General features: G+C 67.1%; 68 protein-coding genes and 1 tRNA gene (2 of these 69 cut by a window edge). 53 read left to right on the top strand and 16 right to left on the bottom strand.

The window, feature by feature from the left end:
• From ABE454_RS10895 to ABE454_RS10770, 26 genes are all read left to right on the top strand, one after another.
• Nucleotides 1-116, top strand: partial view of a 50S ribosomal protein L23 gene (locus ABE454_RS10895; protein ID WP_003170030.1) — the end only. Its footprint begins 190 nt before the window's first position; only the last 116 of its 306 coding nucleotides appear in the window; the start codon falls outside the window, past its left edge; the stop codon is at nucleotides 114-116.
• A 4-nt stretch (nucleotides 117-120) separates the two neighbouring features.
• Entirely contained in the window at nucleotides 121-957 is an 837-nt protein-coding gene (gene rplB, locus ABE454_RS10890) for a 50S ribosomal protein L2 (protein WP_346531595.1), read from the top strand.
• Nucleotides 958-959: 2 nt separating this feature from the next.
• Entirely contained in the window at nucleotides 960-1,238 is a 279-nt protein-coding gene (gene rpsS, locus ABE454_RS10885) for a 30S ribosomal protein S19 (protein WP_003164372.1), read from the top strand.
• Nucleotides 1,239-1,241: 3 nt separating this feature from the next.
• Entirely contained in the window at nucleotides 1,242-1,622 is a 381-nt protein-coding gene (gene rplV, locus ABE454_RS10880) for a 50S ribosomal protein L22 (RefSeq protein WP_346531593.1), read from the top strand.
• On the top strand, nucleotides 1,622-2,368 hold the full coding sequence (gene rpsC, locus ABE454_RS10875; protein ID WP_003164374.1) for a 30S ribosomal protein S3: 747 nt from the start codon (nucleotides 1,622-1,624) through the stop codon (nucleotides 2,366-2,368). The genes rplV and rpsC overlap by 1 nt, the downstream gene beginning before the upstream one ends.
• Before the next feature lie 6 nt (nucleotides 2,369-2,374).
• A complete protein-coding gene (gene rplP / locus ABE454_RS10870; RefSeq protein WP_003164375.1) occupies nucleotides 2,375-2,812 on the top strand; it encodes a 50S ribosomal protein L16 in 438 nt (145 codons plus the stop codon).
• The gene (rpmC, locus tag ABE454_RS10865) at nucleotides 2,812-3,009 is read left to right on the top strand and encodes a 50S ribosomal protein L29 (RefSeq protein ID WP_003164376.1); all 198 of its coding nucleotides are present in this window, start codon (nucleotides 2,812-2,814) and stop codon (nucleotides 3,007-3,009) included. The genes rplP and rpmC overlap by 1 nt, the downstream gene beginning before the upstream one ends.
• 10 nt (nucleotides 3,010-3,019) lie before the next feature.
• Entirely contained in the window at nucleotides 3,020-3,262 is a 243-nt protein-coding gene (rpsQ, locus tag ABE454_RS10860; RefSeq protein WP_087139529.1) for a 30S ribosomal protein S17, read from the top strand.
• Nucleotides 3,263-3,280: 18 nt separating this feature from the next.
• Nucleotides 3,281-3,649, top strand: a complete 369-nt coding sequence (rplN, locus tag ABE454_RS10855; protein ID WP_003164378.1) for a 50S ribosomal protein L14 — start codon at nucleotides 3,281-3,283, stop codon at nucleotides 3,647-3,649.
• 2 nt (nucleotides 3,650-3,651) lie between these two features.
• Nucleotides 3,652-3,960 (top strand): 50S ribosomal protein L24, encoded by a 309-nt coding sequence (gene rplX, locus ABE454_RS10850; RefSeq protein WP_087139528.1) that lies wholly within the window; start codon nucleotides 3,652-3,654, stop codon nucleotides 3,958-3,960.
• Nucleotides 3,960-4,517, top strand: coding sequence for a 50S ribosomal protein L5 (rplE, locus tag ABE454_RS10845; RefSeq protein WP_346531591.1), 558 nt, complete (start codon nucleotides 3,960-3,962; stop codon nucleotides 4,515-4,517). Before rplX ends, rplE begins: the two co-directional genes overlap by 1 nt.
• Before the next feature lie 19 nt (nucleotides 4,518-4,536).
• On the top strand, nucleotides 4,537-4,842 hold the full coding sequence (gene rpsN / locus ABE454_RS10840) for a 30S ribosomal protein S14 (protein WP_003170022.1): 306 nt from the start codon (nucleotides 4,537-4,539) through the stop codon (nucleotides 4,840-4,842).
• 15 nt (nucleotides 4,843-4,857) lie between these two features.
• Nucleotides 4,858-5,256 carry a 30S ribosomal protein S8 gene (rpsH, locus tag ABE454_RS10835; RefSeq protein WP_003170021.1) on the top strand — a complete coding sequence of 133 codons (399 nt, stop codon included), beginning with the start codon at nucleotides 4,858-4,860 and terminating at the stop codon, nucleotides 5,254-5,256.
• 1 nt (nucleotide 5,257) lies between these two features.
• Nucleotides 5,258-5,791 carry a 50S ribosomal protein L6 gene (rplF, locus tag ABE454_RS10830; protein ID WP_346531589.1) on the top strand — a complete coding sequence of 178 codons (534 nt, stop codon included), beginning with the start codon at nucleotides 5,258-5,260 and terminating at the stop codon, nucleotides 5,789-5,791.
• Between the two features lie 3 nt (nucleotides 5,792-5,794).
• Entirely contained in the window at nucleotides 5,795-6,151 is a 357-nt protein-coding gene (rplR, locus tag ABE454_RS10825) for a 50S ribosomal protein L18 (protein WP_121482630.1), read from the top strand.
• A gap of 13 nt (nucleotides 6,152-6,164) precedes the next feature.
• The gene (gene rpsE, locus ABE454_RS10820) at nucleotides 6,165-6,764 is read left to right on the top strand and encodes a 30S ribosomal protein S5 (protein WP_346531587.1); all 600 of its coding nucleotides are present in this window, start codon (nucleotides 6,165-6,167) and stop codon (nucleotides 6,762-6,764) included.
• A gap of 3 nt (nucleotides 6,765-6,767) precedes the next feature.
• On the top strand, nucleotides 6,768-6,962 hold the full coding sequence (gene rpmD, locus ABE454_RS10815; RefSeq protein WP_346531586.1) for a 50S ribosomal protein L30: 195 nt from the start codon (nucleotides 6,768-6,770) through the stop codon (nucleotides 6,960-6,962).
• 163 nt (nucleotides 6,963-7,125) lie between these two features.
• Complete coding sequence (gene rplO / locus ABE454_RS10810; RefSeq protein ID WP_346531584.1) at nucleotides 7,126-7,719, top strand: 50S ribosomal protein L15; 594 nt, start codon at nucleotides 7,126-7,128, stop codon at nucleotides 7,717-7,719.
• Between the two features lie 160 nt (nucleotides 7,720-7,879).
• Nucleotides 7,880-9,256: a preprotein translocase subunit SecY gene (gene secY, locus ABE454_RS10805; protein ID WP_346531582.1), complete on the top strand. Its 1,377-nt coding sequence runs from the start codon at nucleotides 7,880-7,882 to the stop codon at nucleotides 9,254-9,256.
• Between the two features lie 24 nt (nucleotides 9,257-9,280).
• Complete coding sequence (locus ABE454_RS10800; protein ID WP_346531581.1) at nucleotides 9,281-9,844, top strand: adenylate kinase; 564 nt, start codon at nucleotides 9,281-9,283, stop codon at nucleotides 9,842-9,844.
• Nucleotides 9,845-9,929: 85 nt separating this feature from the next.
• A complete protein-coding gene (locus tag ABE454_RS10795; RefSeq protein ID WP_346531579.1) occupies nucleotides 9,930-10,631 on the top strand; it encodes an energy transducer TonB in 702 nt (233 codons plus the stop codon).
• 142 nt (nucleotides 10,632-10,773) lie between these two features.
• Entirely contained in the window at nucleotides 10,774-11,142 is a 369-nt protein-coding gene (gene rpsM, locus ABE454_RS10790) for a 30S ribosomal protein S13 (protein ID WP_025978145.1), read from the top strand.
• 16 nt (nucleotides 11,143-11,158) lie between these two features.
• Nucleotides 11,159-11,548: a 30S ribosomal protein S11 gene (rpsK, locus tag ABE454_RS10785; RefSeq protein WP_003164390.1), complete on the top strand. Its 390-nt coding sequence runs from the start codon at nucleotides 11,159-11,161 to the stop codon at nucleotides 11,546-11,548.
• Nucleotides 11,549-11,636: 88 nt separating this feature from the next.
• Entirely contained in the window at nucleotides 11,637-12,656 is a 1,020-nt protein-coding gene (locus ABE454_RS10780) for a DNA-directed RNA polymerase subunit alpha (RefSeq protein WP_291781324.1), read from the top strand.
• A gap of 114 nt (nucleotides 12,657-12,770) precedes the next feature.
• Nucleotides 12,771-13,190 carry a 50S ribosomal protein L17 gene (gene rplQ, locus ABE454_RS10775; RefSeq protein WP_346531578.1) on the top strand — a complete coding sequence of 140 codons (420 nt, stop codon included), beginning with the start codon at nucleotides 12,771-12,773 and terminating at the stop codon, nucleotides 13,188-13,190.
• A gap of 99 nt (nucleotides 13,191-13,289) precedes the next feature.
• Nucleotides 13,290-13,763, top strand: a complete 474-nt coding sequence (locus ABE454_RS10770) for a GNAT family N-acetyltransferase (protein ID WP_346531576.1) — start codon at nucleotides 13,290-13,292, stop codon at nucleotides 13,761-13,763.
• An 8-nt stretch (nucleotides 13,764-13,771) separates the two neighbouring features.
• Here ABE454_RS10770 and ABE454_RS10765 read toward each other — a convergent pair whose 3' ends face one another.
• Entirely contained in the window at nucleotides 13,772-14,635 is an 864-nt protein-coding gene (locus ABE454_RS10765; protein ID WP_346531574.1) for a hypothetical protein, read from the bottom strand.
• Nucleotides 14,632-15,531, bottom strand: coding sequence for an ABC transporter ATP-binding protein (locus tag ABE454_RS10760; RefSeq protein WP_346531573.1), 900 nt, complete (start codon nucleotides 15,529-15,531; stop codon nucleotides 14,632-14,634). The genes ABE454_RS10765 and ABE454_RS10760 overlap by 4 nt, the downstream gene beginning before the upstream one ends.
• Before the next feature lie 103 nt (nucleotides 15,532-15,634).
• Here ABE454_RS10760 and ABE454_RS10755 point away from each other — a divergent pair, with 103 nt between their 5' ends.
• Complete coding sequence (locus ABE454_RS10755; RefSeq protein ID WP_346531571.1) at nucleotides 15,635-16,876, top strand: ectonucleotide pyrophosphatase/phosphodiesterase; 1,242 nt, start codon at nucleotides 15,635-15,637, stop codon at nucleotides 16,874-16,876.
• 174 nt (nucleotides 16,877-17,050) lie between these two features.
• Nucleotides 17,051-18,439, top strand: coding sequence for a Do family serine endopeptidase (locus ABE454_RS10750; RefSeq protein WP_346531570.1), 1,389 nt, complete (start codon nucleotides 17,051-17,053; stop codon nucleotides 18,437-18,439).
• A 202-nt stretch (nucleotides 18,440-18,641) separates the two neighbouring features.
• Here the strand turns inward: ABE454_RS10750 and ABE454_RS10745 are convergent, their stop codons facing one another.
• Nucleotides 18,642-19,061 carry a VOC family protein gene (locus ABE454_RS10745; protein WP_346531568.1) on the bottom strand — a complete coding sequence of 140 codons (420 nt, stop codon included), beginning with the start codon at nucleotides 19,059-19,061 and terminating at the stop codon, nucleotides 18,642-18,644.
• 67 nt (nucleotides 19,062-19,128) lie between these two features.
• On the opposite strand from ABE454_RS10745, the gene ABE454_RS10740 reads away from it, so the two are divergent.
• The 4 genes from ABE454_RS10740 to ABE454_RS10725 all read left to right on the top strand — a co-directional run bounded on the left by ABE454_RS10740 (nucleotide 19,129) and on the right by ABE454_RS10725 (nucleotide 22,307).
• Nucleotides 19,129-20,439, top strand: a complete 1,311-nt coding sequence (locus ABE454_RS10740) for a replication-associated recombination protein A (protein WP_346531566.1) — start codon at nucleotides 19,129-19,131, stop codon at nucleotides 20,437-20,439.
• A 70-nt stretch (nucleotides 20,440-20,509) separates the two neighbouring features.
• Nucleotides 20,510-20,950: a hypothetical protein gene (locus ABE454_RS10735; RefSeq protein ID WP_346531565.1), complete on the top strand. Its 441-nt coding sequence runs from the start codon at nucleotides 20,510-20,512 to the stop codon at nucleotides 20,948-20,950.
• 58 nt (nucleotides 20,951-21,008) lie between these two features.
• On the top strand, nucleotides 21,009-21,734 hold the full coding sequence (locus ABE454_RS10730; RefSeq protein WP_346531563.1) for an RluA family pseudouridine synthase: 726 nt from the start codon (nucleotides 21,009-21,011) through the stop codon (nucleotides 21,732-21,734).
• Nucleotides 21,735-21,812: 78 nt separating this feature from the next.
• On the top strand, nucleotides 21,813-22,307 hold the full coding sequence (locus ABE454_RS10725) for a CC0125/CC1285 family lipoprotein (RefSeq protein WP_346531561.1): 495 nt from the start codon (nucleotides 21,813-21,815) through the stop codon (nucleotides 22,305-22,307).
• 21 nt (nucleotides 22,308-22,328) lie between these two features.
• Here ABE454_RS10725 and ABE454_RS10720 read toward each other — a convergent pair whose 3' ends face one another.
• The gene (locus tag ABE454_RS10720) at nucleotides 22,329-22,766 is read right to left on the bottom strand and encodes a DUF2214 family protein (RefSeq protein WP_346531559.1); all 438 of its coding nucleotides are present in this window, start codon (nucleotides 22,764-22,766) and stop codon (nucleotides 22,329-22,331) included.
• A gap of 43 nt (nucleotides 22,767-22,809) precedes the next feature.
• On the opposite strand from ABE454_RS10720, the gene crcB reads away from it, so the two are divergent.
• Genes crcB through ABE454_RS10695 form a run of 5 tightly spaced genes read left to right on the top strand, consistent with a single transcriptional unit; the run spans nucleotide 22,810 to nucleotide 27,161 of the window.
• Entirely contained in the window at nucleotides 22,810-23,208 is a 399-nt protein-coding gene (gene crcB / locus ABE454_RS10715; protein ID WP_346531557.1) for a fluoride efflux transporter CrcB, read from the top strand.
• Entirely contained in the window at nucleotides 23,205-24,200 is a 996-nt protein-coding gene (locus tag ABE454_RS10710; RefSeq protein WP_346531556.1) for an RluA family pseudouridine synthase, read from the top strand. Before crcB ends, ABE454_RS10710 begins: the two co-directional genes overlap by 4 nt.
• A complete protein-coding gene (locus tag ABE454_RS10705) occupies nucleotides 24,197-25,702 on the top strand; it encodes a putative 2OG-Fe(II) oxygenase (protein WP_346531554.1) in 1,506 nt (501 codons plus the stop codon). Before ABE454_RS10710 ends, ABE454_RS10705 begins: the two co-directional genes overlap by 4 nt.
• A gap of 1 nt (nucleotide 25,703) precedes the next feature.
• Entirely contained in the window at nucleotides 25,704-26,390 is a 687-nt protein-coding gene (locus ABE454_RS10700) for an HAD-IA family hydrolase (protein ID WP_346531552.1), read from the top strand.
• A gap of 9 nt (nucleotides 26,391-26,399) precedes the next feature.
• Nucleotides 26,400-27,161, top strand: a complete 762-nt coding sequence (locus tag ABE454_RS10695) for an ATP12 family chaperone protein (RefSeq protein WP_346531550.1) — start codon at nucleotides 26,400-26,402, stop codon at nucleotides 27,159-27,161.
• 151 nt (nucleotides 27,162-27,312) lie between these two features.
• On the opposite strand, the gene ABE454_RS10690 is transcribed toward ABE454_RS10695, so the two are convergent.
• The gene (locus ABE454_RS10690) at nucleotides 27,313-28,071 is read right to left on the bottom strand and encodes a pseudouridine synthase (RefSeq protein WP_346531549.1); all 759 of its coding nucleotides are present in this window, start codon (nucleotides 28,069-28,071) and stop codon (nucleotides 27,313-27,315) included.
• 310 nt (nucleotides 28,072-28,381) lie between these two features.
• On the opposite strand from ABE454_RS10690, the gene ABE454_RS10685 reads away from it, so the two are divergent.
• A complete protein-coding gene (locus tag ABE454_RS10685) occupies nucleotides 28,382-28,873 on the top strand; it encodes a hypothetical protein (RefSeq protein ID WP_346531547.1) in 492 nt (163 codons plus the stop codon).
• Here ABE454_RS10685 and ABE454_RS10680 read toward each other — a convergent pair.
• A complete protein-coding gene (locus tag ABE454_RS10680) occupies nucleotides 28,870-29,508 on the bottom strand; it encodes a DUF938 domain-containing protein (protein WP_346531545.1) in 639 nt (212 codons plus the stop codon). The two genes, ABE454_RS10685 and ABE454_RS10680, sit on opposite strands and share 4 nt — an antisense overlap.
• Nucleotides 29,509-29,719: 211 nt before the next feature.
• Between ABE454_RS10680 and ABE454_RS10675 the strand changes: the two genes are divergently transcribed.
• Both ABE454_RS10675 and ABE454_RS10670 read left to right on the top strand, forming a co-directional pair.
• Nucleotides 29,720-31,567: a phosphoenolpyruvate carboxykinase (GTP) gene (locus ABE454_RS10675; RefSeq protein WP_346531544.1), complete on the top strand. Its 1,848-nt coding sequence runs from the start codon at nucleotides 29,720-29,722 to the stop codon at nucleotides 31,565-31,567.
• Nucleotides 31,568-31,619: 52 nt separating this feature from the next.
• On the top strand, nucleotides 31,620-32,642 hold the full coding sequence (locus ABE454_RS10670) for an NAD(P)/FAD-dependent oxidoreductase (RefSeq protein ID WP_346531542.1): 1,023 nt from the start codon (nucleotides 31,620-31,622) through the stop codon (nucleotides 32,640-32,642).
• Here ABE454_RS10670 and ABE454_RS10665 read toward each other — a convergent pair.
• The gene (locus ABE454_RS10665) at nucleotides 32,639-33,379 is read right to left on the bottom strand and encodes an energy transducer TonB family protein (protein WP_346531540.1); all 741 of its coding nucleotides are present in this window, start codon (nucleotides 33,377-33,379) and stop codon (nucleotides 32,639-32,641) included. The genes ABE454_RS10670 and ABE454_RS10665 overlap by 4 nt on opposite strands.
• A 149-nt stretch (nucleotides 33,380-33,528) precedes the next feature.
• Between ABE454_RS10665 and ABE454_RS10660 the strand changes: the two genes are divergently transcribed.
• Complete coding sequence (locus ABE454_RS10660; RefSeq protein WP_346531538.1) at nucleotides 33,529-34,326, top strand: transglycosylase SLT domain-containing protein; 798 nt, start codon at nucleotides 33,529-33,531, stop codon at nucleotides 34,324-34,326.
• An 89-nt stretch (nucleotides 34,327-34,415) separates the two neighbouring features.
• Nucleotides 34,416-35,567 (top strand): DUF2336 domain-containing protein, encoded by a 1,152-nt coding sequence (locus ABE454_RS10655; protein ID WP_346531536.1) that lies wholly within the window; start codon nucleotides 34,416-34,418, stop codon nucleotides 35,565-35,567.
• A 22-nt stretch (nucleotides 35,568-35,589) separates the two neighbouring features.
• On the opposite strand, the gene ABE454_RS10650 is transcribed toward ABE454_RS10655, so the two are convergent.
• From ABE454_RS10650 to ABE454_RS10640, 3 genes are all read right to left on the bottom strand, one after another.
• Entirely contained in the window at nucleotides 35,590-36,066 is a 477-nt protein-coding gene (locus tag ABE454_RS10650; protein WP_346531534.1) for an Hpt domain-containing protein, read from the bottom strand.
• A gap of 79 nt (nucleotides 36,067-36,145) precedes the next feature.
• The gene (locus ABE454_RS10645; protein WP_346531532.1) at nucleotides 36,146-36,925 is read right to left on the bottom strand and encodes an NAD kinase; all 780 of its coding nucleotides are present in this window, start codon (nucleotides 36,923-36,925) and stop codon (nucleotides 36,146-36,148) included.
• Nucleotides 36,926-36,956: 31 nt separating this feature from the next.
• Complete coding sequence (locus ABE454_RS10640) at nucleotides 36,957-38,069, bottom strand: DUF2336 domain-containing protein (protein ID WP_346531530.1); 1,113 nt, start codon at nucleotides 38,067-38,069, stop codon at nucleotides 36,957-36,959.
• Nucleotides 38,070-38,247: 178 nt separating this feature from the next.
• On the opposite strand from ABE454_RS10640, the gene ABE454_RS10635 reads away from it, so the two are divergent.
• The 4 genes from ABE454_RS10635 to ABE454_RS10620 all read left to right on the top strand — a co-directional run bounded on the left by ABE454_RS10635 (nucleotide 38,248) and on the right by ABE454_RS10620 (nucleotide 44,362).
• Entirely contained in the window at nucleotides 38,248-39,009 is a 762-nt protein-coding gene (locus tag ABE454_RS10635) for a class II aldolase/adducin family protein (RefSeq protein ID WP_346531528.1), read from the top strand.
• A 75-nt stretch (nucleotides 39,010-39,084) separates the two neighbouring features.
• The gene (locus tag ABE454_RS10630; RefSeq protein ID WP_346531526.1) at nucleotides 39,085-39,867 is read left to right on the top strand and encodes a hypothetical protein; all 783 of its coding nucleotides are present in this window, start codon (nucleotides 39,085-39,087) and stop codon (nucleotides 39,865-39,867) included.
• 110 nt (nucleotides 39,868-39,977) lie between these two features.
• Entirely contained in the window at nucleotides 39,978-41,126 is a 1,149-nt protein-coding gene (locus ABE454_RS10625; protein ID WP_346531524.1) for an efflux RND transporter periplasmic adaptor subunit, read from the top strand.
• A complete protein-coding gene (locus ABE454_RS10620) occupies nucleotides 41,126-44,362 on the top strand; it encodes an efflux RND transporter permease subunit (protein ID WP_346531613.1) in 3,237 nt (1,078 codons plus the stop codon). The genes ABE454_RS10625 and ABE454_RS10620 overlap by 1 nt, the downstream gene beginning before the upstream one ends.
• 166 nt (nucleotides 44,363-44,528) lie before the next feature.
• Here the strand turns inward: ABE454_RS10620 and ABE454_RS10615 are convergent, their stop codons facing one another.
• The 3 genes from ABE454_RS10615 to ABE454_RS10605 form a co-directional block, all read right to left on the bottom strand.
• Complete coding sequence (locus ABE454_RS10615; protein WP_346531523.1) at nucleotides 44,529-45,059, bottom strand: c-type cytochrome; 531 nt, start codon at nucleotides 45,057-45,059, stop codon at nucleotides 44,529-44,531.
• An 83-nt stretch (nucleotides 45,060-45,142) separates the two neighbouring features.
• Nucleotides 45,143-45,769, bottom strand: coding sequence for a TetR/AcrR family transcriptional regulator (locus ABE454_RS10610; RefSeq protein ID WP_346531521.1), 627 nt, complete (start codon nucleotides 45,767-45,769; stop codon nucleotides 45,143-45,145).
• A 98-nt stretch (nucleotides 45,770-45,867) separates the two neighbouring features.
• The gene (locus ABE454_RS10605; RefSeq protein WP_346531519.1) at nucleotides 45,868-46,080 is read right to left on the bottom strand and encodes a hypothetical protein; all 213 of its coding nucleotides are present in this window, start codon (nucleotides 46,078-46,080) and stop codon (nucleotides 45,868-45,870) included.
• A gap of 240 nt (nucleotides 46,081-46,320) precedes the next feature.
• Between ABE454_RS10605 and ABE454_RS10600 the strand changes: the two genes are divergently transcribed.
• Nucleotides 46,321-46,995 carry a TorF family putative porin gene (locus ABE454_RS10600; RefSeq protein ID WP_346531518.1) on the top strand — a complete coding sequence of 225 codons (675 nt, stop codon included), beginning with the start codon at nucleotides 46,321-46,323 and terminating at the stop codon, nucleotides 46,993-46,995.
• A gap of 10 nt (nucleotides 46,996-47,005) precedes the next feature.
• On the opposite strand, the gene ABE454_RS10595 is transcribed toward ABE454_RS10600, so the two are convergent.
• Nucleotides 47,006-47,081, bottom strand: a tRNA-Thr gene (locus tag ABE454_RS10595).
• Between the two features lie 51 nt (nucleotides 47,082-47,132).
• Between ABE454_RS10595 and ABE454_RS10590 the strand changes: the two genes are divergently transcribed.
• Complete coding sequence (locus ABE454_RS10590) at nucleotides 47,133-47,483, top strand: DMT family protein (protein ID WP_346531517.1); 351 nt, start codon at nucleotides 47,133-47,135, stop codon at nucleotides 47,481-47,483.
• Between the two features lie 7 nt (nucleotides 47,484-47,490).
• Here ABE454_RS10590 and ABE454_RS10585 read toward each other — a convergent pair whose 3' ends face one another.
• Nucleotides 47,491-47,928: an HIT family protein gene (locus ABE454_RS10585; protein WP_346531515.1), complete on the bottom strand. Its 438-nt coding sequence runs from the start codon at nucleotides 47,926-47,928 to the stop codon at nucleotides 47,491-47,493.
• A 112-nt stretch (nucleotides 47,929-48,040) separates the two neighbouring features.
• On the opposite strand from ABE454_RS10585, the gene ABE454_RS10580 reads away from it, so the two are divergent.
• Both ABE454_RS10580 and ABE454_RS10575 read left to right on the top strand, forming a co-directional pair.
• Nucleotides 48,041-48,397 (top strand): phage holin family protein, encoded by a 357-nt coding sequence (locus ABE454_RS10580; protein WP_346531514.1) that lies wholly within the window; start codon nucleotides 48,041-48,043, stop codon nucleotides 48,395-48,397.
• A gap of 72 nt (nucleotides 48,398-48,469) precedes the next feature.
• Nucleotides 48,470-49,054, top strand: coding sequence for a DUF2239 family protein (locus ABE454_RS10575; RefSeq protein WP_346531512.1), 585 nt, complete (start codon nucleotides 48,470-48,472; stop codon nucleotides 49,052-49,054).
• Nucleotides 49,055-49,077: 23 nt separating this feature from the next.
• Here the strand turns inward: ABE454_RS10575 and ABE454_RS10570 are convergent, their stop codons facing one another.
• Nucleotides 49,078-50,481 carry a D-alanyl-D-alanine carboxypeptidase gene (locus tag ABE454_RS10570; RefSeq protein ID WP_346531510.1) on the bottom strand — a complete coding sequence of 468 codons (1,404 nt, stop codon included), beginning with the start codon at nucleotides 50,479-50,481 and terminating at the stop codon, nucleotides 49,078-49,080.
• A gap of 287 nt (nucleotides 50,482-50,768) precedes the next feature.
• Between ABE454_RS10570 and ABE454_RS10565 the strand changes: the two genes are divergently transcribed.
• The 3 genes from ABE454_RS10565 to clpA form a co-directional block, all read left to right on the top strand.
• Complete coding sequence (locus ABE454_RS10565; RefSeq protein WP_291781458.1) at nucleotides 50,769-51,239, top strand: phasin family protein; 471 nt, start codon at nucleotides 50,769-50,771, stop codon at nucleotides 51,237-51,239.
• A gap of 170 nt (nucleotides 51,240-51,409) precedes the next feature.
• Entirely contained in the window at nucleotides 51,410-51,739 is a 330-nt protein-coding gene (gene clpS / locus ABE454_RS10560; RefSeq protein WP_003164443.1) for an ATP-dependent Clp protease adapter ClpS, read from the top strand.
• A 12-nt stretch (nucleotides 51,740-51,751) separates the two neighbouring features.
• On the top strand, nucleotides 51,752-52,286 hold the 5' end (the start) of the coding sequence (gene clpA / locus ABE454_RS10555) for an ATP-dependent Clp protease ATP-binding subunit ClpA (RefSeq protein WP_346531508.1). The gene runs 1,769 nt beyond the window's last position; only the first 535 of its 2,304 coding nucleotides appear in the window; the start codon lies at nucleotides 51,752-51,754; its stop codon lies beyond the right edge, outside the window.

Genomic DNA, 52,286 nt, shown 5'->3' with positions numbered 1-52,286 from the left:
TTCAAAAGGGCAAGACCAAGCGCTTCCGGGGCATCCTGGGCCGTCGCGTGGACATCAAGAAAGCGATCGTGACGCTGGCCGATGGTCAGTCGATCGACGTCACGACGGGGCTCTAAGAAGATGGCTCTGAAGCATTACAATCCGACGTCGCCGGGCCGCCGCGCCCTGGTGCTGGTCGACCGTTCCGAGCTGCACAAGGGCCGCCCGGAGAAGTCGCTGACCGAGGGCCTGACCAAGTCGGGCGGCCGTGGTCAGGGCGGTCGCATCGCTGTCCGCTTCCGCGGCGGCGGCGCCAAGAAGCTGTACCGCAAGATCGACTTCAAGCGTCGCAAGTTCGACGTGGTCGGCACGGTCGAGCGTCTGGAATACGACCCCAACCGCACGGCCTTCATCGCCCTGGTGAACTACGCCGACGGCGAGAAGACCTACATCATCGCGCCTCAGCGCCTGCACGCCGGCGACACCATCGTCGCGGGTGAAAAGGTCGACGTGAAGCCGGGCAACGCCATGCCGCTGCGCTCCATGCCGGTCGGCACCATCATCCACAACGTGGAGATGAAGCCGGGCAAGGGCGCCCAGCTGGCCCGTTCGGCCGGCGCCTACGCTCAACTGGTCGGTCGCGACCAGGGCTACGCTCAGATCCGTCTGGGCTCGGGCGAACTTCGCATGGTTCTGGACGGCTGCATGGCCGTTGTCGGCGCCGTGTCGAACCCCGAGCATATGAATCAGAACCTGGGCAAGGCGGGCCGCAAGCGTCACATGGGCTGGCGTCCGCACGTCCGCGGCGTCGCCATGAACCCGATCGACCACCCGCATGGTGGTGGTGAAGGCCGGACCTCTGGTGGTCGTACCCCGGTTACGCCGTGGGGCAAGGACACCAAGGGCACCCGTACCCGCAAGAACAAGGCCACGGATAAGTTCATCATCCGTAGCCGTCACGTGAAGAAGGCTCGCTAAGAATGGCCCGCTCCTCCTGGAAAGGCCCGTTTGTCGACGGGTATCTGCTCAAGAAGGCCGACGCCGCTCAATCGTCGGGCCGCAAGGACGTGATCAAGACGTGGTCGCGCCGCTCCACCATCCTGCCGCAGTTCGTCGGTCTGACGTTCGGCGTCCACAACGGCCAGAAGCATGTGCCGGTGTCGGTCTCCGAAGAAATGGTCGGCATGAAGTTCGGCGAGTTCGCCCCGACCCGGAACTTCCCGGGCCACGCGGCGGACAAGAAGGCCAAGAGGAAGTAATCCATGGCCCAGACCAAGAACCCCCGCCGCGTTGAAGCGACCGAGGCCCGCGCCAAGCTGGTCAACGTCCGCATCAGCCCGCAGAAGCTGAACCTGGTGGCCGCGTCGATCCGCGGTCTGCCGGTCCAGAAGGCGCTGAACGAGCTGGAATTCAGCCGCAAGCGCATCGCTGGCGATGTCCGCAAGGTCCTGTACTCGGCGATCTCGAACGCCGAGAACAACCACAACCTCGACATCGACAACCTGGTCGTCGCCGAGGCCTTCGTGGGCAAGAACCTGGTGATGAAGCGTTTCGCGAGCCGTGCTCGCGGTCGTTCGTCGCGCATCCTGAAACCGTTCAGCGAAATCACCATCGTGGTTCGCGAAGCAGGTGAGGCCGCCTGATGGGTCAGAAAATCAATCCGATCGGTCTGCGCCTCGGCGTGAACCGCACGTGGGACAGCCGCTGGTTCGCCGGCGGCGCTGACTACGCCAAACTGCTCCACCAGGACCTGAAGCTGCGCACGTGGCTGAAGGAACGCCTGTCGGCCGCCGGCGTGTCGCGCATCATCATCGAGCGCCCCCACAAGAAGTGCCGCGTGACGATCTACGCCGCCCGTCCGGGTGTCGTGATCGGCAAGAAGGGCGCTGACATCGAGAAGCTCCGCAAGGACATCTCGGCCCGCACCGAAGGCGAAGTTCACCTGAACATCGTCGAGGTCCGCAAGCCGGAAACCGACGCTCAGCTGATCGCCGAGAACATCGCTCAGCAGCTGGAACGCCGTATCGCGTTCCGCCGCGCCATGAAGCGTTCGATGCAGTCGGCCATGCGCCTGGGCGCCAAGGGCGTCCGCATCAACGTCTCGGGCCGTCTGGGCGGCGCCGAAATCGCTCGTATGGAATGGTACCGCGAAGGTCGCGTGCCGCTTCACACGCTGCGCGCCGACATCGACTACGGCTTCTATGAAGCCAAGACGACCTACGGCATCATTGGCGTGAAGGTCTGGGTGTTTAAGGGTGAAGTGCTCGAGCACGACCCGATGGCTCAGGACAAGCGCTGGGCCCAGGAAGCCTCGGGTCCGTCGTCCAACGAAGGCCGTGAGCGCGGCCCCCGCGGTGATCGCGGTCCGCGCCGTGGTCGTGAGGGCTGATAGGCCATGTTGCAACCGAAAAAGACCAAGTACCGCAAGGCCTTCAAGGGCCGCATCCACGGCTCGTCCAAGGGTGGTTTCTCGCTGAACTTCGGCTCCTACGGTCTGAAGGCCGTCGAGCCGGAGCGCATCACGGCGCGTCAGATCGAAGCGGCTCGCCGCGCGATCACCCGTCAGATGAAGCGTCAGGGCCGCGTCTGGATTCGCATCTTCCCGGACGTGCCGGTCTCCGGCAAGCCGGCTGAAGTGCGGATGGGTAAGGGCAAGGGCGCGGTGGACCACTGGGCCGCTCGCGTGGCCCCGGGCCGCATCATGTTCGAAATCGACGGCGTGCCGGACGACGTGGCCCGTGAAGCGCTGCGCCTCGGCGCCGCCAAGCTGCCGATCCGCACCAAGGTGGTCACCCGCCTGGACGCCGGCATCGTTACGGAGCAAGCCGCCTAATGACCAAGATCGCCGATCTCCGGTCGCAAACCGTCGACCAGCTGTCCGACGAGCTGCTGAAGCTCAAGAAGGAACAGTTCAACCTGCGCTTCCAGGCCGCCACCGGCCAGATGGAAAAGACCCACCGGGTCTCGGAAGTGCGCAAGGACATCGCCCGCATCTCGACGCTTCTGCGCGAGAAGCGTGCGGCCTCGTAAGGAAACACCGATGCCCAAACGCATTCTTGAAGGCGTGGTCGTCTCCGACAAGGGCGACAAGACCGTCGTCGTGAAGGTCGAGCGCACCCTGCTGCACCCGCTGCTCCGCAAGACGGTCCGCAAGTCCAAGAACTACCACGCCCACGATGAAGCTAACGCTCTCAAAGTCGGCGATATCGCGCGCATCATCGAATGCGCCCCCAAGTCCAAGCTGAAGCGCTGGGAAATCATTTCCCCGGCCTCGGCTTCGTAAGAAGAAGGATCGGATCCCATGATCCAGATGCAAACTAACCTGGAGGTCGCCGATAACTCGGGCGCTCGCCGGGTCATGTGCATCAAGGTGTTGGGCGGCTCCAAGCGCCGCTACGCCTCGATTGGCGACACCATCGTCGCCTCGGTGAAGGAAGCGATTCCGCGCGGCCGCGTGAAGAAGGGCGATGTCGTTCGCGCCATCGTCGTGCGCACCGCCAAGGACATCCAGCGCAAGGACGGCTCTGTCATCCGTTTCGACAAGTCGGCCGCCGTCATCGTCAACAAGCAGAACGAGCCCGTTGGCACCCGTATCTTCGGCCCGGTTCCGCGCGAGCTGCGCGCCAAGAACCACATGAAGATCATCTCGCTGGCTCCGGAGGTTCTGTAACCATGGCCGCCAAGATCAAGAAGGGCGACAACGTCGTCGTCCTGACCGGCAAGGACAAGGGCCGCACCGGCAAGGTGATCCAGGTCCTGCCGACCGAGAACCGCGTCGTCGTGCAAGGCGTCAACATGGTCCAGCGCCACACGCGCCCGACCCAGGCTGACCCGCAAGGCGGCATCAAGCACAAGGAAGCCTCGCTTCACCTGTCGAACGTCGCGATCGCCGACGCCAACGGCAAAGCGACCCGCGTGGGCTTCAAGGTTGAGGGGGACAAGAAGGTCCGCTTCGCCAAGTCGACGGGAGACGTCATCTGATGGCTGACACCAAGTACACGCCGCGTCTCAAGACCGAATATCAGGACCGCATCCGCGGCGTCCTGAAGGAAAAGTTCGGTTACACCAACGAGATGCAGATCCCCAAGCTGGACAAGATCGTCCTGAACATGGGTATCGGTGAAGCTGTGGCCGACTCCAAGAAGGCCACCGCGGCCCTCAAGGACCTGACGTCCATCGCCGGTCAGAAGGCCGTACCGACCAAGGCCCGTAACTCCATCGCCGGCTTCAAGCTGCGCGAAGGCATGGTCATCGGCGGCAAGGTCACGCTGCGCGGCGCCCAGATGTATGAGTTCCTGGACCGTTTCATCACGATCGCCCTGCCGCGCGTGAAGGACTTCCGGGGCCTGAAGGGCACTTCGTTCGACGGTCGCGGCAACTACGCCACGGGTCTGAAGGAGCACATCGTGTTCCCGGAGATCAACTACGACCAGATCGACCAGATGTGGGGCATGGACATCGTTGTCTGCACCACGGCCAAGACCGATGAGGAAGCCAAGGCTCTCCTCACCGAGTTCAAGTTCCCGTTCGTGAACTGATCGGGAAGGGAAGAGAACAATGGCTAAGAAAAGCGCCGTAAACCGCAACGAAGCCGTCAAGGCCCTGGTTGCGAAGTATGCCGCGAAGCGGGACGCCCTGAAGGCTATCGCCAACGACGAGAGCCTGCCGCTTGAGGAGCGTTTCGATGCGCGCCTGAAGCTGGCGGCCCTGCCGCGCAACTCGGCTCCGAGCCGCATTCGCAACCGTTGCGAAGTGACGGGTCGTCCGCGGGCTTACTACCGCAAGCTCAAGATGAGCCGTGTCGCCCTGCGTGAGCTGGGCAACATGGGTCAGATCCCCGGCCTGACGAAGTCGAGCTGGTAAGGGGAGCGAACAGATATGATGATCAACGATCCCCTGAGCGACATGATCGCTCGCATCAAGAACGCGGCCACCCGCAAGCGTTCGTCGGTGCTCACCCCGGCTTCCCGCCTGCGCCAGCGCGTCCTGGACGTGCTGCAGGACGAGGGCTACATCCGCGGCTATTCGCTGGTTCAGAACCCCGGCGAATTCCCGCAGTTCGAGATTGAGCTGAAGTACTTCGACGGCCAGCCGGTGATCGCCGAGATCGCCCGCGTGTCGAAGCCCGGCCGTCGCGTCTATTCGGCCATCGGCGATCTGAAGCCGGTCAAGAACGGCCTCGGCATCTCGATCCTTTCGACTTCGAAGGGCGTCATGTCCGACGCCGCCGCGCGCGACGCCAACGTCGGCGGCGAAGTCCTCTGCAGGGTCTACTGATATGTCTCGTATCGGCAAGAAAACCATCGCTGTGCCGAAGGGCGTGACTGTCACGCTCAACGGCCAGGACATCACCGTGAAGGGTCCCAAGGGCGAACGCTCCTGGACCGTCGCCGAAGAGATCGAAGTCAAGCAGGAAGGCGACGAACTGTCGCTGACCCCGCGTTCGGAAACGCAGCGCGCCAAGGCCATGTGGGGCCTGTCGCGCACCCTGGTCGCCAACATGGTGACCGGCGTGACGGACGGCTTCGAGAAGACCCTGGAACTGGTCGGCGTGGGTTACCGCGCTGCGCTGAAGGGCAAGGATCTCTCGCTGCAGCTCGGCTTCTCGCACGACGTCGACATCGCTCCGCCGGAAGGCGTCACCTTCGCTGTTCCGAAGCAGACCGAGATCAAGATCTCGGGCGCCGACAAGCAGGTCGTGGGTGAAATCGCCGCGGTCATCCGCAAGATGCGTCCGCCGGAGCCCTACAAGGGCAAGGGCGTGCGCTACCAGGGCGAATTCGTCCGGCGCAAGGAAGGCAAGAAGAAGTAAGTCATGGCTCTCTCTCTTCAACAACAAGCCAAGCGCCGCGCCGAGCGCACTCGCCGTCGCCTGAAGGCTGTCGCCAACGGTCGTCTGCGTCTGTCGGTCCACCGTTCGGACAAGAACATCTCGGCTCAGATCATCGACGATGCCCAGGGCATCACGGTGGCGGCCGCCTCGTCGCTGGAAGGCGGCAAGGGTTCGAAGGGTTCGGACGTCGCAGCCGCCGCCAAGATCGGCAAGCTGATCGCCGAGCGCGCCATCGAGAAGGGCGTCACGGACGTCGTCTTCGACCGTGGCGGCTACATCTATCACGGCCGGGTCAAGGCGCTGGCGGAAGCCGCGCGCGAAGCCGGCCTGAACTTCTAAGGGAACGGCAAGCATGGCTCGTGAACCCCAACGCGGCGGCGGCGATCGCAACCGTCGCGACAACCGCAACGCTCCCGTTGATGGTCCGGACTCGGACATCATCGAGAAGCTGGTGCACATCAACCGCGTCGCCGCCACCGTCAAAGGCGGCCGCCGGTTCTCGTTCGCGGCCCTGATGGTCGTCGGCGACGGCAAGGGCCGCGTCGGCTTCGGTCATGGCAAGGCGCGCGAAGTGCCGGAAGCCATCCGTAAGGCGACCGAAGAAGCCAAGAAGACCATGATCAAGGTTCCGCTGCGCGAGAACCGCACCCTGCACCACGACGGCAACGGCCGTTGGGGCGCCGGCAAGATCATGATGCGTGCGGCGCCTCCGGGCACCGGCGTCATCGCGGGTGGTCCGATGCGTGCGGTCCTCGAAACCCTCGGCGTCCAGGACGTTGTGGGCAAGTCGACCGGCTCGTCGAACCCCTACAACATGATCCGCGCCACCTTCGAAGCTCTGAAGGTCCAGTCGTCGCCGCGCCAGATCGCCTCCAAGCGGGGCAAGAAGGTGTCCGACCTGATGGGCCGCCGCAATGACGGCGCTTCGGCGCCGGAAGCCGTGGAGGGCTGATAGATGGCCAAGACCGACAAGAAGACTGTGACCGTCCGTCAGACGGCGAGCCCGATCCGCCGCAAGAACGATCAGCGCGCCACCCTGGTGGGCCTGGGTCTCAACCAGATCGGCCGTGAGTCGACCCTGGAAGACACCCCCTCCGTTCGTGGGATGATCGCCAAGGTCGCCCACATGGTGGAAGTGGTCGAGAAATAAGACGGTTCGCCCTCTCCCGTTCGCGGGGGAGGGCGTTTCGCTTTATGAAGGAAGCATCTTGCGATGCTGACGCGGGTCGCTTAATCAGCGACCCTTCAATTTTTACAACGCCGAGTCAGGACCGCCTGGCGGACCTGGCGCTAGAACCCGAAAGGATCAGGCAATGAAACTGAATGAAATCCGCGACAACGAAGGCGCAACCAAGAAGCGCATGCGCGTCGGCCGTGGCCCGGGTTCGGGCAAGGGCAAGACCGCTGGCCGTGGCGTCAAGGGTCAGAACTCGCGTTCGGGCGGCGGCAAGGTCGGCTTTGAAGGCGGCCAGATGCCGCTGTACATGCGTATGCCCAAGCGCGGCTTCAACGTGCCGAACGCGCCGAAGCTGGCTGAAGTCAACCTGTGGCGCCTGCAGGAAGCCATCGACGGCGGCAAGCTGGACGCCAAGGCCGAGATCAACGGTGCGGCCCTGGTCGCCGCTGGCGTGATCCGCCGCGTCAAGGACGGCGTGCGCATCCTGGGCGAAGGCGAACTGAAGGCCAAGCTGAACATCGTCGTGTGGTCGGCCTCGTCGGGCGCCATCAAGGCGATCGAAGCTGCTGGCGGTTCGGTGACGCAACAGCGCATCGAAGCCGAAGCCAAGGCGGCTGCCCGTCTCGAGAAGCGCAATGCGGCTCGCGGCAAGGCTCCGGCGCCGAAGGCTCCGCTGGGCGACGCCAACAAGATCTCGGCACGCGCCAAGCGCGCCGCGGCCAAGGCCTAAAATCCGATATCGTCATCCCGTCGGGGACGCGGCTTTCGCGTCTTCGCCGGGAACGTCCGGAACGGGATGACGATTTTCCGAAAGCGGCCCTCGCAAGAGCGCCGCTTTCCGCCTATCTGACCACGGGCATGATTTATGGTGACCGTGTGGGGAGCGCCTGATGGCTTCGGCCGCTGAACAACTTGCTGCCAATATGAACATGGGCTCGTTCGCCAAGGCGACCGAGCTGCACAAGCGCCTGCTGTTCACGCTGGGCGCGCTGCTGGTCTATCGGATCGGCACCTATGTTCCGATCCCAGGGATCAACGGCGAGGCCTTCCTGGCCTTCTTCCAGAACCCGGATGGCCAACGCGGCATCCTGGACATGTTCAACATGTTCTCGGGCGGCGCCGTCGAGCGCATGGCCGTGTTCGCGCTGAACGTCATGCCCTACATCTCGGCGTCGATCATCGTCCAGCTGATGGGTGCGGTGTATCCGCCGTGGGAGAAGCTGAAGAAGGAAGGCGGCGAGTCGGGCCGCAAGCAGCTGAACCAGTACACCCGCTATCTGACGGTGTTCCTGGCGCTGGCCCAGTCGTTCGGCATCGCGGTGGGGCTGAACGCCCAGCCGGGCCTGATCGACCAGCCGGGTCTGTTCTTCATCATTTCGACGGTCACCGTCCTGACCGGCGGCACCATGTTCCTGATGTGGCTGGGCGAGCAGGTGACGGCGCGCGGCGTCGGCAACGGCATCTCCCTGATCATCTTCGCGGGCATTGTGGCGGTTCTGCCGTCGACGGTGGCGCGGATGCTGGGCCTGGCCCAGCAGGGTCAGATGTCGGCCTTCACCCTGTTCTTCATCGCCATCATGGCGGTGGCGGTCATCGTCTTCATCGTCTTCATGGAGCGCGCCCAGCGCCGCCTTCTGATCCAGTATCCGAAGCGCCAGGAAGGCAACCGCATGACCGGCGGCGAGCGCAGCTTCCTGCCGCTGAAGGTCAACACCGCAGGCGTGATCCCGGCCATCTTCGCCTCGTCGCTGCTGATGCTGCCGACGACGGTGGCCCAGTTCACCGCCAATGCGAACCTGCCGGACTGGATGAGCTGGCTGCCGCTGGTGACCGCCCAGCTGACCCACGGGCAGCCGGTGTTCATGATCCTGTACGCCGCCCTGATCATCTTCTTCTGCTTCTTCTACACCTCGATCACCTTCAATCCGGAGGACACGGCCGAGAACCTGCGCAAGTACGGCGGCTTCCTGCCGGGCATCCGTCCGGGCAAGCGCACGGCCGAGTATCTGGACTATGTGCTGACGCGCCTGACGGTGATCGGCGCGGCCTACATCACCGCCGTCTGTCTGCTGCCGGAGTTCCTGGTCAGCAGCCTGGGCAACAGCCTGTACTTTGGCGGAACGTCTATCTTGATCGTTGTCTCGGTGACGATGGACACTGTCGCCCAGATCCAGTCGCACCTGCTGGCTCACCAATATGAAGGCCTGATCAAGAAGGCCAAGTTGCGCGGTCGTGGCCGGGGCGGTTCCGCTCCTGCCCGTCGCTGATCGGGTAGGGGGCCCGAAGACATAATGAACCTGATCCTGTTCGGGCCGCCCGCGGCCGGCAAGGGCACCCAGGCCAAGCGGCTGGTCGAGGGGCGTGGCATGGTCCAGCTCTCGACCGGCGACATGCTGCGCGCGGCGATCGCTTCCGGCTCCGAGCTGGGGCTGAAGGTCAAGGACGTGCTGGCGCGCGGCGACCTCGTCACCGATGACATCGTCATCGCCCTGATCGAAGCCCGTCTGCCGGAGGCCGAGGCCGCCGGCGGCGCCATCTTCGACGGCTTCCCCCGCACGGTGGCCCAGGCCGAGGCCCTGGACGCCATGCTGGCCAAGCGCGGCGCCAAGATCGACAGCGTCATCCGCCTGAAGGTGGACGACGCCGCCCTGACCGACCGGATCGGCAAACGCTTCGCCGAGCAGGGCCGCGCCGACGATAACCCCGAGACGTTCAAGGACCGTCTGGCCGTCTACAACCGCCAGACCGCCCCGCTGCTTCCCTACTATGAAGGTCAGGGCAAGCTGACCGAGGTCGACGGCATGGGCGACATCGCCGCCGTGGCCGCCGCCATCGACGCGGCGCTGGACGCCTGAGCTGACACAGGGTCTGATCCTTCCCGGCTTCTGAAGCGTTGGCGTTCGGAAGCCTGAGCGGGAGACGCGGTTGCGGCCGAAACGAATGAGACATTGGCGCTGGGGCGCGGCGGGGTTTTCGACCCTTCTGCACCTCGGCGCCTTTGTGCTTTTGGGGATAGGGCGCGATGAAGCGCGTCTGCCCGATACGCCGCCGCCGATTCTGGTCGATCTGATTCCGTTCGAGCGACCTGAACCGCCGCCTCCACCTCCGCCGCCTGTCGAGCCTGCGGCGGCGCAGGGCGGCGGCGCGCCTGCTGCGCCTTCCGTCGTTCGCCCGCCGCGCCCGTCCCCGTCGCCGCCGAAGCCCGAAGTCGTCGCGCCGCCGCGTCCGGCCCCTGAGCAGCCGCTTGTCATCGGCGTTGCGACTGAGGCTGACAGTCCTGCGCCCGGCGCCGGTCTGGGCGGGCAGGGAAGCGGAAGCGGGGCAGGGCGAGGATCCGGCGCTGGTCCCGGCGCGGGCGACGGCCCGCCGCGCATCATTCGCGGCCCCAGCATGGGCGAACTGCGCGCCCTGCATCCGCGCGAAGCCTTCCGCCAGCGCCGGGGCGGGCAGGCGACGCTGGCCTGCCGCGTCCGGCTGGACACCACCCTGTCGGATTGCCGCGTGGTGGATGAAACGCCGCACGGAATGGGATTCGGTCAGGCGGCCCTTGCGGCCTCGCGTTATTTCCGCTTTCGTCCTCTGACGCAGAACGGAGCGCCCATTGATGGTCGAGAGGTCCGGGTGGGGGTCGAATGGCCCTGAACCAGCCTGCTCACGGCGCTTGCCCGTTGACGCATCGGGAATCCCCTGTATAAGGGCGGCCTTCCGCGAAGGGCGTGCACGTTCCAGGTCTGTTGACCGGAGCGGTTTCTGCGTCTGAATTAACGCGTACTTGGAGAATTTCGTGGCCCGTATCGCAGGCGTCAACATTCCGACGAACAAGCGCGTTGAAATCGCGCTTCAGTACATTCACGGCATTGGCGCGCACAACGCCAAGGAGATCACGGCCAAGATCGGCATCGAGCCGGCCCGCCGCGTGAACCAGCTGACCGACGCGGAGATCCTGCAGATCCGCGAAACCATCGACCGCGACTTCACCGTCGAAGGCGACCTGCGCCGTGAGACGTCGATGAACATCAAGCGCCTGATGGACCTGGCCTGCTACCGCGGCCTGCGTCACCGTAAGGGCCTGCCGGTCCGCGGCCAGCGCACCCACACCAACGCTCGCACCCGCAAGGGTCCGGCCAAGCCGATCGCCGGCAAGAAGAAGTAAGAGAGAGGCCTGACCGATGGCTAAGGAACCGGGTCGCGTTAAGCGCCGCGAACGTAAGAACATCACCTCGGGCGTCGCCCACGTGAACGCTTCGTTCAACAACACCATGGTGACGATCACCGACGCTCAAGGAAACGCGATTTCCTGGTCGTCGGCCGGCCACATGGGCTTCAAGGGCTCGCGCAAGTCGACGCCGTACGCCGCTCAGATGGCTGCGGAAGACGCTGGCAAGAAGGCCGCCGAGCACGGCGTCAAGACGCTGGAAGTGAACGTCTCGGGTCCGGGTTCGGGCCGCGAGTCGGCCCTGCGCGCCCTGCAGGCCGTCGGCATGACGATCACGACCATCCGTGACGTGACGCCGATGCCGCACAACGGCTGCCGTCCGCCGAAGCGCCGTCGCGTCTAAGGTTCACGCCGCCTACCCCTTCTCCCGGCGGCTCCTGTTGTTCTGAACGTGAGGACACGGAGCCGTCGAAACCCGTTCGAGGGACTTTATGATCGAAAGAAACTGGCAAGAGCTGATCCGTCCCGAGAAACCGCAAGTCGAGGGCGGGTCTGACCCGCAGCACAAGGCGCGTCTGATCGCCGAGCCTCTCGAGCGCGGTTTCGGTGTGACGCTCGGCAACGCGCTTCGTCGCGTTCTGCTGTCTTCGCTTCAAGGCGCGGCGGTCACGGCCATTCAGATCGACGGTGTGGTGCACGAGTTCTCGTCGCTGGAAGGCGTTCGCGAGGACGTCGTCGACATCGTTCTGAACATCAAGCAACTGGCCCTGCGTATGCACGCGGAAGGCCCGAAGCGGATGACGCTGCGCGCCACGGGCCCCGGCCCGGTGACGGCGGCCCAGATCGACCTGCCGGCCGATATCGAGGTGCTGAACCCGGATCACGTGATCTGCACTCTGGATGACGGCGCGTCGGTGCGCATGGAACTGACGGTCCAGAACGGCAAGGGCTACGTCGCCGCCGAACTGAACCGCCCGGAAGACGCTCCGATCGGCCTGATCGCCGTCGACGCCCTGTATTCGCCGGTGAAGCGCGTCGCCTATCGCGTCGAGCCGACCCGTCAGGGCCAGTCGCTGGACTACGACAAGCTGATCCTGGAAGTCGAAACCAACGGCGCCGTCTCGCCGGTTGACGCGGTGGCCTACGCCGCCCGCATCCTGCAAGACCAGCTGCAGATCTTCATCACCTTCGATGAGCCGACCAAGGCTGTCGAGCAGTCGGACGGCAAGCCCGAACTGCCCTTCAACCCGGCCCTGCTGAAGAAGGTGGACGAGCTGGAGCTGTCGGTCCGTTCGGCCAACTGCCTGAAGAACGACAACATCGTCTACATCGGCGACCTGATCCAGAAGACCGAGGGCGAAATGCTTCGCACCCCGAACTTCGGCCGCAAGTCGCTGAATGAAATCAAGGAAGTTCTGGCGTCCATGGGACTGTCGCTCGGCATGGATGTGCCGAACTGGCCGCCGGAAAACATCGAAGATCTGGCCAAGAAGTTCGACGACCAGATCTGATCATCAACCCTCCGCCCGGGTCCGTTGGATCGGTTGGGGCGGTTAGAATGAGAGGCCCCAGGTCTCGTCCGGCAAGTAGGGACGGGAAACCAGGGTTGAGTAGGAGAGACCCCGATGCGCCACGGCGCCGCCTATCGTAAGCTCGGCCGCACGGCCAGCCACCGCCAGGCCATGTTCGCCAACATGGCCGCCTCGCTGATCAAGCACGAGCAGATCACGACGACTCTGCCCAAGGCGAAGGAACTGCGTCCCTTCGTTGAAAAGCTGGTCACCTTGGCCAAAAAGGGCGATCTGCACGCTCGTCGTCAGGCCATCAGCGCCGTTCGCGACGTGCCGCAGGTCGGCAAGCTGTTCGAGACCCTGGCTCCGCGTTACGCTGAGCGTAACGGCGGCTACATCCGCATCATGAAGGCGGGCTTCCGTCACGGCGACAACGCCGCGATGGCCGTCATCGAGTTCGTGGATCGCGACACCGCCGCCAAGGGCCTGGATTCGGGTCCGGTCTACGCCATCGAAGGCGACGACGAGGCCTGATCAAACCCTTCGGGTTTGAACAAGATTGAAGGGCGGCCGGAGCGATCCGGTCGCCCTTTGTCTTGCGCGCTGCCGGAAAGCGGCGCCATACAGCCCGGCATGAGTGAGCAAGCGTTTCGTATCGTCGGGTTTTCGCCGTCCTATGCTGGGGACTGGCGCGCCCTGAATGAGGCCTGGCTGGCCGAGGGCGGCTTCGCGATCGAGGCCAAGGACCGCAAGGTTCTGGACGATCCGCAGGGGCAGATCCTGACGCCCGGCGGCCGCATCTTCTTTGTCGAGCGCGAAGGCGATGTGGTGGGCTGTTGCGCCCTGATGGCCATGGACGACGGCGGCTTCGAGGTCGCCAAGATGACCATCGCTCCGTCGGCGCGGGGGCAGGGGCTGTCGCGCCGCCTGCTGGAGGTCTGCGAGGCCGCTGCGCGCGAAGCGGGCGCCCCGCGCCTCTATCTGGAAACCAGCTCGACGCTTGGCCCGGCGCTGGGCCTGTACGACAGCTTCGGCTTTGTGCGCCTGCCGCCGCGCGACACCCCCTATGTGCGGGCGGATGTCTTCATGGAGAAGGCGCTGGCCTGATCCGGCGGCTATTCCTTCGACAGGTCCTGACGCTGGAACCAGCCAAGGGCCAGCAGGAAGGGCGCAAAACACCATAGCGCCAGTCCGGCGGCCGCGCGCCATGCGGCGCCGTCGGGCAGGATGGCGGCCATCATGCCGCCCTGGATGCGAAGTTTGAGCACCTCATAGGCCTCGCCCGGGAACAGCAGCATGGTAGGCCAGTCGCCGACGCGCCAACCGGCGATCATGCTGCCCTTGGCGACCAGGGCCTGCGCCACGCCGATCGCCAGCGGAATGAAGAGGGCGGCCGCCAGCGAGCGTGTGAATATGGCCGCCAGCAGAGCCAGCATCAGAAACTGCACCACGCGCACAAAGGCCAGCAGGAACAGCAGGCCGAAACTGCGGGCCGTCTCGGCGCTGAAATGGAAGACGAAGCGGTTGTCGAAGATCAGCCCCTTGGCGACCGCGGCGATCAGGGCGGCGACCAGACACAGGATCAGCGTGCTCAGGACCATCAGCTTGACGGCGCCGACCTTGCCCATGATCAGATTGGGGCGGCTGTTGCGCGCGGTGATCAGCCGCCATGTCTCCCACCGATAGTCGGCGGCGAAGACGCTGGCCGCGCCGATCAGCAGGAAGGCCAGTAGGGCCGGATGGGCCAGTTGGCCCGCCGCCTCCATCAGGGTCTGTCCCAGATCCAGCGTGCCGCGCCCCAGACGCAGCTGCGACGGCAGGCGGTCGGTGACGGTGTTGACCCGGTCGTTGATGAACAGGTTGAAGGCGATGTTCCCGGCCAGCCAGGCGACCGGCACGAAGACGATGCTCCACAACAGGGCGGTGCGGTTCTGCAGCAGGCGCCAGGTTTCGGCGCGGATGGCGTCGGCCAGCATCATGGGCGACCTCCTGCGGGTGAGGCGGTTTGCGTCATGAAGACGCTTTCCAGATCGGCGCCGACCCAGCGGGCCTCGTCGATGTCCACGCCCTGTTCGATCAGGGCGCGCAGCAGGGCAGGGGCCTCGGCGCGGGGGATGGCGGCCATGACGGCGTCGTCCTGCACGCTGCCGCGCTCGCCCAGCACGGCCATGATCCTGGCCAGCGGCGTAGCGGACAGGCGCAGCTGCTCGCCGGAGGCGGTCAGGTCGCTGACCTTGCCCTCCGCCGCCAGCCTGCCGCGGTTCAGGATGGCGACGCGGTCGCAGACGCGCTGCACCTCAAGCAACTGATGGCTGGCCAGAATGATGGTCACGCCGTCGTCGTCGGCCAGACTGCGGATCAGGGCGCGCATCTCCTGAATGCCGGGCGGGTCCATGCCGCTGGTCGGTTCATCCAGGATGACCAGATCGGGCCGGGTCATCAGGGCGGCGGCGACGCCCAGCCGCTGCATCATGCCGACCGAGAAGCCGCGAACCTTGCGGTCGGCCGCCTCGGTCAGGCCGACGCGCGCCAGCCAGCGGTCGCTCTCGACCTCGCCGCCCATGCCGTGCGCCAGCGCCAGCCAGCGCAGGGCCTGACGCGCGCTGAGGTAGGGCGGATAGCGCGGCGTCTCGATCATCGAACCCATGCGCCGGGTGATGGCCGGATCGCCGGTCGGCTGGCCCATCACCCGCACCTCGCCCGCCGTGGGACGGATCAGGCCCAGCAGGATGCGGAACAGCGTCGACTTGCCCGCGCCGTTCGGCCCCAGCACCCCATAGACCCCGCCGCGCGGTATGCCGAGGCTGAGCCCGTCCAGCGCGCGCACGTCGCCATAGGTCTTGGTCAGGTCGCGGGTTTCGATGACAAGGGTCATGCCTGCACCGTGGCGCGAGGACGGAAAACCCGCAAGCGGTCTTCTGTCTGTCGCAGAAGGGGCCTAGGCAGAGGATCCGTAAAGCCGTTTTCGAGAGCCCTTCATGTTTGATCGCCTGTTCGGTCTGGCGCGCGCCGCCGCCCTGACGCTGGCCGTTAGCGCGTGCGCCGCCACCGCGCCCGCCTCGCGGGTCGAGCCGCTTCAGGCGCAGGGGCAGAACGTCATCCTGATCTCGATCGACGGTTTCCGGCCGGACTATCTGGAGCGCGGCGTGACGCCGGTGCTGTCGCGGCTGGCGGCCGAGGGCGCGTCGGGGCCCATGAAGCCGTCCTTCCCCAGCGTGACCTTCCCCAACCACTACACCCTCGTCACGGGCCTGCATCCTGATCACCACGGCATCGTCGGCAACAATATGGTCGACGCCGAACTGGGCCGCTTCTCGCTCGGGAATAAACAGGCGGTCACCGACCGGCGCTGGTGGGATCAGGGCGAGCCGATCTGGGTCTCGGCCGAGCGGCAGGGCGTCAAGACCGCCACCATGTTCTGGCCGGGGTCCGAGGCCGATATTCGCGGGGTGCGCCCCAGCTACTGGAAGCCGTTCGACCAGTCGATGCCCGGCGACGCGCGCGTGGATCAGGTGCTTCAGTGGCTGGACCTGCCGGTCGGCCAGCGCCCGGTGCTGACCACTCTCTATTTCGACATCGTCGACACCATGGGCCACCACCACGGCCCGGACGCGACCCAGACGGTAGAGGCCGCACGCTCGGTCGACGCCTCCATCGGCCGCCTGATCGACGGGCTGAAGGCGCGGGGCGTGTATGACAACACCATTCTGGTCGTGGTGTCGGATCACGGCATGGCGGCGACTTCGCCCGATCGGGTGACGGTGCTGGATGACATCATCGACCCGGCGGCGGTGCAGATCATCTATGGCGGCCCGGTCACCTTCCTGAACCCCGTCGCGGGGCGGGAGGCCGAGGTGGAGCAGGCCCTGCTGGGCTCGCGTCCGCATCTGGACTGCTGGCGCAAGAGCGAGATTCCGGCGCGTCTGGTGCTGGGTTCAAACCCGCGCGTCTCGGCCATCGTCTGCGCCTCTGAGCCGGGCTGGCTGCTGTCGACGCGCGACCGTATCCCCACCAAGCCGGGCGGCGCCCACGGCTATGACAACGCCGCGCCCGAAATGCAGGCCGTCTTCATCGCCCACGGACCGGGCGTCGTGGCCGGTCGGCGGTTGCAGAATCTGGACAGTGTCGACGTCCAGCCCTTCCTCGCGCGGCTGCTGGGCGTTTCGGCGCCGCGCGGCGATGGCGATCCGAATGACACCCTGCCGGTGATGCAGCGCTGAGGGCAGGCGCGCCGAACCCGACGCCTTCGGTCCGTGGACGGAACGCGCCGGGTTCACGCCCGTTTGATCGCTGCTGCGCCCCAGACGCCATTGTGGCCGAACACCGGCCTTGATCCTGTCGAAAAGCCGGGGCGGAATGGGCCATAATGCCCAAGCTTTTGAAACCGGGACGAGATGAAGACTTCCAGACTGGCCATCGCCGCCGCCCTGATCCTGTCCGCCTGCGGCCAGCCCCAACCTTCCAAGGCGCAGGAAGGCGTCTTCGCCGAGCAGCCGCGCGTGGCGCCGCGCGACGCCGGAACCCTGAAGACCAGCTTCGCTCCCGTGGTGCAGAAGGCCGCGCCCGCCGTGGTCAATATCTCGGCCCGGGGCATCCAGCGGGTGCGCGATCCCTTCTTTGAACTGTTCGGCGGCGGGCCGCAGGCGCGGGTGACCGGCTCGATCGGTTCGGGCGTCATCGTGCGGCCGGACGGCATCGTGGTGACCAACAATCACGTCATCCAGAACATGCAGGAAATCCGCGTCACCCTGAACGACCGGCGCGAATACCCGGCCAAGGTTCTGTTGGCCGACGAGCGGTCCGACATCGCCGTGCTGCAGCTTGAAAATCTGGACGGCGACCTGCCGGTGCTGCGCATCGACGATCAGGAGCAGCAGCAGGTCGGCGATCTGGTGCTGGCCATCGGCAATCCGTTCGGCGTGGGCCAGACGGTGACCAACGGCATCATCTCGGCCCTGAACCGGACCGAGACAGGCATCAGCGATTCCGGCTCCTTCATCCAGACGGACGCTCCGATCAATCCCGGTAACTCGGGCGGCGCCCTGGTCGACATGGACGGCGAACTGATCGGCATCAACACGGCCATCTTCTCGCGCACGGGTTCGTCCAGCGGCGTGGGCTTCGCCGTTCCGGCCAGCATGGTGCGTCGGGTGGTGGATTCCGCTGTCGGCGGCGCCAAGTCGGTCGAGCGCGCCTGGCTGGGCGTCAAGGGCGACACCGTCAGCGCCGACATCGCCCGCAGTCTGGGGCTGGAGCGGCCGCAGGGCCTGATGGTCACGGACGTCTACGCCGGAGGGCCGGGCGCCCGTGCGGGCATCCAGCAGGGCGACGTCATCACCGCCATCGACGGCGCCGAGGTCAATGATCAGGGCGGTCTGAACTTCCGTGTCGGCACCAAGTCGCCGAACGCCTCCGTCGCCGTGACGGTGTTGCGCGATGGCCGCAGCCAGACGTTGAACGCGCGCGTCTCGGCCCTGCCGGGCGATGCGGATCCGGGGCAGGGGACGGTCGTGGGTCAGGGCTCTCTGGCCGGTCTTCAGGGCGTGGCGCTGAACCCGGCGCTGGCTGACCGGCTGGGCGGCGATCCCTTCACCAGCGGCGTGGTGGTGACGGGGCTGCAGCGCAACAGCGTCCCCGCGCGCATCGGCCTGCGCCCCAATGATCTGATCGTGCAGATGAACGGTCGCGCCGTCACCACGGTCGCCGCCCTGGGCGGCGCGCAGCGGGGGTCTGAGCTGACGATCATCCGTAATGGGCGTCGGTTGACGGGGCGGTTGCCGTAGGAAACAGACGCCGCGTTTCTCCCTCCCCGTCCCGGGGAGGGTGGCTGAGGCGAAGCCGAAGCCGGGTGGGGGCGGCGAGGCTATTCAGACGCCGAGGCTAGGATCACCTGGCCCTCCCCACCCGGTCGCTGCGCGACCACCCTCCCCATGAAGGGGAGGGAGAGGGTTGCACTCTTTTTCTGATGACGGTGGCGGCGGGGTTTTACCCCTTCTTCGGCCCGCCGATGCTCCACAGGTGGCCGAACGGGTCGCGGAGCTGGCCGTAGCGGTCGCCCCAGAACTGATCCTCCAGCGGCATGACCGGCACGGCGCCGTTGACCAGGGCGCGGCCCCACCAGTCGTCGGCGTCGTCGACCTGAAGGTGCAGGCTGACGCCGGTCGGCTTGATATCCGCCTCGCCCGTCCACTCGGGGAATTCGTCGGCCAGCATCACGCTGGCGCCATTGATGCGCAGATGGACGTGCAGCAACCGCTCGCCATCCTCGGCGGGGGTGCGCATGACTTCCTCGGCCCCGAAGGCGCGGGCGTAGAATTCGACCGCCGCAGCGGCCCCGCGTGAGGGAATGATCAGGTGGGGCGTCACCCCGCCGCGCGGTCCCTGTTCAGCCTTGGCGTCTGTCATGCGATTCCTCCTTGGAGGCATTCTATCGGGTGCAGTCGCCCGAACGAACGCCTATCTAGAGCGTTCCATGACTGATTTGTTCGAAGCCTCCGGCATCCACCCGCCCGACGCCCCTCTGGCCGACCGTCTGCGCCCGCAGGCGCTGGATCAGGTGGTGGGGCAGGACCATCTGTTGGGCGAGGGCGGCCCCATCCGCCGCATGATCGAGGCCGGGCGCCTTGGCTCCATGATCCTGTGGGGGCCGCCGGGGACGGGCAAGACCACGATCGCCCGCCTGCTGGCCAAGGCGGCGGGCTATGAATACCAGTCGATCAGCGCCGTCTTCTCGGGCGTCGCCGATTTGAAGAAGGCGTTTGAGGCCGCGCGGATGCGCCGGGCGGCGGGCCAGCAGACCCTGCTGTTCGTCGACGAGATCCACCGTTTCAACCGCGCCCAGCAGGACGGCTTCCTGCCCTTCGTCGAGGAGGGGATCGTCACCCTGGTCGGCGCCACGACGGAAAACCCCAGCTTCGAGCTGAACGGCGCCCTGCTGTCGCGCTCTCAGGTCTATGTGCTGAAGCGCCTGGACGACGCTTCGCTGGATCTGCTGCTGGATCGGGCCGAGGCGCTGATGGGCAAGCCCCTGCCGCTGACGCCCGAGGCGCGTCAGGCCATGCTGGCGCTGGCGGACGGCGACGGCCGTTATCTGCTGACCATGTCCGAGGTGCTGTTCGACCTGCAGGACGTCGAACCGCTGGACGTGCAGGCGCTGGCGGGCGTGCTTCAGAAGCGCGCCCCCGCCTACGACAAGTCACGCGAAGAGCACTACAACCTCATCTCGGCCCTACATAAGTCGGTGCGCGGATCGGACCCGGACGCGGCGCTCTACTGGCTGGCGCGGATGCTGAACGGGGGCGAAGACCCGCTGTATCTGGCGCGGCGCATTGTACGCATGGCGGTCGAGGACATCGGTCAGGCCGACCCCCTGTCCATCCTGGTCGCCAACGCGGCCAAGGATACCTACGACTTCCTCGGCTCGCCGGAGGGGGAGCTGGCGTTGGCTCAGGCCGTCGTCCATCTGGCCACGGCGCCCAAGTCGGTCGGCGTCTATGAAGCCTTTAAGGCGGCGAAGAAGGCGGCGCACGAGACCGGCTCCCTGATGCCGCCCGCCCATATCCGCAACGCCCCGACCAAGCTGATGAAGCAGCTCGGCTACGGCAAGGGCTATCAATACGACCCCGACACGCCCGAAGGCTTTTCCGGCGCCGACTTCTTTCCCGACGAGATGGAGCGCCGCACCTTCTACAAACCCAAGGGCGAGGGGCATGAGGAGAAGGTCAAGGCGCGTCTGGAACGCTGGGCCGCCATGCGGGGGCGGGCGCAGGCGGACAAGGCGTAGGGGCAGGCCCTTGTTGCATCGACCTGTTCCGGCGTAGGTGTCGGCTCTGGACGCCCTGGGGGACAAAGCGATGGTCGATATTTCAAAGCGCCCGGCGGCGCCGTGGCATCTGTGGGCCATCGGGGCGGCGTCGGTGGTCTGGAACGGCGTCGGCGTCTGGCAGTGGTATCAGAAGGTGACCGGCGCGGCGGCCTATTGGAGCGCCCTGACGATGGAGCAGGTCTTCTATCTGCGCTCGGCGCCGATGTGGACGGATGTCGCCTATGGCGTGGCGGTGTGGTGCGGCCTGCTGGGCGCGCTGATGCTGTTGCTGCGGCGCAAGCTGGCGTTCAACGCCCTCGTCGCCGGGCTGATCGCCATGCTGGCCTACGCCGTTCATGTGCTGGCGCTCAGCAATGGGCGTGAGGTGCTGGGCGCGGCGGGCGTGGCCTCTGTCGTGGCGGTCGCCGCCGTTTTCGTCGTGCAGATCGTCTATGCGCACTGGGCCCGTCGCAAGGGCCTGATCCGCTGATCGCACAAAGCCTGATGGGCATGGCGAAGCGGGGCGGGCTCGGCTAAAGGCTCGGCGGGTGAAGACCCGCCAGCCTGTTTCCCTGACCGAAGATGAAATCGCCGCCGTCCGTTCGTGGGTGGTGCATGAAGACGCGCATCTGATCGCCTTCAACAAGCCGTCGGGCCTCTCCAGTCAGGGCGGACGCATTCAGGCGCACACGCTGGACGATCTGCTGTGGGCCTTCGCCCGATCGAACGGCAAGCGGCCGGAACTGGTGCATCGACTGGACCGCGACACGTCTGGCGTCATTCTGGCCGCCAAGACCAAGCCCGCAGCTGGTTTCTTCGGCAAGGCGATGCAGATGCGCAAGTTCCAGAAGACCTATCTGGCCTTGGTCGCGGCCGCGCCCGAGCCGAAATCGGGCCGCATCACCTCGGCCTTGCGGCGCGAAGAGATCGGCCGTGAAAGCTATATGCGGGTCGTGGATTTCGATGCGCCGGGCGCGCAGGGCGCGGCCAGCAGCTATCGCACACTGGCCTCTGGCGAGGACGGAGCGGTGGTCGAACTGTCGCCGGAGACGGGGCGGATGCACCAGCTTCGGGTCCACATGGCCTCTATCGGTCGCCCTCTGGTCGGCGATGTCCGCTATGGCGGCGCCCTGACCTTCGCCGGACGGGCGGCGCCGCGCCTGATGCTTCACGCGGCGAAACTCAGCTTTCCCCATCCCGACGGCGGCCGTGTGACGGTCGAAGCGCCGGAGCCGGATGATTTCGCGGCCCTGCGGACGGCGGCGGGCCTGTAGCCGCTTCATCCCCCGTTCAGCTTCGTCGCAGAACAATGGACTTTGCCCGTGCGCTGTTCGGGCGTGGGAGCCATGCGCATGAAACGCCTCGCCTCTATCACCATCGCCGCCTCGGCCCTGGCCCTGACGGCCTGTGCCAGCCTGGCGCCCTATGGCCAGCAGATGGGGCCGAACGGTCAGGGCTATTCCGACCAGAGGATCGAGCGCGACCGCTTCCGCGTCACCTATAAGGGCGTCGGCGCGCCCGGGCCGGTGGCCGACATGGCCCTGTTCCGCGCCGCCCAGCTGACGACCGAGCAGGGCTATGACTGGTTCGAGATCACGCAGCGCTGGATCGACGGCCGCCCCGACAGCGCAGGCGGCGTCCGTCCCAGCGTCTCGGTCGGCGCCAGTTCGGGTCGTTACGGCGGCTGGTCGACGTCAGGCGTCGGCGTCGGGCTGGGCTTCGACCTCAGCGGGCCACAGCCGACCTCGACCACGCTGGAGGTCGTCATGGGCCGCGGCCAGCGCCCGGATCGCCCCGGCGCCCATGACGCGCGCGGGGTTCAGGATTCGATCCGCCCGCGCCTGTAGGTCCTAGAACGGCTGTAGGTCCTAGAACGGCCAGCGCGCCATCGCCGCTGCGAAGGCCAACAGCGGAACCAGCAGACCGATCTCTAGTCCGATCGCGCGTCGGGCGGCGGCCAGTTCGGCCTGCGGCGGGGCATAGTCGGGGGCGCTCTTCGCCGCCTTGCGCCATTTCAGGATCATCAGCGTCGGCCGGATCGAGATCAGGCCGATCAGGGCGAAGGTCGCGATCTTGGCCCAGAAGAAGGGGTTGGCTTCATAGAAGGCCCAGCCCTTGCCGCCCATCACTCGTCCGACCCCGATTAGGATGATGAGCAGGGCCGTGACGCCATAGCCCGCGTCCAGTCCGGCCAGCCGATTCACCGGCAGTTCGGGCGTGCGCAGCAGCGCCAGCTCCGACGCCAGCATGACGATCAGGCCAAGGAACAGCAGATGATGCAGGATGGCGAGGACAAGGTCGTGCATGGCGGCCTTCGCAAATGAGGTCGGAACAGTATATGCCGCCAGCATGACACGTTTCTTGCTGGTTGCGATCGGCGGCGGCCTCGGGGCCATGGCGCGCTATGGGCTAGGCTTGGCCGTGGGCCGTCTGGCGCCCGGCGCGGCCTGGCCGTGGGCGACGCTGACGGCCAATGTCGCGGGCGGCTTTCTGATGGGGCTGCTGGCGGGCTGGCTGGCGTTGAAGGCGGGCGCGGGGCAGGAAAACATCCGCCTGTTCGCCGCCGTGGGCGTGCTGGGCGGCTTCACGACTTTTTCGGCCTTTTCACTGGAAGCGGCCCTGATGATCGAACGCCGTGAAATCGTCTCGGCTTTCGTTTATGCGGCGGGTTCGGTGGTTCTCGCCATCGCCGCCCTGTTCGTCGGCCTGATGATCGCGCGCAAACTGTTTATCGGAGTGGGCGCATGAGCCGCGAAGTCCAGACCCTCTATGTCGCCGAGGATGAAGACGACATCCGTCTTGATCGCTGGTTCAAGCGCCGCTGGCCGCACCTGACCCACATCCAGGTCGAGAAGATGGCCCGCAGCGGCCAGATCCGCGTCGACGGCTCGCGCGTCAAGCCGCAGGACCGTCTGACCGCGGGCGCCGCCGTGCGCGTGCCGCCGCTGCCCGAGGCCAATCCGCGCAAGCCCGGCGACCTGCATGAACTGACCGAGCGCGACATCGCCTACGCCAAGTCGCTGGTGCTGTACGAAGATCACATGGTCATCGCTTTGAACAAGCCGCATGGCCTGGCCGTGCAGGGCGGCACCAAGACGACCAAACACGTCGACCGCCTGCTGTCGGCCTGGGGCGAGGGGATGGACCGGCCGCGTCTGGTTCACCGTCTGGACCGCGACACCTCGGGCGTGCTGCTGCTGGGCAAGGGGCCGGAGGCGGCCAAGCGGCTGGCCGGGGCCTTCGCCCGGCGTCAGGCCAAGAAGACCTATTGGGCCATTGTCATCGGCAACCCCAAGCCCTCGGCCGGTCAGATCGACATGGCGCTGAAGAAGACCGGCATCAACGACTTCGAGATGATGCGCCCGGCCGAGCCGAAGGATCCCAAGGGCGAACCGGCCGAGACCGCCTTCGCCACCGTCAGCCGCGCCGCCCACCGGGCGGCATGGGTGGCGCTGCGGCCCTTCACGGGTCGGACGCACCAGTTGCGCGCCCACATGGCCGCCATCGGCCATCCCATTCTGGGCGACCCCAAATACGGCGACGACAAGTCGCGCGAACTGTCCGGCCCGCTGAAGCTGCAGCTTCACGCCCGCCGCATCGAGCTGGACCACCCCGGCGGCGGCAAGCTGATCGTAGAGGCTCCGCTGAGCCCCGAGATGAAGGCCGGTTTCGCCCATTTCGGCTTCTCTGAAGACGAGGCTGACGAAGACCTGTTCGAAGGCGTGCGGCGGATGCGATGAAGACCGGGCCGGGGGTTCAGATGCGGCTGCAGCGCGCTCAGGCTCTGGCGGCTCAGGGAGATCTGGCCGGGGCGCTGGCCGTTCTGGAGCAGGCGGCCCCGAATGAACGGGCAGGCGTCCTGTCGTTTCAGGTCGATCTTCTGAAGGCGTTGGAGCGTTTCGATGAAGCGCTGGCGATCCGGCGCGAACAGGCCGAGGCGGCGCCGAAAAGCGTGGCCGCCCGGCATAATCTGGCGGCCCTGCTGGGCGACATGGGGTGCAATGTCGAGGCGGTGGAGGCGGCGCGTCAGGCCTTCGCCAACGGCGGCGATGCGCCGGAGACATGGCTGGTGCTGGCGCGCGCGCTTTCCGGTTGCGCCCGTCTGGACGAGGCGGAAGACGCCTATCGCCGCGCAGTCGAACGCCGTCCGGCCTATGGAGAGGCGGTACGCGAACTGGCGCAGCTGATCTGGATGCGCGGCGGCGATCTGGAGGCCGCCAAGGCGCCGGTGCTGAAGGCGCTGGCGACGGCGCCGGGCGACGGCGACCTGCTGACCTGTCTGGCCGTGGTGCTGATGTATGGCGGCGGCGATGCGCGCGAGGCGTGGACCGAGCTGACGCGCCGCGCGCAGGCGGGGGGCGCCCGCTCGGCCACCGTCGAACTGGCGGCGGGACAGCTGGCGCTGACCTTTGATCCGGCGCTGGCGGTCGGCCATGCGCGCAAGGCGGCCGAACTGGCGCCGCAGACGCTCGATCCGTGGATCAGCGTGGCCGAGGCTCTGGTCGCCCTGGGCGACGCCGACGGCGCCTTCGAGATTCTGAACCAGCTTTCAGCGACGCCTGCGCCGCATCAGAAGGTTCTGGCCCTGCACGCCACGGCCAGCCGGGTGAAGGGACAGGCCGACGCCCTCGGGCTGGATGATCTGGACAATCTGGTCAGCGCCCAGACCATCGACACGCCGCCGGGGTGGAGCGATCTGGGCGCCTATCTGGCGGATCTGCAGACGGCCCTGCTGGCCCAGCACGCCTATCAGAACCATCCGCTGGGCCAGAGCCTGCGGCACGGCACGCAGACGCCGGTGGACCTGACCCTTGTCGACGACCCGGTCATCCGCGCCTTTTTTACGGCCATCGACGGGCCGATCCGCCGCCATCTGGCGCGGCTGGGGCAGAGGGGCGATCCGGTCCGCCGCCGCAATACCGGCGATTATCGTTTGAGCGGCTGCTGGTCCGTGCGGCTGGCGCCGGGCGGGTTCCACGAACATCATATCCACCCGAAGGGCTGGTATTCCTCGGCCTGCTATATCGACGTGCCGCCGGTGGTCGAGGCGGGCGGTCATGAGGGCTGGCTGGCGCTGGCCCAGCCGCCGTTCGCGACGCCGCAGCCGCTGGAGCCGCTGCGCTATGAAAAGCCGCAGCCGGGCAAGCTGGTGCTGTTCCCGTCCTGCCTGTGGCACGGCACCGTGCCTTTCAGCGGCGACCGGCCGCGCCTGTCCGTCGCCTTTGATATCGTGCCTGTCTGATATGATCGCTTCCGATGCTCCGCTCGCCGTCTTCGACATCGACGGCACCCTGGTCGATAGCCGGGCCTCCATCCATCGCGCGGCCTGCGAGGCGGCGCAGGCGCTGGGCCTGCCCGAGCCAGAATATGATCGGGTGCGTCAGATCGTCGGCCTGAGCCTGCATCACGCCCTGCATGTGCTCGAACCGTCGCTGACCGATGCCGAACTGGCCGACTTCGTCGCGGCCTTTCAGGCCAGTTTCCGCGCCATGTATGAGGCGGGCCATGAAGAGCCGCTCTATCCCGGCGTCATGCAGACGCTGCGGCGGCTGAAGCGCGACGGCTGGCGGCTGTCGCTGGCGACGGGTCAGAACCGGCGCGGCGTGGCCCGCAATCTGGCGCGGCCCGAATGGAGCGATCTGTTCCTGTCCAGCCACTGCGCCGAGGACGGGCCGGGCAAGCCGGACCCGGCCATGCTGCGCGCCGCCATGACCGCCTGCGGGGCCGACATCGCCTCGACCGTCATGATCGGCGACACCAGCCACGACATCACAATGGCCGTGGCGGCGGGCGTGCATCCGCTGGGCGTCGGCTGGGGTTTCCATACGGTGGAGGAGCAGGCGGCGGCGGGCGCGCTGCACATCGCCGCCGATTTTCCTGATCTGGAGGCGGCGCTGGATCGTTTCGCCTCGACCAAGCTTTTCGCCTAGAAGTTCAGCATGTCCCATATTCCTTCGCTTGATCCCAACGTCGCCGCCCAGAAGGGCTTTCGCGAGTCCGAGGAGCGCATCAAGCGCTTCTGGAAGGCCGCCGGGGTCGAGGCGCGCGACGGCGGCTGGGTTGTCCTGCTGGACGGCCGCGCGCCCAAGACGCCGGCCGGAAACGCCATCATCCTGCCGACCGAGGCGGCGGCTCGCCTCGTGGCCGACGAGTGGGACGCGCAGGGCGAGCATCTGACGCCCGCGACTATGCCCGCCACCCGCCTGGCCTCGACCGCTATCGACCGGGTCAGCCAGACGCGCGGACCTGTGGCCGAAGAGATCGCCCGCTACGCCGGGTCGGACGTGCTCTGCTATCTGGCCGAGACGCCGACGGGCCTGATCGAACGCCAGCAGGCGCAATGGGGGCCGTGGCGCGACTGGGCGGCGCGCGAACTGGGCGTCGAACTGCACACGGTCGAAGGGATCATCCACCAGCCGCAGGCGCCGGAGGCTCTGGCGCGGGTCGAGGCGCTGGCGCTGGAGATGGACGACTTCGCCCTGACCGGGCTGGCGACGGCGGTTCCGCTGTTGGGCTCGGCGGTGCTGGGGCTGGCGGTGCAGCGCGGGGCGCTGGCGGGCGAGGCGGCGCTGGACCTGTCGCGTCTGGACGAAGCCTTCACCGAAGAGCGCTGGGGCGTGGACGAGGAGGCGGCTGCCCGCACCAACGCTCACCGCGCCGAAGCGGCTCTGCTGCAGCGGTGGTTTGAGGCGTTGCGCTAAGTTCTCTACCGCTCATCCCCGCGGAGGCGGGGACCCAGTGCTTTGGCTGCAAGCGCAGCGGCTCGCTTCGTAAGCGCCCTTAAAGCTGCCCTTGGAGCGCGAGGCTCTTACTCGGGCCCCGCCTCCGCGGGGATGAGCGGGGATTTAGGGCTCAGCCCTTGATCAGCACCGCGCGTTCTTCCGTCGTCAGCATCCGCCAGCGGCCTTCCGGCAGGTCGCCCAGCTTCACCGGGCCGATGCGGATGCGATAGAGGTCGACGACCTCCAGCCCGACCAGTTCGCACATCCGGCGGATCTGGCGGTTGCGGCCTTCGCGCAGAATGAAGCGCAGGCGCTGCGGCTCCATCTGGGTGACGCGGGCGGGCTTCAACTGGCGGCCGTCCAGTTCAAGCCCGTGGCGCAGTTTGGTCAGTTTGGCCTCGGTCACGACTCCGGCGACGCGGACCAGATATTCCTTGTCCAGATCGGACTGCGGCCCGATCACCGCCTTGGCCACCACACCGTCCGACGACAGCATCAGCAGGCCGCGCGAATCCTCGTCCAGCCGCCCGACCGGAGGCAGGGAGGCGTCGCGGGCGGGCGTCTCGCCGTCGCCGATCTTGTTGGCCGTGGTCAGCAGGCGCACGGCCGGAATCTTGCCCGGCTCGGGCTGGCCCGAGACATAACCGACCGGCTTGTGCAGCAGGATGGCGACGCCCGCCGCCAGCGCCGCCTCGCCCGTGTCGTTCAGGGTCAGGGTCTGGCCCGGCTCGATCTTGCGGCCCGCGTCGCGCACAACCTCGCCGTCGATGCTGACCAGCCCCTCGGCGATCAGGCCCTCGGCCTCGCGGCGCGAGCAGACGCCGGTCTGGCCCAGCCATTTGTTGATGCGGACGGGTTCGGCGCCGTCATAGGTGCGGGTGAAGGCCATGGCCGGGCTGACTACTCTCTGCGATGCGACCGGCTGTGTAGGGCGGGCCTGCGCCTTCAGGCAAGGCTGTGATCCGCGCGGCCGCGCTCAGATTTTCGGCAGCGATGGATCAGGTCACGTTTTCGTCGCCAAGTTGACCTTGAGCATCATAAGCCTATATCAGAAGTCACCCTGATGATTTTGACGCTTTCGCTTCCGATCGATTCGGATTGCGACGTTTGCCGTGTCTGATCGGATTCCGGCATGAAGGGCGTGACGATATCTTTAAGTCGTCATCGAATATTGATCGATAACCTTTGAAGGAGACGTTTTGTACGCTCAACGCAAGACCTCGACCGCCCCTCGTTCCCGCCAATACGGCAATCGTCCCGCGCCGACCCGGCTGCGCTTCGGCCTGATCATGCGCAAGGGCATGGATTTCGGCGAACTGGGCGACATGGAGACCGCTCTGCGCTTTGAAGGCGTGTCGCTGGCGCCGATCTCGACCGGCGACGGTAGTCTGGTTTCGGGCGGTCTGACGGTTCTGGCCACGGCGACGGCCGACGACATCAGCGGCGGCCGCGTGCAGGGCGTCGTTGTTCCGGGCGGCGTGGCGGATGAAGCCGGTCTGGTTCAGGTCAAGGCGCTGCTGAACCTGGCCAAGGCGCAAGGCCTGCCGGTGCTGGCCTTCGCCGACGGCGTGGCTGTGACGGCTGAAGTCTTTGGCCAGTCGGCCGATGCGCCGGGCGCGGCCTTCCGCGACGGCAAGGCCGCCCTGCTGAACGACCGCGCCGAACTGACGGCGGTGGTCGCCGCCATCTAAACCCGGCGGAAGATCAGGCTCAGATTGTTGGCGGGCATGGCCCGCCGCAGCGTCAGGGCCAGACCATGCGACCGGGCGAGCGTTTCGACCTCGCCCCGGTCGCGCAGGCCCCATGCCGGGTCGCGTCCCTTCAGGCTGTCATCGAAGGCGGCGTTGGAAGGGGCCAGCGGTACCTCGGCCTCGCGATAGGGGCCATACAGATAAAGCAGGCCGCCGGGGCGCATCAGCGACCGCTCGGCCAGCCGCATCAGGCCCTGCGCCGCCGACCACGGGCTGATGTGGACCATGTTGATGCAGACGATGGCGTCCAGCGGGCCCGTGGGCCAACTGGCTTCGTCAAGCATGTCGACGGCCTGTGCAGCGCGCAGGTTTGCGGCGTTCGTCTGCTCCCGCCACGCTTCGATGCTGGCGCGGGCGTCCGCGCTGGGGTCGCTGGGCGTCCAGTCCAGGCCGGGCAGGGCGGCGGCGAAGGCGGCGGCGTGCTGGCCCGATCCGGCGGCGATCTCCAGCACACGCCCGCGCGCGGGCAGATGGGCGCGCAGCACCTGCAGTATGGCCGCGCCATTGCGTTCTGCGGCCGGCGAGAACAGGCCGCCTTGCGGAAAACCGTCTGGCGTCGACTTTACAGAATCCATGCTCTTCACGCCGAAGGAGATAGCTCGCGCAGCGCCGTCTGACGATTTAAATGTGCGTCCGGCGCGCGACAGCCGGATAACGGGGGAATGAAACGTGCAGCGGTTGACCTTACGTTCGCGGGGGTTCATTGGCCCGGTTACACAGCGTGATCAGCTTATGACGTGACGGTGACGACAGATCGCCGCGCGTCCGTTCAGGAGAGAGCAAGACGTGACGCAATCGATTCCCGGACTCCATCCGGCGCCCACCGAACACAAGGGCCTCGTCGCCTGGGTCGAGCAGATCGCCGCCCTGACCAAGCCGGACCGTGTTCACTGGTGCGACGGCTCGGCCGCCGAGAAGTCCGCCATCGTCGCCGATCTGATCGGCAAGGGCACGCTGAAGGAGCTGGATCAGGCCAAGCGCCCCGGCTGCTACTATGCCGCCTCGGACCCCAAGGACGTGGCCCGCGTCGAGAGCCGCACCTTCATCTGCTCGCAGGATCAGGCCGACGCCGGTCCGACCAATAACTGGTCCGATCCGGTTGAAATGCGCGCCCGTCTGGACGGCCTGTTCGACGGCTGCATGAAGGGCCGCACCATGTATGTGGTGCCGTTCTGCATGGGCCCGCTGGGTTCGAAGATCTCCGCCCTGGGCGTCGAGATCACCGACAGCGGCTATGTCGCCGTGTCGATGGGCGTCATGACCCGCATGGGCAAGGGCGCGCTGGACATGCTGGGCGCCGACGGCGCCTTCGTCCCCGCCGTTCACACACTGGGCGCCCCGCTGGCCGAAGGTCAGGCCGACGTGGCCTGGCCCTGCAACGACGACAAATGGATCGTCCACTTCCCCGAAACGCGCGAAATCTGGTCCTACGGCTCGGGCTATGGCGGCAACGCCCTGCTGGGCAAGAAGTGCTACGCCCTGCGCATCGCCTCGATCATGGCCCGCGACGAGGGGTGGCTGGCCGAGCACATGCTGATCCTCAAGCTGACCAGCCCCGAGGGCGTGTCGAAATATGTGGCCGCCGCCTTCCCCTCGGCCTGCGGCAAGACCAACCTGGCCATGCTGCAACCGGCGCTGGACGGCTGGAAGGCCGAGACGGTCGGCGACGACATCGCCTGGATGCGCTTCGGCGAAGACGGCCGTCTGTACGCCGTGAACCCGGAAGCGGGCTTCTTCGGCGTGGCGCCGGGCACCAGCCGCAACACCAACAAGAACGCGCTCGAGACCCTGACGCGCGACACCATCTTCACCAACGTCGCCCTGACCGCCGACGGCGACGTCTGGTGGGAAGGCCTGTCGAAGGACGCGCCGGAAGGCCTGACCAACTGGAAGGGCCAGCCGCACGACCCGGCCTCGGGCGAGCCTGCGGCGCACCCGAACTCGCGCTTCGCCGTGTGGGCCGGTCAGTGCCCGTCGATCGCGCCTGAGTGGGAAGACCCCGCAGGCGTGCCGATCGACGCCATCCTGTTCGGCGGCCGCCGCGCCTCGGCCGTGCCGCTGGTGACGGAAGCCTATGACTGGGAGCACGGCGTCTTCATGGGCTCGACCGTAGCCTCCGAAGGCACCGCCGCCGCCGAGAACAAGGTCGGCGAGCTGCGCCGCGACCCGTTCGCCATGCTGCCCTTCTGCGGCTACAACATGGGCGACTATTTCGGTCACTGGCTGTCGATGGCCCAGCGCACGACGGATGCGGCCAAGCTGCCGCGTCTCTACTTCGTCAACTGGTTCCGCAAGAACGACGACGGCAAGTTCGTCTGGCCGGGGTTCGGCGACAACGCCCGCGTGCTGAAGTGGATCGTCGAGCGTCTGGAAGGCCAAGCCGAGGCCGTTGACACTCCGGTCGGCCGCGTGCCGTCCAAGGCTGCGCTGGACCTGTCGGGTCTGACGCTGACCGACGCCGATCTGCAGATCCTGCTGGACGTCGACGCCGACGTCTGGACCGAGGAAGCCGCCCTGATCCCCGCCTTCTACGAGAAGTTCGGCGATCGTCTGCCCAAGGCCCTGTGGGGCCAGCACGCCGCCCTGACCAAGCGTCTGGAAGAGGCGCGCGCGGCCAAGCTGGCGGCTGAATAAAAGACCGTTTTCAACGGTTGAAATCGGGGCGCGGGAGGTCGAAGGACATCCCGTGCCCCTTTTTAATTCTCCCGAACCTTCCTTCGACGCTGTGGTCATCGGCGCGGGCGCGCTGGGCCTGTGCGCGGCGGCGGAACTGAGACGACGCGGACGCCGCGTGGCGGTGGTCGATCCGGGCGGCGTCAACGCCTCGGCCGTGGCGGCGGGCATGATCGCGCCCGCCATGGAATGCGCCATCGATGATCTGTCGCCTGAGGCGGCGCAGGTGCTGCGTCGCGCGCGCGATCTGTGGCCCGCCTTCGCAGAGCCGACGGGCGTGCGCCTGTATGGCGAGCTGGCGGAATGGCGCGGCGGCAACGTCGCTGAACTGGCGGCGCGTATGAAGGCGCTGGGCTTCCACCATCACTATGACGCCGCCTCGGCCTGCCTGACGACGCACGAGGACGCCAAGGTCGATCCGCCTCAGGCGCTGGCGGCGCTGGCCCAGGGGCTGACGGTGATCGAGGCGCGGGCGCAGAGCGCGTCACGCGATGGTCAGGGATGGCGGGTCGAGACGGCGGCGGGCGCCGTGCGCGGCGATCATGTGATTCTGGCTACCGGCGCTGACCCGGCGCTGGGCGGCCTGCCGCCTGAGGCGCGCGCTGCGGTCGCCTGCATCACGCCCATTCGCGGCCAGATCGGTCTGGTGAGCGAGAAGCTGGTCGATCACGTCATGCGCGGGCCGGGCGCCTATGTCGCGCCGATGGGCGAGGGCAGCGTGATCGGGGCGACGATGGAGCCGGGCGAGCGCTCGGTGACGCCCGACGCCGCGCGCTGTGAAGCCATGCTGGCCGCCGCATGGAAGGTGCTGGAGCAGGCGCCGCGTCCCCTGACGATCGATTGGCGCGCAGGCGTGCGGGGGACGACGCCGGACGGCCTGCCGATGGCCGGGCAGGTCGCGCCGGGTCTTCATGTCGCGCTGGGGCCGCGCCGCAACGGCTGGCTGCTGGGGCCGCTGATCGGCGCCGTCGTCGCCGACGCGACAGAGGGCCGGCCCGTCGCCGAGCCGACCCTCCATCCCTCGCGGTTTCTTTAGTCCTTGGGCGGATCGAAACGGATCGCCATGGTGACGCGCGCGCCGTCGACGGCCTGACCGTCCACCGTGCGCGGGCTGAGGCGGAAATAGCGGCTCAGGCTGACCGCCGCCCGGCCGAAGCCCTGATTGCCCGGCGTCTCGGCTGTGACCGAACAGCCGGTCAGGCTGCCGTCCACCCGCACCAGACAGGACAGCTCCGCCACGCCGCCGATCCCGCGCGCCTCGGCCGCCGAGGGGTAGGCCCGCATCAGCTGATCGGCCGTCGGTCTGCGCACCCAGTCGGGCTGGGTGATGACGGGAACCGGCCTGGGCGGTTCGGGCGCGACTGCCGTTCCCGTCGAAGGCTCGGTCGCCGGTTCGGTCAGGTTGATGAGCGGCCCTGCGTCATGGCTGACGACCGGCGCGACCGGAACCTCCAGAGGGACGACATCGCTGGGCGCGACCTGCGTCGGGCGGTGGATCGGCGGCGTCGGCGCAGGCGAGGCCTTGGGCGGCGTTTCCGGCTTGGGCGGCAGCGGCGGCCGGACCAGATTGATGATGGTGGGCGGCGGCTCGCTGGGCGCAGGCGGAGCATCCGCCAGCTCGAACCGCTGGTGATACAGCCACAGCCCGGCGCCCACATGGACCAGGGCCGAGGCGCCGATCATCGCCCACACCCACCGGGGCAGGGGCTTCTTGCGCTGCTGGAAGTCGAGGGGGCTGACTACGCCGTGGCCCCCGGCGATACGCATCATCATGACTTACGCGCCTCCTGTCGCAGGCCCTCCCCAGCGCCCGTGGAACAGAGTTCGCGCTTTGGTTGCGGCCTTATTGTGGCGCTTTGAATTGTTAACGGCGAAGCTGCTGCGTTAAGGTTTCGTTTACCGAGGTTAGCGACCGTTCACACATGACCGTGAAAGCGATTCCATCATCCGGCGGCGTGGAGGCGGCGATCCGGCGCGCCTCGACCTCGACCGGCGTGGATTTCGACTTCCTGATGAAGACCGCGCGCCGCGAAAGCGCGATGAACCCGAATGCGCGGGCGCCGACGTCCTCAGCCTCGGGCCTGTTTCAGTTCATCGAGCAGACGTGGCTGGGCACGGTGAAGCGGCACGGCGCCAAACATGGCTATGGCCAGTATGCGGACCTGATCTATCAGGGCGGCGACGGGCGCTGGCAGGTGCGCGGCTCGGCCCGCAATGTGGTGCTGGACCTGCGTTTCGATCCCCACGCCGCCTCGACCATGGCGGGCGAACTGACCGCGTCGAACGCCGCCTATCTGCGCGGTCGCACGGGGCGAGAGCCGGGGGCGGGCGATCTTTACGCCGCGCACTTTCTAGGCCCGGCGGGCGCGGCCAAGCTGCTGGAGGCGGTGCAGTCGCGGCCCCACGTCAATGCGGCGGCCCTGTTCCCCGAGGCGGCGGCGGCCAACCGTTCGATCTTCTACCGCAACGGCCGCGCGGCGACGGCGGCCGAGGTCCACGCCAACCTGCAACGCACGGCGGGCGAGGCCATGCCCGCTCTGGGCGCGGGTTCAGGCAAGGCGGCGCCGGATCTCAGCGAAAAAGACCGGATGCTGGCCGCGCGCATGGATCGGTTGAAGCAGGATCAGGGCCTGCTGGCCCTGTTGCTGGGGCAGGACGGGCAGGGATCGGGCGGCGGCTTCGGCGGCGCATTCGCTCCGCCGCCGGACAAGCCTGCGTGACCACGCTTCCGCCTCATTCCTAAGGGGCTGTTAACTATGTAACGCTACGGGTGACGATTGATTCCTCGCCAGCCGTGAGCCTTCGAGCCATGACCGCCTACCGCGCCAGACTGACGGAAAGCGACATCCGGCGCCTGATCAAGTCTGATCTGGAAGACGAGCGCGCGGCCGCCGCTCATAAGCTGTGCCGCAACATGGAACGCATGGCGCTGGACGACGTCGAGCGCGAGGCGGCGCAGAAGATCCTGCTGGTGCTGGCGCTGGATGCGGCGGAACTGGTGCGGCGGGCCGTGGCGGTGACGCTGAAGGCTTCGGACCTCATGCCGCGTGAGGCGGCGCGTCGACTGGCCGGGGATGTGGACAGCGTGGCCCTGCCCATCATCAACAGCTGCCCCGCCTTCACCGACGACGACCTGATCGAGATCGTGCGCGCCGGAACGGCTCTGCGGCAGGTGGCGGTGGCTTCGCGCCCGCGCGTGCCGCGCGATGTGGCGACGGTTCTGGCGGCCGAAGGGCGGCAGGAGGCGGTGGCCGCCCTGGCCGCCAACGACAACGCCGACATGTCCGAGGCGGCGCTGGGCGTCGCGCTGGATCGGTTCAGCGACGCGCCCGAGGTGATTTCGGCGCTGGCCTATCGTCAGGTCCTGCCGTTGTCGGTGACCGAACGTCTGGTCGCCATGGCCAGCGAGACGGTGCGCGAGCATCTGGTCACGCACCACGCCCTGTCGCCCGAAACAGCCATCCAGCTGTCGGACCATGCGCGGGAACGGGCGACCGTGGATCTGATCGATCAGGCGTGCGGCGCGGACGATCTGTCCGGCTTTGTGGTCGGTCTGAACAATCGCCGGGCGCTGACGCCGTCGCTGCTGCTGCGTGCGCTGGCGCGGGGACAGATCGGTCTGTTTGAGCACGCGCTGGCCGAGCTGGCGGGCACGCCGCATCATCGCGCTTGGCTGATGGTGCATGATGCGGGGCCGCTGGGTCTGAAGGCGATCTATGACCGGGCGGGGATGCCGCCGCGCCTGTTTCAGGCCTTCCGCGCCGGGGTCGACACATGGCGCGCCCTTCAGGCCGAGGGCGGCCATCTGCGCAGCGATGTGTTCCGTCAGCGGATGCTGGAACGCTTTCTGAGCCAGAGGCCCGATGCGCCGCGCGACGATCTGGCCTATCTGCTGGAGCGGTTGGATGCTCCATCGGGCGGCGCGCGCCGTGCGGCGACGGACGCCGCCAACGCAGCCTGAAGACGGCGGCGCTTTTTAAGCCTCAGCCCAGATGTTCGGCCACGCGGGCTTCCAGCGTCTCGACCAGATCGCGGCCGACCGGATGGTCGTCGGTCTGGATGCCGTCGCGCACCACGGCCTTGATGGCGTCGATGTGGGCGTCGACCACGGGCAGGGGCGCCTGCATCCGCTTTTCGGCATCGTCCAGCATCCGGCACAGCGAAGCGGCGATGCGCGTGACCAGCGGATATTCATAGGTGGTTCCCAGCCCCTTCAGGTCATGGGCGCGGAAATACAGGGCCTCGGCCGTGGCGGGGGTGTAACCCTGAGCGCGGATGTCGGACTGGGCCGTGTCCAGCTTGGTCACTTCGTCGTTCAGCCACTGGCCGAACTGGGCCGACATGGCCTTCAGCGCTTCTTCGGCCCTCGCGATGGCGCTGGCGTCGATGCCGCCGAAGCCGCCGCCGACCTTGGCGCGCAGGGGATTGGGGGGGCGGATGACATGCGGTGGTTTGGTCACAAAGCGACTCCTGAACTGTAAAATCCAGTCTGGCTGGAGAGGCTTAAAAACCTGTGACGCTTGATGCGAAGCGAGCCGATCAGGCGGCGAATTGTTCGGCCATGACCCGTTCCTCATAAGAGCGGCCCGCGTCGAACAGCATGGTCAGGGTGATGTCGCGGCGTTCGCGCACCTCGACGCGCGAGACGCGGCGCACCTCGAAGTTGTCGGCGGTGGCGCTGACGGGACGCTTGTCCGGCTCCAGCACGTCGAATCGCACCCGGGCCGTGTGCGACAGCAGGGCGCCGCGCCAGCGCCGGGGCCGGAAGGCGCTGATCGGCGTCAGCGCCAGACTGGGCGCGTCCAGCGGAATTATGGGGCCGTGCGCCGACAGATTATAGGCGGTCGATCCGGCGGGCGTGGCCACCAGACAGCCGTCGCAGGTCAGTTCCTCCAGCCGCACCTTGTCGTTGATGCTGATGCGCAGCTTGGCGCTCTGGCGGGTCTGGCGCAGCAGGGAGACTTCATTGATGGCCAGACCGCTGTGGACCTGACCGCTGTCGACCCAGGCGTCCATCTGAAGGGGATGCAGGACGGTCGGATCGGCCTGGGCCAGCCGGTCCAGCAGGTCGTTTTCCTCATAGTCGTTCATCAGGAAGCCGACCGAGCCGCGGTTCATCCCATAGACCGGGGTGCGCAGCTGAAGATTGTTGTGCAGCGTCTCCAGCATGAAGCCGTCGCCGCCCAGGGCGACGATGACCTCGGCCTCGGCGGGCGGGACCGAGCCATAGCGCGCGCTCAGCCGTTTGCGGGCGTCTTCGGCTTCGGGCCGGTCGCTAGCGACAAAGGTGATGGCGGTGGGCTGGAAAGTCTGGGTCACGGCGCCACGCAAGCCGAGCCGGAGGGTCCTGTCAAACCTTCACATCCGCATCCGGCCCGATCAGGCGACGGAATTCATAGGCCGCCTGCGCTGCAGGCCGCTGGGCCGGGCGGGCGTCGGCGCCGTCCCGGTCCAGCGGACGCCCCTCATTCAGGCGTCGGACATCGCCCAGCAGGGCGGGCAGGGCGGCCCGATCCAGCCCCGCCGCCATACAGGCCAGAAACAGCGGGCGGGCGCTGTCCGCCTGCAGGGCGCGACGCAGCATCTCGACATCCAGACGGCTGAGCAGGCTGAGGGCGTGCAGAAACAGGGACAGTTTGTCCTCTCTCAAGGCGCGGATCAGGGTGGCGGGGCGCAACTGGTCCGCCGCATGCAGCTTGGCCGTCAGCTGGGCGGCGGCCTGTTCCTGAGCGTCCTTCATCGCGCTGTCGGAGGCATGGGCGACGGCTTCGGCCAGCCGGGCGTCGTCCAGACTGAAACGCTGGCAGATCGCCTGCTTCAACGCCTCGCCCACCCATTGATAGAGGCGCAGGGCCAGAGTCTGGCTCAACCCCGGATGGCGCGTCAGCGGCGCGCGCAAGGCCGCTACGGTGCGGGCGTTGTCGACCAGACGGATGATGTCGCCCTGATCCAGACGCGCGGTGCGATTGGTCGCCAGCGCCGTCATGACGGCCGGATCGGCGGCGTCCACTATGGCCCGGCCGACGGGGGGCGACAGACCGGGTCTGAGGGCGACCTGAATCTGATGGTCCCGCGACGCCTCACGCAGCAGATGCAGCAGGTCTGCATCGTCCAGCAGCGGACTGGCGGCGATCACCGGCCGGGCGATCTCGACGGCGTCGGCGGCCAGTTGCCGGATCAGTCCGGCCGGCGCCCATCCGGCGTCAGCCAGCCGTTCGGCCAGAACGCGGCGGATATCCTGCTCGGCTTCGCGGACGAGGGTGGTGAAGACTTCGGTCAGGCTGGCCGGGGCGTGGGCTTCGCCCCCGACTGTCCGGTAAAGGTCAGCCAGTCCCAGCAGCAGGGTCTGGCGTTCGGGCGGCGAACGCCGCGCCGCAAGGGGAATCAACTGATGCAGGTCCGCCAGCGGCAGGCCCTCATGCGACGTAGAGGCGGCGAACGTCCTGACCGGGTCCAAGTTCACGCCTTCCCCAACAGAAGCGACGGCTGGCGAGGTCCGGCTGAAAGGTCCGGCCCGCTGAACCTCCAGCTTGGCTGTTGACGATGAAAACGGGGTTAATGGAGTCTTGGTTTTGGGCGGTATTGACGGCGGGCCCGCACGGGGGGAGGCTCAATGTGAACATTGATAGGGGACGGTTTTGATGGCGGATACGGCGCAGTCGCTGAAATCCCAGGTGTCCGAGGCGGAATGGAAGGCGCGGGTCGAACTGGCGGCCCTTTACCGTCTGGTGGCGCTGAACGGGTGGGACGACATGATCTTCACCCACATCTCGGCCCGCGTGCCGGGACCGGAACACCACTTCCTGATTAATCCCTACGGCTGGTATTTCGATGAGATTACAGCCTCTTCGCTGGTGAAGGTCGATCTGGACGGCAATGTGGTCCAGGACACGACCAACTTCATCAACCCGGCCGGGTTCACCATCCATTCGGCCGTCCACGCGGCGCGCGAAGAGGCGCATTTCGTCATTCACCTGCATACGGTGAACGGCGTCGGCGTCGCCGCCCAGAAGGACGGCCTGCTGCCCATCAGCCAGAACGCCTGTCTGTTGCAGCATCAGGTGGCCTATCACGGCTATGAAGGGCTGGCGCTGAACCATGACGAGCGCGAACGTCTGGTGGCCGATCTGGGCGACAAGCCGCTGATGCTGCTGCGTAATCACGGCACGCTGGCGGTCGGGAACACGGCGGCCGAGGCGTGGGTCGGCATCTTCTTCCTTGAGCGCGCCTGCGCCCAGCAGGTGGCGGCCCTGTCGGCCGGACGCGACAATGTGCTGATCGCGCCCGACGCCGCCCAGGCGGAGACGAAGGAGCAGGGACGCGGCATCGGCTTTGTGTCGTCCCTGGCCTGGCCGGGCGCCCTGCGTCAGCTGGAGCGGAAATCGCCGGGCTACGACATCTAGACCGGAGTTGGCGCACAGGGGACTGGCGCACAGGGGGCCGGCGAACAGGGGGCCGGCGAACAGGGGGCGGGGGCCATGCGGAGGAGGGACGGCGTCGGCCTGATGGCCGCGATGATGGCGCTGTCCCCGGCGGGGGCGGCCTGCGCCGGCGCATGGAGCCCTGCAAAAGGCCATGGCGAGGTCATCGTCAAATATGAAGACATGCGCGCCGACGAAGCCCTGTCGGCCGACGGCGTCCGGGTGGAACTGCCCGGCGGCCGCCGCGACATGACGGCCAGCGTGCTGGTCGAATACGGCCTGACCGACCGCCTGACCCTTCAGGTCAAGGGCGAGTGGCAGGACGGACGCGACGCCTGGGTCGACTATCAGGGGCGCGGCCCGGTGGAGGTCGGCGTCCGCTGGCAGGTCTATCGCGATGATCGCAATGTCGCGGCTGTCTATGTGGGCCATGCGCGCGGCGGGGCAGGACGCAATGCCGGCTATGCGCCGCCCGGTGCGGGCGACAGCGATGTCGAGGCGCGCCTTCTGGCGGGGCGCGCCTTTGCGGGCGGCGGATGGCGGGCGCAGGGCGGCTTTGCCGAGGTGCAGGCGGCGCGGCGCTGGCGGGCGGGTCTGCCGGACGAGACGCGGGTCGATGCGACGGCGGGCCTTCATCTTTCTTCCGACTGGATGGTGATGGCGCAGGCCTTCGCCGGGGCGGCGGATGGCGACGGCGCGGCACGCTGGCTGTCGGTCGAAACCTCGGTCGTGCGCCGGTTCGGCGACTGGCGCCTGCAGGCGGGATGGCGGCAAACGGCGGCGGGACGTGAAATTCCTGCGGTCAGCGGCCCGGTGTTCGGAATCTGGCGGCGTTTTTAGTCCGGTTTTCCGCGACGGAATCTGAGGTTACCCACGTTACAGATACGTTATTTGCGTAATGGCGGTGACCCGTTAAGCGGGGACGCTTGTTGTCGGGGAGACTGCGTCGCGTGTTCAAACGCCATTTTTTCATTATCGCCGCGGCCTGTTTGTTGGGGCTGATGGTTCTGGCGGCGATCCTCAAGATCGCTTTCAGCGGCGGGGACGCAGCCGGTCAGCATGGTCCGGGGGGACCGGGCGCCGGGCGTGGTCAGGTGGTCGCCGAGGCGGTGGCCGGTCGTCGTGAGTTCGCAGACCAGATTCGCGTGCTGGGCGTCGCCCGCGGCCGCCGCTCGGTCAATATCACCTCGAACACGACCCAGCTGGTGACGCAGGTGCTGTTCACGGATGGTCAGCGCGTCGATGCAGGGCAGCCTCTGGTCGAGCTGCTGGCGCGTGAGGAAGACGCCGATCTGATCCGCGCCCGCGCCCAGCTGGAAAACGCCCAGCGCGAATATGACCGCGCCCGCATTCTGGCGGAACGCGGCGTGGCGCCGCGCGTCATGGCCGAGACGGCCGAGACCGCGCTGAAGACCGCGCAGGCGGCGGTGGCGGCGTCGGAAGCCCGTCGCGGCGACCGCGTCCTGCGCGCGCCGTTCGCGGGTATTCTGGGCCTGACATCGGTGACGCCCGGCACTCTGATCTCGCCGGGTTCGGTCATCACGACGCTGGATGATATCAGCGGCGTCCGCGTCGATTTCCCGCTGCCGGAACGCTATCTCGGCGTCCTGCCTGTGGGCGCGCCGATCACGGCGACCTCGGACGCCTTCCCCGGCGAAGAGTTCAACGGACGCATCGCCCTGCTGGATACGCGCGTCAACGAACAGACCCGCGCCATCATCGCCCGCGCCGAATTCCCGAACCCCGGCAACCGCATCCGACCGGGCATGATGATGCGGGTTTCTGTGCATCAGGGCCGCCGCCAGAGCCTGGCCGTGCCGGAAGCCGCCGTTCAGTATGAAGGTCAGGGCGCCTTCGTCTATCGCATCGCGCGCGGCGAGGCGGGCGCCACGGCCCAGCGTGTGGAAGTCCAGACCGGCGCCGTCGAAAGCGGCTATGTCGAGATCGTTTCGGGTCTGGGCAACAATGACCGCATCGTCGCCTCGGGCCTGAACCGCATCCAGCCCGGCGCCCCCGTGCGCGTCGAAGGCGAAGGCGGACAGATCCAGGGCAATCCGACGAAGGGCGACGCGCCTGCGCCGCGGGCGGCCCGCAAATGATGCTGTCTGATGTTTCGGTCCGCCGTCCCGTCTTTGCGGCGGTGGCGGCCATCGTGCTGTGCGTCATCGGCGTGGCGGCCTTCTTCTTCCTGCCGGTGCGGGAACTGCCGGACGTCGACCCGCCGATCGTTTCGGTCAGCACCAGCTATGCCGGGGCCTCGGCCGAGGTCATTGAAAGCCGGATCACCGAGCCGATCGAACAGCAGATCGCCGGCATTCAGGGCGTTCAGCGCATCAACTCGACCAGCCGCGACGGCCGCTCCAATGTGAACATCGAGTTCTCGCTGGACCGCAATATCGACGACGCCGCCAACGACGTGCGCGACCGTATCTCGCGCGTGCTGGGCCGCCTGCCGGATCAGGCCGATCCGCCCGAAGTGGCCAAGGCTGATTCCGACAGCCAGCCGATCCTCATCATGTTCCTGCGCTCCACGACGATGGACCGGCTGGAGCTGACCGACTACGCCCGCCGCTATCTGGTGGACCGTTTCGCCACCGTGCCAGGCGTGGCCCAGGTCAACATTTTCGGCGAGCAGCGCTACGCCATGCGCATCTGGCTGGACGCCGGGGCCATGGCCGCGCGCGGCCTGACCGTCACTGACGTCGAAACCGCCCTGAACAACCAGAACGTCGAACTGCCCGCCGGTTCGCTGGAGTCGGCGCAGAAGGATTACACCGTCCGCGTGGCGCGCAACTACGCCGATCCGGCGGACTTCGCCCAACTGCCGATCGGCACGCGCGGCTCGGCCTCGACGGCCACCGGCGCGCAGGCGTCGGGCAGTCTGGGCGCGGCCTCGGCGGCCATGACCAACGGCGTCACCGGCGCTCTGATCGGCAACGCCGCCTATGTCACCCGTCTGGGCGATATCGCCCGCATCGAAGAGGCCCCCGCCGAGGCGCGGCGCCTGTTCCGCGGCAACGGCATGGATCAGATCGGTCTGGCCGTCACCCGACAGGCCCAGTCCAACGATCTGGAGATCTCCAAAGGCGCGCGCGCCCTGATGGAGGAGATGCGTCACAGCCTGCCGCCGGGCACGACGCTGGAAGTCGGCTCGGACAACTCGGTCTTCACCTCCCACGCCATTGACGAGGTATGGGTGACGATCGGCATTTCCATGGCCCTGGTGGCCCTGGTCAACTTCATCTTTCTGGGCAGTCTGCGGGCGGCGATCATTCCGTCGGTGGTGGCGCCCATCTGCCTGCTGGCGACCTTCATCGTGCTGGCACCGCTGGGCTTTTCGCTGAACCTGCTGACCTTGCTGGCGCTGGTGCTGGCCATCGGTCTGGTCGTCGACGACGCTATCGTCGTGGTCGAGAACATCCAGCGCCGTCTGGATAATGGCGAGCCGCCGCTGGTGGCCGCCGAGCGGGGCGCCCGTCAGGTCTTCTTCGCCGTCGTGGCGACGACCGTCGTGCTTCTGTCGGTGTTTGCGCCGCTGCTGTTCCTGCCGGGCTATGTCGGGCGTCTGTTTGTCGAACTGGCGGCGGCCATTGCTGCGGCCGTGGCCTTCTCGGCCTTCCTGGCGCTGAGCCTGTCGCCGATGCTGGCGTCCAAGATCCTGAAGCCGGCGCATACCGGCGGCTGGGTCGCGCGCCGGGTGGATACGGGCATGGACGCGCTGAAGCGGTCCTACGCCGCCTCGCTGGACGCCCTGCTGGGCCGACGCGTCGCCGTGGGCGGCGTGGCCGCCGTGATCGTGCTGGTGGCCGCGGGCGCCACGGGCATCTTCCTGCACCTGCCCAATGAACTGGTGCCGAACGAGGATCGCGGCAGAGTCACCCTGCGCATCGCCGGACCGGAAGGCACGGGCTTCGACTACACCCGCCAGATCATGCTGGGTCTGGAGCCGCTGCTGGCCGAATATCGTCAGAACGGCGAGGCAGCCAACTTCATGATTTCGTCGCCGGGCTTCGGCGGTTCGGGCTTCAGCTCGGGCAGCGCGGTCCTGAACCTGGCCGACTGGTCCGAGCGCAGCCGCTCGGCCGACCAGATCGCCCAGGAGCTGAACGCCAAGCTGCGCAATCAGACCGGGGCGCAGGTCAACGCCTCGACGCCCGGCGCCTTCCAGCGCGGCGGCGGCAACTCCAACTCGGTCGAGATGATTGTCACGGGCTCGGAATATTCCGCCATCTACAACTGGCTGCAGCCCATTCTGGCGGCGGCGCAGGAAAACCCCGGCTTCTCGCGTCCGCGCCTGAACTATGAGCCGAACGCGCCGCGCCTGCTGGTCGATGTCGATCCGCAGAAGGCGGCTGCGCTGGGCGTGTCCTCGCAGCAGATCGGCCGGACCCTTGAGACGATGTTCGGCTCGCGTCGGGCCACGACCTACATCAAGGGCGGTCAGGAATATGATGTCATCCTGCAGACCGACCGCGATCACCGTCGCGAGGTTACGGACCTTGAGGCGCTCTATGTCTCGACCGGCACGGCGCAGCTGGTGCCGCTGTCGGCGGTGGTCACGACCAAGACCTCGGGCGATACGCCGGACCGTCGCCGTCTGGACCGCCAGCGGGCGATCACCCTGCAGGCCGACCTGAACCCCGGCACCACCATCGACGATGCGGTGCAGTTCCTGAACGCCGAGGTCGCCAAACAGCCGCAGGGCGTGGCCAACATCCGTTGGGGCGGCGCCGCCCGCGACCAGCAGGAGGCGGGCAGCGCCGTGGGCTGGGCCTTCGCCCTGGCTCTGCTGCTGGTCTTCCTGGTGCTGGCGGCTCAGTTCGAGAGCTGGATCACGCCTGCGGTCATCATGCTGACGGTGCCTCTGGCGGCGGCGGGCGGGCTGTTCGGCCTGTTGATGGCGGGCTCCAGCCTGAACATCTACAGCCAGATCGGCCTGATCATCCTGATCGGCGTCGCGGCCAAGAACGGCATTCTGATCGTCGAGTTCGCCAACCAGCTGCGCGATCAGGGCCGCAGCATCCGCGAGGCCATCATCGAGTCGGCGTCCCTGCGCCTGCGCCCGATCATCATGACCTCGATCGCCACGGCCTTCGGCGCCCTGCCGCTGGTGCTGTGGCAGGGGGCGGGCGCGGGCAGCCGTCAGACCATCGGCGTGGTGATCTTCACCGGCGCCATGTTCGCGACGGTGCTGACCCTGTTCGTGGTGCCGGTGATCTATGGCGTGCTGGCGCGCTTCACCAAGTCGCCGGAATACACCGCCCGCAAGATCGAGGAATGGGAGGCGCAGGAGAAGCGTCAGGGCCTCGAACCGGACATGAGCCCGGCGGAATAACGGAAAGCGTCCTTCTCCCCTTGTGGGAGAAGGTGGCTGCCGAAGGCAGACGGACGAGGGGTGTCGGCGCGGCGCCAAGAAGGCGGAAGAGGTTTGCGTCCAGCAACCCCTCATCCGACCTCGCTCCGCTCGGCCACCTTCTCCCACAAGGGGAGAAGGAAAAAGACTATTCGCCCGTTGGCTTGAACCCCGTCTCGACCTTCAGGAAGGCGATGACGTCGCGGCGGTCGGTGGCGTCGGGCAGGCCGGCGAAGCTCATCTTGTTGCCGGGTAGGAAGGTGCGCGGGTTCTGCAGCCAGTGGTCCAGCGTATCGGCGTCCCAGCTGAAGTCCGCCGTGCGCATGGCGTGGGAATAGCTGTATTTATCGCGCGCGCCCGCCTTGCTGCCGAAGACGCCATACAGGTTCGGCCCCGTCATGTTCGGCCCGCCCGGCGTGATGGTGTGGCACGAACGGCACCGCGCGAAGGCGCGACGGCCGTTGTCCAGATCGCCTTCATTATAGGGCGCAGGCAGGGAGGCCAGCATGGCGACCTTTTCGGCCTCGGTCGGCATGGGCGCTTTGGCGGTTTCGGCAGGCGCGCCTGTGTCGGACGTCTCTGCTCCCTGACCGCAGGCGGCAAGACCGGCAAGGGCGATCAGCGCCGCGGCGGCGCGCGGCGCGCGGCGGATGATGGGAACGAACGGAAGACGGGACATACGCACTCCTTGGCCAATGGCCATGCTTTAGCCCATGGCGGCGCCGTCGCAATGGACAGCTTGTCCAAGCCGGGCGCCTTTCCTCAGCGGCCCGTGGTCAGCTTCACGACGATATGGGCGGTGGTGTCGATGATGGCTTCGGGCGTGTCGGCGCGGCGCATCAACCCGAACCCGGCGGCCACCGATTCCACCAGATTGGCCGTCTCATAGGAGGTCAGGCGCGGGTTCAGCCCCTTGGGGTGCAGGCCGCTGACATGGGCCTGGGCGATGCGGCGTTCCAGCGCCAGGTGTAGGCGGCGCAGGCGCCGGATGCGGCTTTCGGCGAAGGCGGGTTCGCCCATGTCGGCCAGCATGTGTTCGACCCGCAGCACCGGCCCGTGGTCGCTCCACAGGCCCAGCACCTCCAGCACATAGGCGCGTGCGGCCTCGAAAGCGCGGTCGCCGGACCAGTCGGCGTGGATGTGGGCGGACAGTCTCTGAAAGTCCTCGCCCGCCTCTTCGCACAGCAGCAGCAGCCCTTCCTCGACCGAGGCGAAGTAGGTGTAGAAGGTCGGCGCCGACACCCCGGCGACGGCGGCGATGTCGGCGGGGCGGATCTCGCCCAGATGCCGGCTGTTCAGCAGGTCGCGCAGCGCGTCCAGAAGGGCGCGCCGTGTGCGGGCGCCCCGCGTGCGGATCTTGTGACCCAGTTTATTGGTCGTTTCAGACATGGCGGGAGGCAGCAGGGGAGACGCGGCCGGGCAAGGCGCGGCGACCCACAGGCCGCGCTTCCCGAAGGATATTCAGGCCTAGCGGCTTCCGACGGGGGCTACAAGCGCGGCGGGCCGTTCCGGGGGAGGGCCCGTGCCTGATCCACCCCCTGATCCAATCCAAGCGCCAACTGGTCCAGACGGTCGCTCAACTGGCTCATCTGCTCATAAAGGTAGGCCATCTCCACGCACACGTCGCGCAGTTCGCCCGGCGCGGTGGTGAATGAGCGGCTCAACCACAGGATCGCACGGTCCTGACAATACTCCGACATGAAGCCTGTCTCCTTATGGGAAACCCTGCAGCGACACACGCAATAGTTGTGCAAATCGCAACGTCGACTGGTTCTGCCGCGCAAGCATGGCTTAAGCGGCCATCAAGCTTTGCCTTTCAGTATCGCGGAATTGCGGGGATGCGGATGAAACAGGGGGCGGCAATGACGCACAGGGCTTGGCGATCGCACGGATTATCCAGACGCACAGGCTGGCCTGGGCGCGCGGCATGGCTGGCGGTTGTGGTCGGGGTGACGATGGGCGGCCCGGCTCTGGCGCAGGAAAGCCGGCCTGCCGGTCCCGCCGTGGCCGTCACCGCCGCCGTCAGCACGGACTTCGTCTCTCGCGGCATCAGCATGAGCGACGGCGATCCGGCTGTATCGCTGGGCGTCGATGTCTCGCAGGGGTTGTTCTACGTCGGCGGATGGGCGGGCAATGCTTCGTTCGCCGGGGATGCGGACACCAAGGCCGAGATCGACCTCTATGTCGGCGTCAGGCCGTCCTTCGGCGGCTTCGACTGGGACTTCAGCCTGGCGCACTACGTCTTTGCCGGACAGCCCTCGGGCGCCGACTATGATTTCTCCGAGGTGCGGGCGATGGCGTCGCGTCAGGTGGGGCCGGTGGCGGTGGGCGCGCTGCTCTATTGGTCGCCGGACTTCTTCGGCGTCGAGGAGAAGCAGGGGACCTATATGGAGCTGAACGGCGCCATCCAACCGATCGAGCGGTTGAAGGTGTCGGCAGCGGTCGCCCGCCAGCAGGTCTCGTCCGACGCCGATTACAACACCTGGAATCTGGGCGCGACCTGGGGGATGACGCCGAATCTGTCGCTGGATGTGCGCTATTACGACACGGACGCCCATCGGCTGGGCGACATCTACGCCAGCCGTGTCGTGGCCAGTCTGGCGGCGGCTTTCTGAGCCGGAGGGATGGTGCCGGTTGCAGGAATCGAACCCGCGACCTTCGGTTTACAAAACCGCTGCTCTACCAGCTGAGCTAAACCGGCGTGGCCCGCCTTATGCTGGCGGAATCTCTTTGACGCAAGCACAGTAATCGAATGCCGACGCTGCCTTACCTCGCGCCCATCGTCATGTTGGCGCTATCCAACGTTTTCATGACCTTCGCCTGGTATGGCCACCTGAAATTCGGGGCCAAGCCGCTGTGGATCGTGGTCCTGATCAGCTGGGGCATCGCCTTCTTCGAATATTGGCTGGCCGTGCCCGCCAACCGCATCGGCCATCAGGTCTATTCAGCGGCCGAGCTGAAGACCATGCAGGAGGTGATCACCCTGCTGGTCTTCGCCGTGTTCTCGGTCGCATGGCTGGGCGAAAAACTGACGGTGAATCACCTGATCGGTTTTGTGCTGATCGCGGGCGGCGCCTTCTTCATCTTCAAGGGGCCGCTCTGACGGGCGGTCAGGCCAGTTCGGCCGCGATCTTTGCGGCCAGCGTTTTCAGATGCTCGGCGTCGGCCATGGGGGCGTGGCCGTGGCCCTTCATCGGGCGGTCGGCCCAGCGCGGCACGATGTGGAAATGCAGGTGGAAGACCGTCTGGCCGCCCGCATCGCCGTTGAACTGCATCAGGCTGAGGCCCTCGGGCTTCAGCGCCTTCTCGACCGCGCGGGCGGTGCGCTGGACGGCGGCGGTCAGTTTGGCCAGGGCCTCCGGCTCGATCTCAAGGATGTTGCGGGCGGTCGAGGTCTTGGACACGACCAGAACGTGGCCCTCGGACTGGGGAAACACGTCCATGAAGGCCAGAACGTCGTCGTCTTCCCACACCTTCACGCTGGGCATGTCGCCGCGCAGGATCTTGGCGAAGATGTTGTCCGGATCGTAGGCGCCGTGAAGGCTCATGAGGGTCTCCTTCGGGGTAGGGCGATCAGCCTAGCAGGCGATGACGCCGGACGCACGGAGCGGAACGCCGCCCCATGCGCTTATATGGTCAAGGTAGATTTCTGGAGGCGTCATGCTGGGTTTCATTCTTCAGGCCGTGGTCACGGCGATTGGTCTTTGGGCGTCGTCCCGCGTGGTGCCGGGGGTGGATTTCGCCTCGAACGGCTCGCTGATCGCGGCGGCGGTCATTCTGGGCGTGGTCAACGCCTTTGTGCGGCCGCTGATGGTGGTGCTGACCCTGCCGCTGACCATCGTCACCTTCGGCCTGTTCCTGCTGGTGGTGAACGCCGCCATGATCGGGCTGACGTCGCTGTTTCTGGATGGGTTCACCGTCAACGGCCTGTGGGCGGGCATCGGCGCCGCCATCGTCACCGGCGTCGTCAGCTGGATCGCAGGCAGCCTGTTCGGCGAGATGGATCGCCGTCGCTAAATTTATCCGGGTAATATTGACGCAGCAGGACCGCGCGGATAAAGGCGTCGGCATCATACGGGAATGGATGCGATGACGACGCTCTGCACGGCCTTCGATGGTCACAGCATGGTCGCCGCCGGGCCGCTGGCTCAGGTGGCGGCTGCGGTGAAGGTCGCCCATGACGCGGGCCGCACGGTGCTGGTCTTTGACGATGCGGACGCGCGCCCGGTCGAACTGGATCTGCGCGGCGATCTTCAGGCGGTGCTGAAACGCCTGCCGACGGCGCCGTCCGCAGAGGACGCCGGGGCGGCTGAGAAGCGGGGGCGGGGGCGCCCCAAGCTGGGCGTCACGGCGCGCGAAGTCACCCTGTTGCCGCGTCACTGGGACTGGCTGGCGTCCCAGCCGGGCGGGGCGTCAGTGACGCTGCGCAAACTGGTGGAGGCGGCCCTGCGCGAGGCCGAAGGCCCGGACCGCGCCCGTCGCAGCCGCGAGGCGGCCTATCGCTTCATGACCGCCGTAGCGGGCGATCTGCCGGACTATGAAGAGGCGGTGCGGATGCTGTTCGCGGGCGACTGGACGCGCTTTGACGCCCAGACGGAATCCTGGCCCGCCGATGTGCGCGACTACGCCCGGCGTCTGGCAGAGCCGGGCTGGCGCAACGGTCAGGGGCGCTAGTGGAGGGGCGTTAGCCCCGTCCATCAGCCGGGGCGGATCACCATACAGGTCACGCGACGTTCCGACAGGGCGGCGCAGGCGGACTCGGCCGCTTGCTGCGTCATGCCGGTGAAGCGCGAGCGATACCAGCCGTTGGCGGTCTGCACGTCGCGCTGGGCGTTGGTGAACTGGCTGTTGAAGCGACGGCTGACATCGTTCAGCCAGTCGCGCGCCACGCTTTCCTCGCGGAAGGCGCCGACCTGAACGGTCCAGCGACCGGCAGGGGCGGGGGGCGCCTTGGCCGCGGCGGTGCGGGCCGGAGCCGCGCGAGCGGGCGCAGGGGTCGGGGCCGCCGCGCCGCCGTTCAGGGCGGCGGTCAGGTTTTCGGGCGGGCGGTTCTCGGCGCGGCGGGCCGACGGCGGCGGCGTCACCTCGGTCGGCAGGTTGCGCGGCGGCGGCCCGGCGACATAGGCCACCTCGGTCGGCGAGCTGCTGCCTTCGTCGTCGTTCGAGATCGAGGCGTAGGCCACCGGCGCCGCAGGCTCGCTGCTGACGCCATAGCCGCGCTGTTCGAAATAGGCCTGCGCGACCTGAATGTGTTCGCCTTGTGCGCGCTTGCGCTGAACCTCGAAGCCGGTGTCCATCAGTTCGGCGACATGGGCGTTGCGGCTGGCGGTCGAACGGCCGCCCATGACGATGGTGATGATCCGCTTGCCGTCCCGCACCGAGGACGCCGCCAGATTATAGCCCGAGGCGTTGGTGAAGCCGGTCTTGATGCCGTCATAGCCGCGCCCGGTGGCCAGCAGGCCGTTGGTGTTGCGGTAGTCGCGGCCCTTGTAGAACCAGTCGTGCAGGCCGAGATAGCGATAGTATTGCGGATAGTCGCGCATGACCGCGCGGCTCAGGACCGACAGGTCGCGCGCTGTGGTCGCCTGACGCGTGTCGGGCAGGCCGTTGGCGGTGGTGAAGCGGGTCTGCTCCATCCCCAGTTCGCGCGCCTTTTCCGTCATCATCTGGGTGAAGCGGCCTTCCGAGCCGCCGATGTGTTCGGCGATGACCACGGCCATGTCGTTGGCGCTGCGCACGGCGGTGGCGCGCATGGCGTCGTCAAGGCTGATGGTCTGACCGGCGGCCAGGCCTAGTTTGGACGGCGGCTGCGACGCGGCGCGGGGCGAGACGGTCAGGGTGTCGTTCAGGCTGACCTTGCCGGATTCCAGCGCCTCGAACGTCAGATACAGGGTCATGACCTTGGTGATGGAGGCCGGAAACCGTCGGGCGTCAGCGAAGCGCGAGAACAGGACTTCGCCCGAGGCGGCGTCCACGACGATGGCGGCGTACCGGCTGTCGGTCGACTGGGCTTCTGGCGGGGCGACGCCGAGGGTCGGCGTCAGGACGATGCCTCCCAGGACCAGGGCGGCCAGGAAACGACGGCGGAAGATGGCGTTCATGGGCAAGCTACTAGCCTCGTCACTGTGGCGCGAAGACGGCTGCGATCACGCACGTTACAAACGCTAACATCGCCCCTGCCGGTTTCGAGAGGGTTAACAGGCCGTCAACGGAGTTGTGATCGCCGAATCCGCGCCAGCTTCGTCCTGACGGCGGTGGAAGGGTTATCAGCGATCATATTGTGCGTCGCACAAATTTCACTTGAAGTCTCTTCGCACACGCACCATATCGCTGTTGTCGCGATGGGCTCAGCCTGTCGCAGGAACCCTTTCGCTTCAGGAGACTCCCCATGGCTGACGCCGCTGAGACCGTGAAGAAGACCGTCGAACAGACCACCGCCAAGGCCAAGGCCCAGGCTGAATCGATCCAGGCCGCCGGCGCCAAGGCGTTCCGCGAAGGCGTCGACAAGTCCGTCGCCTCGCTGAGCGAACTGAACGCCCACGGCAAGAAGAACCTGGAAGCCGTGGTCGAATCCGCCGCCGCCGCCCAGAAGGGCGCTGAGGCCCTGTCGCAACAGGCCGTGGCCTACGGCAAGAAGTCCTGGGAAGACGGCGTCGCCGCCGCCCAGTCCTTCTCGCAGGCCCGCTCGGTGCAGGAACTGTTCGAACTGCAGACCAACTGGGCCAAGTCGGCCGCCGAGGCCTATCTGGCCGAGTTCGGCAAGGCGACCGAGACCATGACCGCCTCGGTCAAGGACAGCTTCAAGCCGATCAACGAGCGCGTTTCGGCCGCTGTCGAGCAGTTCCAGGCCGCCCGCTAAAACGCGACTTCCTGCTCAGAACAAACGGGGCTCCGGCGGAAACGCCGGGGCCTTTTTTGCATTTTCGGGTCAACTGGACCTTCGAGACAGGGGGTTGGGCTGGACGCATCTACAAATCAGGCCATCATTCCCTATCTGAGTCACCGACACTCCCCGCTTACGGACCACGAATGCCTAACAGACGGCCAGGTGAACAGGGCGGAGGCGCAGGCGCCGCCGTCGTCACCGAGACAAAGCCGAAACTTCAGCGGCCCTCGCTCTATCGGGTGCTGATCCTGAATGACGACTACACCCCCATGGAGTTCGTCATCTATGTGCTGGAGCGGTTCTTCCAGAAGAGCCGCGAGGACGCGACCCGCATCATGCTGCACGTGCACCAGCATGGCGTCGGGGTCTGCGGCGTCTTCACCTATGAGGTGGCCGAAACCAAGGTCGCCCAGGTGGTCGAGACGGCGCGGCGCCACCAGCACCCCCTGCAATGCACGATGGAAAAGGACTGAGAGGAACCTGCCATGCCTTCGTTTTCCCGTCCTCTCGAAGAGACCCTGCACCGCGCGGTCCACTACGCCAACGAGCGTCGGCATGAATACGCCACGCTGGAACATCTGCTGCTGGCCCTGATCGATGATCCGGACGCCTCGGCCGTGATGACGGCCTGCAACGTCGATCTGGGCGCGCTGAAGGCTGCGCTCGGCTCCTATGTCGACACCGACCTGGCCGCCCTGGCCACGGCCGACGGCGACGACGCCAAGCCGACGGCGGGCTTTCAGCGCGTGATCCAGCGCGCGGTCATCCATGTCCAGTCGTCCGGCCGCGAGGAAGTGACCGGCGCCAACGTCCTGGTCGCCATCTTCTCCGAACGCGAAAGCCACGCCGCCTATTTCCTGCAGGAGCAGGACATGACGCGCTATGACGCGGTCAACTTCATCGCCCACGGCATCGCCAAGAAGGCCGGGGCTAACGAAGCCCGCTCGGTGCGCGGCGCCAGCCCCGAAGAGGCCGAGGACGGCTCGGTCGTCAAACAGGGCGGCGAGGCGCTGGAAGCCT

The sequence above is a fragment of the Brevundimonas diminuta genome, assembly GCF_039673845.1.
In the GTDB taxonomy this organism is placed as follows: Bacteria; Pseudomonadota; Alphaproteobacteria; order Caulobacterales; family Caulobacteraceae; genus Brevundimonas; species Brevundimonas diminuta_E.
Note: the sequence above shows the minus strand (reverse complement) of the source record. Positions and strands in the feature narration are given on the sequence as shown.

Coding starts and splice junctions, on each gene's coding strand:
- rplP (WP_003164375.1), top strand. CDS start 2,375: ATGTTGCAACCGAAAAAGACCAAGTACCGCAAGGCCTTCAAGGGCCGC.
- ABE454_RS10690 (WP_346531549.1), bottom strand. CDS start 28,071: ATGGCCTTCACCCGCACCTATGACGGCGCCGAACCCGTCCGCATCAAC.
- ABE454_RS10655 (WP_346531536.1), top strand. CDS start 34,416: ATGACCGCCTACCGCGCCAGACTGACGGAAAGCGACATCCGGCGCCTG.
- ABE454_RS10575 (WP_346531512.1), top strand. CDS start 48,470: ATGACGACGCTCTGCACGGCCTTCGATGGTCACAGCATGGTCGCCGCC.
- ABE454_RS10755 (WP_346531571.1), top strand. CDS start 15,635: ATGTTTGATCGCCTGTTCGGTCTGGCGCGCGCCGCCGCCCTGACGCTG.
- ABE454_RS10605 (WP_346531519.1), bottom strand. CDS start 46,080: ATGTCGGAGTATTGTCAGGACCGTGCGATCCTGTGGTTGAGCCGCTCA.
- ABE454_RS10665 (WP_346531540.1), bottom strand. CDS start 33,379: ATGATGATGCGTATCGCCGGGGGCCACGGCGTAGTCAGCCCCCTCGAC.
- ABE454_RS10570 (WP_346531510.1), bottom strand. CDS start 50,481: ATGAACGCCATCTTCCGCCGTCGTTTCCTGGCCGCCCTGGTCCTGGGA.
- rplO (WP_346531584.1), top strand. CDS start 7,126: ATGAAACTGAATGAAATCCGCGACAACGAAGGCGCAACCAAGAAGCGC.
- ABE454_RS10795 (WP_346531579.1), top strand. CDS start 9,930: ATGAGACATTGGCGCTGGGGCGCGGCGGGGTTTTCGACCCTTCTGCAC.
- rpsQ (WP_087139529.1), top strand. CDS start 3,020: ATGCCCAAACGCATTCTTGAAGGCGTGGTCGTCTCCGACAAGGGCGAC.
- ABE454_RS10745 (WP_346531568.1), bottom strand. CDS start 19,061: ATGACAGACGCCAAGGCTGAACAGGGACCGCGCGGCGGGGTGACGCCC.
- rplE (WP_346531591.1), top strand. CDS start 3,960: ATGGCTGACACCAAGTACACGCCGCGTCTCAAGACCGAATATCAGGAC.
- rplX (WP_087139528.1), top strand. CDS start 3,652: ATGGCCGCCAAGATCAAGAAGGGCGACAACGTCGTCGTCCTGACCGGC.
- ABE454_RS10700 (WP_346531552.1), top strand. CDS start 25,704: ATGATCGCTTCCGATGCTCCGCTCGCCGTCTTCGACATCGACGGCACC.
- rpsC (WP_003164374.1), top strand. CDS start 1,622: ATGGGTCAGAAAATCAATCCGATCGGTCTGCGCCTCGGCGTGAACCGC.
- ABE454_RS10705 (WP_346531554.1), top strand. CDS start 24,197: ATGAAGACCGGGCCGGGGGTTCAGATGCGGCTGCAGCGCGCTCAGGCT.
- ABE454_RS10615 (WP_346531523.1), bottom strand. CDS start 45,059: ATGTCCCGTCTTCCGTTCGTTCCCATCATCCGCCGCGCGCCGCGCGCC.
- ABE454_RS10660 (WP_346531538.1), top strand. CDS start 33,529: ATGACCGTGAAAGCGATTCCATCATCCGGCGGCGTGGAGGCGGCGATC.
- ABE454_RS10590 (WP_346531517.1), top strand. CDS start 47,133: ATGCCGACGCTGCCTTACCTCGCGCCCATCGTCATGTTGGCGCTATCC.
- ABE454_RS10585 (WP_346531515.1), bottom strand. CDS start 47,928: ATGAGCCTTCACGGCGCCTACGATCCGGACAACATCTTCGCCAAGATC.
- ABE454_RS10680 (WP_346531545.1), bottom strand. CDS start 29,508: ATGGATTCTGTAAAGTCGACGCCAGACGGTTTTCCGCAAGGCGGCCTG.
- ABE454_RS10750 (WP_346531570.1), top strand. CDS start 17,051: ATGAAGACTTCCAGACTGGCCATCGCCGCCGCCCTGATCCTGTCCGCC.
- ABE454_RS10735 (WP_346531565.1), top strand. CDS start 20,510: ATGGTCGATATTTCAAAGCGCCCGGCGGCGCCGTGGCATCTGTGGGCC.
- ABE454_RS10765 (WP_346531574.1), bottom strand. CDS start 14,635: ATGATGCTGGCCGACGCCATCCGCGCCGAAACCTGGCGCCTGCTGCAG.
- rpsS (WP_003164372.1), top strand. CDS start 960: ATGGCCCGCTCCTCCTGGAAAGGCCCGTTTGTCGACGGGTATCTGCTC.
- rplV (WP_346531593.1), top strand. CDS start 1,242: ATGGCCCAGACCAAGAACCCCCGCCGCGTTGAAGCGACCGAGGCCCGC.
- ABE454_RS10565 (WP_291781458.1), top strand. CDS start 50,769: ATGGCTGACGCCGCTGAGACCGTGAAGAAGACCGTCGAACAGACCACC.
- rpmD (WP_346531586.1), top strand. CDS start 6,768: ATGGCCAAGACCGACAAGAAGACTGTGACCGTCCGTCAGACGGCGAGC.
- rpsN (WP_003170022.1), top strand. CDS start 4,537: ATGGCTAAGAAAAGCGCCGTAAACCGCAACGAAGCCGTCAAGGCCCTG.
- rplQ (WP_346531578.1), top strand. CDS start 12,771: ATGCGCCACGGCGCCGCCTATCGTAAGCTCGGCCGCACGGCCAGCCAC.
- ABE454_RS10725 (WP_346531561.1), top strand. CDS start 21,813: ATGAAACGCCTCGCCTCTATCACCATCGCCGCCTCGGCCCTGGCCCTG.
- clpS (WP_003164443.1), top strand. CDS start 51,410: ATGCCTAACAGACGGCCAGGTGAACAGGGCGGAGGCGCAGGCGCCGCC.
- secY (WP_346531582.1), top strand. CDS start 7,880: ATGGCTTCGGCCGCTGAACAACTTGCTGCCAATATGAACATGGGCTCG.
- crcB (WP_346531557.1), top strand. CDS start 22,810: ATGACACGTTTCTTGCTGGTTGCGATCGGCGGCGGCCTCGGGGCCATG.
- rpmC (WP_003164376.1), top strand. CDS start 2,812: ATGACCAAGATCGCCGATCTCCGGTCGCAAACCGTCGACCAGCTGTCC.
- rplR (WP_121482630.1), top strand. CDS start 5,795: ATGGCTCTCTCTCTTCAACAACAAGCCAAGCGCCGCGCCGAGCGCACT.
- ABE454_RS10770 (WP_346531576.1), top strand. CDS start 13,290: ATGAGTGAGCAAGCGTTTCGTATCGTCGGGTTTTCGCCGTCCTATGCT.
- rpsE (WP_346531587.1), top strand. CDS start 6,165: ATGGCTCGTGAACCCCAACGCGGCGGCGGCGATCGCAACCGTCGCGAC.
- ABE454_RS10760 (WP_346531573.1), bottom strand. CDS start 15,531: ATGACCCTTGTCATCGAAACCCGCGACCTGACCAAGACCTATGGCGAC.
- ABE454_RS10800 (WP_346531581.1), top strand. CDS start 9,281: ATGAACCTGATCCTGTTCGGGCCGCCCGCGGCCGGCAAGGGCACCCAG.
- ABE454_RS10635 (WP_346531528.1), top strand. CDS start 38,248: ATGGCGGATACGGCGCAGTCGCTGAAATCCCAGGTGTCCGAGGCGGAA.
- ABE454_RS10580 (WP_346531514.1), top strand. CDS start 48,041: ATGCTGGGTTTCATTCTTCAGGCCGTGGTCACGGCGATTGGTCTTTGG.
- rpsH (WP_003170021.1), top strand. CDS start 4,858: ATGATGATCAACGATCCCCTGAGCGACATGATCGCTCGCATCAAGAAC.
- rplN (WP_003164378.1), top strand. CDS start 3,281: ATGATCCAGATGCAAACTAACCTGGAGGTCGCCGATAACTCGGGCGCT.
- ABE454_RS10720 (WP_346531559.1), bottom strand. CDS start 22,766: ATGCACGACCTTGTCCTCGCCATCCTGCATCATCTGCTGTTCCTTGGC.
- rplF (WP_346531589.1), top strand. CDS start 5,258: ATGTCTCGTATCGGCAAGAAAACCATCGCTGTGCCGAAGGGCGTGACT.
- ABE454_RS10710 (WP_346531556.1), top strand. CDS start 23,205: ATGAGCCGCGAAGTCCAGACCCTCTATGTCGCCGAGGATGAAGACGAC.
- rplB (WP_346531595.1), top strand. CDS start 121: ATGGCTCTGAAGCATTACAATCCGACGTCGCCGGGCCGCCGCGCCCTG.
- ABE454_RS10610 (WP_346531521.1), bottom strand. CDS start 45,769: ATGTCTGAAACGACCAATAAACTGGGTCACAAGATCCGCACGCGGGGC.
- ABE454_RS10695 (WP_346531550.1), top strand. CDS start 26,400: ATGTCCCATATTCCTTCGCTTGATCCCAACGTCGCCGCCCAGAAGGGC.
- ABE454_RS10780 (WP_291781324.1), top strand. CDS start 11,637: ATGATCGAAAGAAACTGGCAAGAGCTGATCCGTCCCGAGAAACCGCAA.
- ABE454_RS10740 (WP_346531566.1), top strand. CDS start 19,129: ATGACTGATTTGTTCGAAGCCTCCGGCATCCACCCGCCCGACGCCCCT.
- rpsK (WP_003164390.1), top strand. CDS start 11,159: ATGGCTAAGGAACCGGGTCGCGTTAAGCGCCGCGAACGTAAGAACATC.
- ABE454_RS10620 (WP_346531613.1), top strand. CDS start 41,126: ATGCTGTCTGATGTTTCGGTCCGCCGTCCCGTCTTTGCGGCGGTGGCG.
- ABE454_RS10630 (WP_346531526.1), top strand. CDS start 39,085: ATGCGGAGGAGGGACGGCGTCGGCCTGATGGCCGCGATGATGGCGCTG.